Consider the following 49329-nt stretch of genomic DNA (forward strand, 5'->3'; position numbering starts at 1 on the left):
TCGCGGCGGCTGGCCGCCGGCACGATCCGCAGGGGCCCCGGCCCCGCCCGGCGTGGTCCCCGCAAGCCCCGAGAGCAGGCGGGCCACCACCAGGGTCGCGACGACGACGACAATCTGCACCACCGATAGCGCCGCGGCCTCGGGGAGCCGGAAATAGCCGACACCCTCGGTGTAGATCGCCGTCTCGACCGTGCGCACCCGACCGTTGCCGAGCACCATGATCACGCCGTAACTGGTGGTGCAGAACAGGAACACCAGGGCGGCGGCGGCCGCGATCGACGGCACCAGGCGCGGCAGCGTCACCGTCGCGAAGGCGCGCCACGGTGTGGCACCGCAGATCTGCGCGGCCTGCTCCAGACTCGGATCGAGCCCCGCCCACGCCGCTCCGACGACCCGCACGACGACGGCCGCGTTCAAGAACACGTGCGCGCACAGGATGGGGATCAGGCTGGGACCGGCATCGTCGAGGGCGCCGCCCATCCAAGGAGGTAGGAAACCGAGCGGGCCGGTGAACACCGCCCGGAACGCCATGCCCACGACGACGCTGGGCAGCACGAACGGCAGGGTGACGACGACCAGCAGCAACCGCGAACCGGAGAAGCGCACGCGCGCCACCAACCACGTGATCGGCGCTGCGACGATCAGCGTCAGCACCGTTGACGCCGCCGCCTGCGCCAGCGTGAACGCCAACAGCGGGCCGGCTCCGGCACGTTGCAGGAGTTCGAGGATCCCCGCCCCGTCCCCGGTGGCCACGGCACGTCCGAACAGGGCGAGCAGCGGCCATCCGAAGAAGACCACGAGGAATGCCAGCGGTATCACCGCCAGCAGTGCAACCCCCGCGCGACCGCGCAAGCGCTTAGCGTCGGACGGCATCGCGCCACTGCTGCAGCCACTTCTCCCGATTCGCGGCGATGTAATCCGGGGGCATGTTCACCGTCCATTCCGGAATGGGGGCGCGGGTGGCCCAACCGTCGGGCATGGCGATCCCGCGGGTGACCGGATACACGTACATCGCCGACGGCAGTGCCTTCTGCACAGTCGGGCTCAGCAGGAAGTCGATGGCCTTGCGCGCCCCTTCGGGGTTGGCCGCGCCCTTGAGGATGCCCGCATACTCGACCTGCCGGAAGCAGGTCTCCAACAGTGCCGCCGTCCCCGGCGTTGCGGCCGGCGACGACGCGTAGGAGATGACGATCGGCTTGGTGCCGTGACCGGCGCCCGCGCTGAACAGCTGGTTGTAGGCGATCTCCCACCCGGAGACGATCGTCGCGCCGTTGTCCACGAGGCGGCGCCAGTAGGCCTCCCAGCCACCGCGCTTCTGCCCGATCGTGGTGAGGAGGAACGAGATGCCCGGCGAGGACGTCCCGGGGTCCAGCAGCGCCGCCTGGTCGCGGTATTGCGGCTTCACCAGATCGTCGAGCGAGGTCGGCGGTGCGGCATCGCGCCGGTCGTACCAGGCCAGGTCGACGTTGAGACACACGTCGCCGCGGTTCACCGCGGTGAGCAGGTTCGACCCACCCGGCAGCGCATACTGGTCTGCTCCGTTGACTGCGGCCGGCGATATATAGCTTTCGAGCGCGCCTGCCTCGATCGGGCGCGACGCGAACGTGTTATCGATGCCGTACACCAGGTCACCCTTGGGTGATCCGGGGGTCAGCGAGATCTGCGAGGCGAGCTTCCCCGCATCGCCGGACTTCGCGATCTTCAGGGTCATCCCGGTGCTCTGGTGGAATGCGTCGATCACCGACGACGGCAGTTCGAACGAATCGTGGGTGAGCATCGTGACGGTGCGGTCGTTGTCCGGTCCGCCGCAGGCGGCCATCCCGACGGCGAGCGCTGCCGCGAGGACCACACCCGCGACTCGGCGCGGCGCAGACGTGGACACGGACTTCGACAGCGAGCGACGCAGCGGCATGGATCGATCTAACCACCCCGGTAGGCCGCGCGCGGCCGCCATGCACGGGAACACCAACGGGAACACCTTCGTAACAATTGAATCTCCAGTAACAGTGGTTACAGATTCTTGGGGTTATGGTGCGTGCTGCGGGTTCGATGCGCTCCCGCACCCCAAAGCGACCCGCATCGCGACATAGACTGACGCGCGATCGCTTTCGCCGACTGTAAGGATTCACCCCGTGCGACTGACGCTTCCGTTCGCCGCGGCCACCATTGCCCTGTCCGCCGCCCTCGCCGCGCCTGTCGCGGCGATCCCGGGCGCACACGCCGCCCCTGCTGCGCAGGACGGGCTGACCGCCGCACTGACGGTCGCACCGACGAAGGTCGACCAGCGCGTGCTGGACTCCCTGGGCGCATTCGCCCCCGCCATCGTGGGATCCATGGCCACTCCCGGCCCCGACGGCAAGGTCAATCCCGCCATCTTCGCCGACGCACAGACGCTCGGTTCGGATCCGTCGCTCCCCGTCGAGGTGAAGGCTGTGTGGCGCCAGATCACCGACTTCCTGACCGAGCCCGGCAAGCGCAACCTGGCCGCCTACCACCGGACCGGCCAGATTCCGGCCGCCAAGAAGAAGACCAAGCCCGGCGACCCGGAGATCCCCCGCGGCCCCGGCGCGCCGCGCATCCAGGAGTTCCTGTACCCGACCATCGGGATCGGCTGCATGCCCGAATCCGCCAAGGGCCCCCTCGGGTCGGCCGGTGGCGGCAACTCGCTCGGTCGTGCCCTGGTCACCGCGGGCCCCCAGAAGGCACCGGCCCCCGGACCCAAGCGCGGGCAGGCCGGCTACGTCTACACCAGCTTGGGCACCGGCCCGGCAATCACCAACCATGCGCGACCGCTCGTGGCCCAGTGGCTCAACCTCGATACGGGCCGCACCGGCAGTATCAACTTGAAGCGCAACCCGAAGATCAATGCGACCGACGGTCCAGGCACCTTCACCGCCATCGCCACCACCGGCCGCGGCCGCGTGCTGAGCGTCATCTCCGGCGCCGTGACCACCCGCACCAAGTCCAAGCGGATCGTCTCCTGCGGGATCGTGCCGGTCATCGGCATCGCCTACATCTGATCCCCGCGGGGCTCCGGCCCCTGTGTCCCCTTTCAAAGGCAAAGAACGGGACTTCGCCCTGAGCTGCCTTCGCGCCGGAGGCTTCGCCTCCGGTGTCTATGCGCGGTATCAGCAGCGTCACAGCTCGGACTCACCGATTGCACTCATAGTCACATGCGTGTTGTTCTGTCACTGAAACCTCATTAGTAACACTGGTAACACACGACTTGGAGTGACAATGTTCGGCAACCTCCCACGACCAGCCCTCACCGCGGCCGTCGGACTGCTCAGCGCGACCGTGCTGGCGATCGGCGCCCCCACCGTCCAAGCCGCGCCACAGGTGCCCGCCCTGCCCGCGGCACCGGAACTTCCGCGTGCCAACCCCGGCGGAACCAGCGTCTTGCCGATCCAGGTCCCCTTCGACAACGAACTGGCCGCGGCACTGCACTTCGTGAAGCAACTCGGCGGCGACAAGGTGCTCGTCGAGGTCCTGCAGGCCATCATCGGCGCCGCGGGTCAGATCTCGCCGCTCACCGCCGCCGATCAAGTACCGACACCGGGCATCAAGAAGGTGGACGCCGCTGCCGACCCGTTGAGCCTGCTGCGCCAGGCTGGCGTGCACCCGCTCTCCCCGTCGGTCGCGCCGCTGTGCACCGCCCCGACGCCGGACAACCCGCTCGGGCTGGCGACCGCGGGTGCAGCCGGGATCCCCGGTCCGTGGCCGCTGCGCACGGCCAATCCCGTGAGCACGCTGCCCTTTCCCCTGCCCGGGGTGAACGTGCCCGATCCCAACGTCGTCAAGGACAAGCACACGGCGTTCGCCTTCATCCCCGCTGACGCCGGTGTCGCCGGCAAAGGCGGCAACATGCAGGTCGCTTGGTTCAACACCGCGACGATGCAGGGCGGGACGGCCGATCTCGCTCCACTGGCGGACACGAATCCGGTGCTGAAGGCGCTTCCCGGGCTGTCCGGCGCACGTCTGGTCCCGGTCGACACCGGCAAGGGGACGATCCTCGCCGCGGTCTACGGCAACGCGCCGGTGGGCGGCAACCGCGAATGCTTCTTCCTGCCGGCGGTCGGAATCATCAATTCCTGACCTCACGGCGACCGCGGCAGCAGCCGCGTACTCAGACCGCGGTGGCCGATCCCCGGCACACCGCGGTCTGCGGGTTCACACCCGGAACCGCAAGGATCGCCGTCACGCTCTGATGAATCTCGAAGAACACCCGACCCCGACCGGGGTGCAGGACGGCCTGCCAGGTGTTTCGCGGGGCACGGGCGCGCAGTTTCACCGTTCCACGGCGACCGTTGTCGGCGTTGCGCCAGTTCACCGTGATCCACATCGAGTACTCGGTGATCGGCGTCATCGTGGTCTGTTCCCGGCGCGTGTCGGCGACCAGCGCGATGGCCGGCGGCGGCAGCCCGTCGGACGGGTAGGTAATCCGGTTCCAGACATCGACCCACGTGTGCAGGGGCGGCCCGGGCCACGGGTCGGCCACCGGACACTGCAACGTCTTGACGTAGTTGCGCCCCCCGGCGTACGGGTCGTCCCCGGGTGCCGCGTGCACCGGCGCCGCCACGGCAGCGCCCACGATCAACCCCGCCCCCAGCACGCGCAGCGCTGTCTTCACTCCGCTTGGCATGCGCCCACCCTAGCGGTCGATACACTCGGGCCATGGACGACTTGCCGATTTCCGCGCAGCTGACGATCGCCCAGGACCCCGACGCCGACGCGCTACTGTCCGCCGATCCGTTCGCCCTACTCATGGGGATGTTGCTGGATCAGCAGTTCCCCATGGAACGTGCGTTCGCCGGGCCGCTGAAGATCTCCCAACGCTTCGGCACCGTCGATCCGGGCGCCATCGCCGCCGCCGACCCCGATACATTCGCGGACCTCTGCGCCACCCCGCCGGCGGTTCACCGCTACGGCCGGTCGATGGCCGGTCGGATCCAGGCGCTGGCCAACGTCGTGGTCGACGAATACGGCGGGGATGCCGCTGCCATCTGGTCCGATGCTCCCACCGGCGCCGAACTCCTCGCGCGATTGCGCGCTCTCCCCGGGTTCGGGGAGCAGAAAGCGAAGATCTTCCTGGCACTGCTCGCCAAGCAACTCGGGGTGGCACCGAAGGGCTGGACGAAGGCCGCCGGCGACTACGCGAAGAAGGGGTACCGGTCGGTGGCCGACGTCGTCGACGCCGATTCCCTCCAGCAGGTCCGAGATTTCAAGAAGGCCGCAAAGGCGGCCGCGAAGGCACAGGGATGAGTGAACCGACCGGCGCAGGCGGTGCGACCGATGAGTTGATCGCCGAACTCGAGGCCGAGCTGACCGACTTCTGGCGACGCGGCCGGGTCCGTGCCCGCGCCCATTCCGCGGTGATCGACCCGAAGATGGACCCGTCGTGCTACCCGCTGCTCATGTCGGTTGCGCGTCGCGCACCGGTCCCGATGTCGGAACTCGTGCATGCGCTGGGCGTGGGCAAGTCGACGGTCACCCGCCAGGTCGACGCCGTGGAGAGGCTGGGCCTCGTCCACCGCTATCCCGACCCCGACGACGCACGGGCACGGCTCATCGACCTCACCGATCATGGACGCGACCGGATCCAGGAGACATTGGCGGCCGTGACACAGCGGTGGCGCAGCCGGCTTGCACAGTGGGATCCCGTCGATATCCGCACCCTGATCGACTTGCTGGGCCGCCTGGGTGCGAGCGTCGGCGACGATGCGGACCTGGAATAGACCGCTTTAGTTGCGTGTTGCAACTAAAGTCCGCTAGAATTTGCCGGTTGCCGCAGTCGCACTGACTCGTCCCGGCACCCCCTTTGGAGAAAGAGTTTCGTCCATGACTGACGCCTCCGCCGATTCGGATCTCACTCCGATGACGCACCGCCAGAAGATCGAGGCCCTCGTCGGCCTGCTGCTGGGTATGTTCGTAGCCTTCCTCTCGTCGACGGTCGTCTCGATCGCGCTGCCCGAGATCATCAAGGATCTGCACGGCACCACCGACCAGTACACCTGGATCGTGACGGCGACCCTGCTCGCGTCGACGGCGACCACACCCATCTGGGGCAAGTTCGCCGACCTGATGAGCAAGAAGCTCCTCGTCCAGATCTCCCTGGTGCTCTTCACCATCGGCTCGATCCTCGGTGGCATGTCCACCTCGGCGACCATGCTGATCGGCTTCCGCGTGATCCAGGGCATCGGCCTGGGCGGCCTGCAGGCCCTAGTCATCATCGTCATCGCGTCCATGTTCAGCCCCCGTGAGCGCGGGCGCTACCAGGGGCCGATCGCCGCCATCATGTCGATCGCCACGGTCGGTGGCCCCCTGCTCGGCGGCGTCATCACCGACACCAGCTGGCTGGGCTGGCGGTGGACCTTCTACGTCTGCGTGCCCTTGGCGATCATCGCGCTGATTGTGATCCAGCAGACCCTCAACGTGCCGACGATCCGCAAGCCCGGCGTCAGCATCGACTACCTGGGCGCGTCGCTGATCGCCGGCGGTGTCGTCATCCTGCTGACCTGGGTCACGCTGGCCGGCAAGTCCTTCGCCTGGGCCTCGGGCCACTCCTACGGCCTCGCCGCGCTGGGCGTGGTCCTCCTGGTCCTGGCCGTGTTGGCCGAGGGCAAGCTCCTCAACCGCTTCCTTCCGCAGTTCTTGAAGGTCGAAGACCCGATCATCCCGCTGCACCTGTTCCGCGACCGCACGACCGCACTGGCCACCCTCGCCAGCATCGCCGTCGGCGTCGCCCTGTTCGGCTCGGCGGTGTTCCTCGGGCAGTACTTCCAGCTCGGCCGCGGCTACTCGCCCACCATCGCCGGTCTGCTGACCCTGCCGATGGTGCTCGGATCGCTGGTGTTCGCGACGATCTCGGGCGGGCTGATCACCAAGTACGGCCGCTGGAAGATCTTCCTCATCGCCGGTGGTGTGCTCCTGACCACCGGTTTCGCCCTGCTCGCCACGATCAACGCGCACACGAGCATGTGGCTGATCGGGCTCTACCTGTTCATCCTCGGCACCGGCATGGGCATGACCATGCAGAACCTCGTCCTGCCGGTCCAGAACGCGGTGGCCGCGGAGAACCTCGGCGTCGCTACGTCGACCGTCACCTTCTTCCGCTCCCTCGGCGGTGCGGCGGGCGTCTCGGTGCTCGGTGCGGTGCTGTCGACGCACGTCAAAGACCTCACCCTGTCCGGACTCACCGCACTGGGCCACTCGCTGGTCCCGACGCTGGGCGCGCAAGGCGCCATGGAGAAGGTCACCGAGTGCGGCAAGCTGTTGAAGGCGGGTATCGCGGGCAACCTCACCGAGGAGTGTGCGGCCGTCCAGCAGAACGCCTTCGGCGACGGTGTGCCGACCATCTTCGCCATCGCCGCGGTCATGGGCGGCCTCGCATTGGTCGCGATCCTCTTCATCAAGGAGGTCAAGCTCAAGACCATGACTCCGCTGGAGGAACAGCAGCAGCGCGCCGCCGAGGCGATGGCCGGCCTGGCTCCCGACGAATCGGTCGACGTCGTCGAGGCGGAGCGTCGCGCCGACGGGACGGCACCGACCCGGTAACGGTCCGGCCGACCACGGCGCCCGCGAAGCCAATGTCGCAGGTGGATCCGACGCCGTGTCCTAAGCTGTGCGCATGGATACGCCCAACCTGACTGCCCAGACGGTGATCGGCCTGCCGATCCGCCTCGGCTTCGCCATCACCGGCGTCGCGCTCAGTGCCGTCGAGTCCGCCGTCGCGGTCGCCCGCGTCAGCGCCGAAGGCGTGCAGAACGAGATCAACCACGCCCTGGGGATCAACTCCGACCTGCTCGCCGACACGCGTTCGCCGCTGGAGATCCTCAGCCACGTCGCCGAACTCCTCGGACCCGACCGCCCGATCGGTCGCGCTCTCGAGGCCGGCGGCCCGGTCGACCGGCTGTTGCGCCACAACGGCGTCGTGGACCGGCTCACCGGCAGCGACGGCATCCTCGAGCGGCTCACCGCCAAAGGCGGGCTACTCGATGCGATGAGTGAAGAGGGCGGGATCCTGGAACGGCTCACCGCCGACGGCAGCGTCATCGACAAGCTCACCCAACCCGGCGGCGTGCTCGACAAAGTCGCCGAACCGGGCGGCATCATCGACCGCCTCGCCGACGACGACGGCCTGCTCGACCAACTCCTCGGCGACCAGGGCGCCGTCGAACGCGCCATCGCGCCGGGCGGCCCGTTGGACCGCGTCGCCGAACTCACCGAGAACATGAACGAGCTGACCCCCAGCCTCATGGCGATGCAAGAGGCGGTCAGCGACCTGCGCGCCACCGTGGAACTCCTCAACGCCTCGGTCGCACCGCTGGGCGGGCTGGCCGAGCGCCTGCCCAAGCGGCTCACCCGCGGTCGGCCGGTCCTCGAGCAATAGCTTCGGCCAGAACCGGCAGGTAGGCGGCGACGTCGACGACGTCGGGATCGGCAAGCACCGACACCGTCACCGCGTCCCCGATGCCGTGGACCCCGTGGGTCAGGGCATGCACGGCCGACAGAGCGGGGAAGCCGGCCGTGAGCCGGACCCGACCACCGGCAAGGAAGAGATCAGCCGCGCCACGGTTCACCGACGACACGACCGAGTGACCGGTCACCGCGTCCGCCACCGGTGACGCGAATCCAGTGGTGGCCCAGTGCATCAGCACTGCGGGTGTCGCGTCCTCGGCACGCCTGGCGGCCACCCGGTCCCGGGCTCCGTCACGGGCGCGGGCGGCGTCGATCTGCTCGACGATCACCCGACGACGAGCCTCGTCGGGCAGGTCCGTGCGGGTGGCGATACCGGCCATGAAGAAGTCGTTGGCCGGCCTGCCACCGTTCGCTGCCCCGCGACCGACGGTGAGTTCGACGACGGGATCGCCGTCGACGAGGCCCGCGGAGGCCAGCGCGTCCCCGATAGCCGCGATGGCACTCGGGGTCACCCGGCCGGGAAAGACACTGCGCTCGACGGTGAGTGTGCGCAGGACGCGCCGTGGTCCGGGCGTGCAGTTGATCGACGCCGGGGCCACCGGCCCAAGACCGTCCGGATCCTCGCCGCGGGACCGGGCGTAGGACCGCACCCCGCCGACGACGAGCCCGGCAATCTGTACCGGCAGCCGGACCAATCCGCCCAACGCCCGCAGCGGAGTTGGGATGAGCCGGGTCGACGGTCCCGCGGTCGTCGGATCGGCGGGTGACCCGCCGAACAGCTGGCGCGCCAGCTCGCTGGCACCCCGACCGTCAGCCAGTGCGTGCGACACCTGCAGCACCGCCGCCCGCACTCGCGCGGCGGCGCCTGGGATACCGGGAGGCGGTGCCACACCGTCGAACAGGTGCAGCCGCCAGGGATGCTCGCGCGGATCGACCTGGTCGGCCAGCAGGACGCCGATCTCCTCGAGCAGCCCGGTCCACGACCGATCGGCAAGGCGATGGATGACGACCTGGTCCCCGGCGACCGCCGAGTGTCCCCAGGCCGGGTAGTCGAGGTGGCCGGGCACCTCGCGAACCGCGACGTTGCACCGCGGGATATCCGCGGCTCGCGCCAGCACCTGCGCGCGCACGGCGTCGGCGGACGCCTCGGTTTCGTCGAAGGCATACAGCAGGAACTGGTCGCTGTGCGCGGCCGGTGCCGCCCACAGCATCCGGGCGTCGACCGGGGTAAGGCGGGTCACGCTTTGGCCAATACGCCCTCGAGTTCGGGGGCGTTCAAACCGAGCATCGGCGCGATGCGGCCCAGCGGGATCGAACCGATCAACTTTTCCAGGGTCGGGTCGAGTTCGGTGATGCCCATCGACTTCTCCAAGGCGCCGAGCACAATCGGCCGGGTCGCCTTGTCGGCGAGCAGCTCCGACAGCGTCGAGGCGAGCCCGGCGGTCTTCGTCGAGGGATCGGCGGCCACCGTGGCCGTCGTGGTGGCGACGATGTCGCGACTGCTGTGCCCGATGTCGATGCGGTACTCGCCGCCCTCGACCACCCAATCGCCGGACTGCCCGGCGGGTCCGGCGGCGTCTCGGTCCCAGTACGCCAGCTCGGCGCGCGGGACGTGTACCGCGACGCTCGTGCTCTCCCCGGCGGCGAGTCGGACCGCGGCCATTCCCTTCAGCTCGCGGGGTGGGCGCGCCACCACCGAGGTGTCCAGGCCGGTGTACACCTGCACCACGGCCCGGCCGTCGCGTCCGCCGGTGTTGGTGGCGGTGAGCGTCACGTCGATCCCGTCGTCGGTCACCACCGCCGACACGTCGGTGAACTCCGTGGTCGTGTAGGACAGGCCGTGGCCGAACGGGAAGCGGACTTCCAGACCGCGGGCGTCGTAGTAGCGGTGCCCGATGAACACGCCCTCGCCGTAGCGCACGTGCAGCAGCTCGCCCGGGAAGTCGAGGTAGGCGGGGGTGTCCTGCAGACGCAGCGGCACCGTCTCCGCCAGTCGGCCCGACGGGTCGTCGAGGCCGTAGAGGATGTCGGCGACTGCGGCGCCGCCGCCCTCCCCGAGTAGCTGGCCGTCGACGACGGCCGGTGCCGCGACGACCTCGGCGAGGTCGAGGACCGCGCCGTGCGACAACACGACGGCGGTGCGCGGGTTGACTTCGAGCACCGCGGCCAACAAGTCCAGTTGCGCCCGCGGCAATTCCCACCCGGTCCGGTCGAAGCCCTCGGACTCCGCCCCATCGGGGACCCCGAGGAACAGCACCGCCACATCGGCGTCGCGCGCCGCGGCAACGGCTGCCGCCGCCAGGCCAGCGTCATCGCCGTCGCCGTCGGTGGTGAACCCGGGCTCGAAGACGACGTCGGTTTCGGCGAGGACGCTGATCTGCTCGAGTGCGGCGTCGACCTGTGTCGGGTTCACCTTGGAGCTGCCACCGCCCTGGTAGCGCGGGGTGCGGGCGAACTCGCCGATGACGGCAACTTGCTGCGCGGGCGCCAGCGGCAGAACGGGTGCGTCACCGACCGGCTCGTTGCGGAGCAGGACGATACACCGCCGCGCAATCGCGACCGCGAGATCATGCTGAGCCTGCTTGTCGTAGTCGGTGTCGACGGCATTATCGGCTGCGGTCAGGGCGAGGGCGATGACGCGCTGGGCGACCTCGTCGAGCGCACCCTCATCGAGGGCACCGTGCCCGACGGCGGCGACGACGGCCGCCGGGCCCAGACCGGTGCCGCCGGGCATCTCCAGGTCGAGGCCGGCCGCCACGGAGGCCACCCGGTCGTCGACCGCGCCCCAGTCGGAGACGACGAGGCCCTCGAACCCCCACCGGCCCCGCAGCGTATCGGTGAGCAACCACCGGTCCTGCGTCGCGTAGACGCCGTTGATCTTGTTGTAGGCGGCCATCACCGACCACGGCTGCGCTGCGCGCACCACGTGCTCGAAGGCGCGCAGGTACGTCTCGTGCAGCGGCCGCGGATCGATATCGGCGCTGTAGCGGAACCGCTCGGTCTCCTGGTTGTTGGCTGCGAAGTGCTTGAGCGAGGTGCCCACGCCGTGCGCCTGCACGCCGTTGACGTAGGCCGCCGCCATGCGCCCGGCGAGGAACGGGTCCTCGGAGTAGTACTCGAAGTTGCGCCCGCCCAGCGGGGAGCGCTTCATGTTGATCCCCGGCCCGAGCAGCACGCCGATCTTCTCGGCGAGGCACGCCCGCCCGAGCGCGTCACCCACCTGTGCCGACAGGTCCGTGTCGAAGGTCGCCGCCATCGCGACCGCCGGCGGGAAGCACACCGCGACCACCGAGTCGTTGAGGCCCAGCGCGTCGCCATCGCCGGTCTGCTTGCGGATACCGTGCGGTCCGTCGGTGAGGGTGAACGCGGGGGCACCGTCGACCCCGACCGTCTCCCAGAAGCTGGCACCGGTGGTGACCGCCGCCTTCTGCTCCAGGGTCAACGACGCGACGATGTCACAGGCACGGGACAGGTGATCGGACGGCTTGGAAGGCATGCGCCCAAATCTATCCGGTCGCCGGTAGTGTCCACAGCGACCCGGTTCGAAATGATCCGACTCCGAAGGAGACTCCTCGTAGCGATGCTGATGGGTGGCAGCGACACCGACCGCCAAGGCGGACGAGGCGGCCGCGGCGTAGCCGCAGCAGGTGCGATTCCATGACGCCGACGGTCACGATCACCTACTGCACGCAGTGCAACTGGTTATTGCGCGCGTCCTGGATGGCTTCGGAGCTCCTGTCGACCTTCGGATCCGAACTGGGCCGCGTCACGCTGGTGCCCGGCACGGGCGGGGTGTTCACGGTCGACGTCGACGACGAGCGGGTCTGGGACCGCGCGAGCGACGGCGGCTTCCCCGACGCCGCAACGCTGAAGCGGCTGGTGCGCGACTCTGCGCTACCCGACTGGAACCTCGGGCACGGCGAACGCCCGTGAACGCTCGGCGCGCTACCCTGGGCCGATGATCGCACGCCTTGCCGCCGCAGGACTCTGCGCACTCGCCGTCGCCTCCGGTGCAACGCTGACCGCCCCCGCCGCCTCCGCGGCGCCGTGTGCCGACGTGGAGGTCCTCTGGGCCCGCGGTACCGCCGAACCCGGCGGACCCGTCGGCTTCACCGGTCTCGCGTTTGTCGAGGCGCTCCGCTTGCGAACCCAGGGCCGGTCACTGCGGGTGCGGGCCGTGCGCTACGCGGCCAGCGACAACTTCGGCAATCCGGCGAAGATCGTCGAGACGATCAACGACGGCGTGAAAACGTCCCAGGCCGATATCCAGCACATCGCCAGGGCGTGTCCGCGCAGCCGCATCGTCTTCGGCGGCTACTCCCAGGGCGCCGTCGTCTCCGGCTACGCCCTGGTCGACCATCTCCAGATCCCGCGCAAGTACCAGGAGTACGCGGCGCTGGCGCCCCGGCCGCTGCCGACGTTCGTCACTCCGCACCTCGCCGCGGTGGTGTTCTTCGGCGCACCGTCGGCGCGGTTCATCCGCGATACCGGGGCACCGCCGATCACCATCGGCGCGCGGTTCGTCCCCAAGGTCGCGAGCTATTGCGCGCCGGGCGACACCATCTGCAACGGCGCCCCGATCGGCCAGCCGAGCATCCAACACGCGCTTTACCCGTTCAACGGCATGACCTTCGCCGCGGCCGATTTCGCCGCGCGGCGACTATAGCTAGCCCCGCACGTCAGACCCGCGCGTCAGTCCCGCGCGACGCGCGCTACGACTTGCCCAGCGCCCGCAGCGCCCGGTCGGCGTGCACCGACATGTCGATCTCCGAGGCGATGACGTCGGCCACCGTGCCGTCGGGCGCGATGGCGAAGGTGGTGCGCTTGGTGGGCATCCCGACCTTGGCAAGAAGGCCGCGGCGAACGTCGTAGGCCTGCGCGACCGCACCGTCGACGTCGGCGAGCAGCGGATAGTCGAGATTGTGGGTGTCGGTCCACCGCTGCTGCTTCTCGACGGCGTCGCGGCTGATCCCGACGCGCTGCACGCCGGCCGCGGCGAATTCGGCGGCGAGATCGCGGAAGTGGCAGGCCTCCTTCGTGCAGCCCGGCGTGAACGCCGCCGGGTAGAAGAAGAGCGCGACCGGACCGTCGGCGAGGAATTCCGAGAGCCGCCGGGTCGTGCCGGTCTGATCGGGCAGGGCGAAGTCGGGTGCGGTGTCACCGGGTTTCATACCCCCAGTCTGCCAGCCACCCACTTGCCGCGCGGTTGCCCGGTCGCGCTCGAAGTCAGGGCGGCGGCGCGAGGTCGCGCTTCAAACCCACGTGGTTGGCCGTGTAGCCGAGGCGGGCGTAAAACTCGCGGGCCCGCTCACGGGTCTCGTCAGTGGTCACCTGGGCCAGCGTCGCGCCGTGCGACCGACCGTGTGCGTGTGCCCAGGTGAGCATCGCCGTGCCCAACCCCCGCGACCGGTCGGCCCGGGCCACCCGCAAGCCCTCGATCTGCAGCCGCGTCGTGCCCCGCCGCGACAGGCCCGGCAACACGGTGAGCTGCATGGTGCCGACCACCCGCCCGTCGTCGGCGCGCACCACCGCGAGGTAGTGCGACCGGTCGCGGGCAACGACGTCGTAGGCGGCCTCGTAGGGGGCGTACTCGGCGACCTCGCGAGTGGCGCCGATCCGATCGTCCAGCAGCAGTCCGACGATCGCGGGCACATCGGCACGGGTCGCGCGCTGCACGCGGAACGTCTCACCGTCGCGGTTGACCAGAACTCCGCCGACTGACGAGCGGGCGCCCGCCTGCAGGGTGGCGACCAACCGGTCGAGCCACCCACCGACGTTCGTCCGGGCTTCGGGGGTGTCCGGGTAGCGGCACCGCAGGTGCAGTCCCGAGCCATCGAGGATGAACCACAGCATGACGCCGTCAGTTCGGATCGTCGCGCCGACGTACTGGGCGCCGAGGCCGGCGGCGTCCACCCGCACCGGCAGGCGACGCAGGTCCAACCACGAGATCGCGAACATCCCGGGCGCCTCGGGCATACCGCCCCAGGGGGCGAGCACGTCGTCCAGCGGCCAGGACCCCAGCCGCACGGCCTCCCGGACCGCTGCCGATGCGGCCCGTGGCTCCGCGACGGTGGATTCGAGGACCGAGTTGGTGATGAACCACCCGACCGAGTCGTGCCAAGTGTCGTCATAACGGCTGTGGACCGGGAACACTGCCCGTAGCGGTGCATCGGCCATCTCTGCGGTGACCGCCGTCATCGCGGCGACGGCCAGCGCCAACGTCGACACCCCGTCATCGCGCGCCTGTGCCGAGAACGCGGCACTGTCGTCGACGTCGAACACGTCGCGGACCTCGACCCGCTCCTCGTGCGGATCGGCGGTGCCCAGCGGCAGGGGGAACAGCGGCATCACGCCGCCACTGTCGTCGATGATCTCGGCCCAGCGTCGCCGCACATCGTCGGGGGCAGCCGCCCTCTCGCGCAATGCGCGCGTGTGCGCGACGAAGGGCGGCACCTCGTCCAACCCGGACGCCTCACCGGCCTCGACGCGCCCGAGTGCCGCCAGGAAGTCACGCAGGATCAGCAGCATCGACCACATGTCGACGTGCGAGTGGTCGGCGGCGACGACGATCGTCGGCCCGGCCGCCGTCTCCAGGACGCACAACCGGTGCGAAGGGCGCGAGTACGGGGTGCACGTGCGGTCGAGCACGTCGCGCAGCGCGTCGTTGACCGCCTCACCGGGGGCGACCGGGTGTTCAATCCACTCCCCCGCGCTGATCTCGACGTCGGCGAGTTCGGGCTCGTCGTCGGATCCGGGCGTGAAGACCGTGCGCAGCGTGCCGTGGCGGGCGATGACCGCGAGCCACGCCGCCGCGAGCTCGTCGAGGCCGACGGAGTCGGTCAGTCGGAACGACAATGCCATCCACGAACCGCCGCGCTCACCGGCACCGACGTGACGCCGCTGATCGAAGGACACCGGCAGGACCGCACCGGGCTCGGAGACGGTGACGTCGTAGCCCATCAACCGGCCGAACGGGAGGCGCAGGTGGGCGACGTTGGTGAGCCGCATGGCCGTACCCTACTGGCTGCAGACGTGCTCCGCTCGCACCGGCCGCACGGCCTTCGTACGATGACAACGACATGAGAGGAACCCCATGACGGTCTTCGAGTTGCCCGGCGCGGCATTGTCTGTCGAGCTGAGCGACGAGGGCGGGCACCCGGTCGTCCAACTGCACGGCCTCACGTCCAGCCGGGCGCGCGACCGCGTGCTCGACCTAGACCTCGGCCGCGGCCTGTCGGGCACGCGGCTGCTGCGCTATGACGCACGCGGTCACGGCCGCTCAACGGGCAGCCGCAATGCCGACGACTACCTGTGGCCCAACCTGGCCGGTGACCTGTTGACCCTGCTGGACGGGTTCTTCCCCGGCGAGCGCGTGTACGGCGTCGGCACGTCGATGGGTTCGGGCACCCTCATGCACGCGGCCATCAAAGACCCAGATCGTTTCGCCGGACTGACACTACTGCTGCCACCGACCGCGTGGGAGACCCGTGTCGCGCAGGCGCAGCAGTACCTCGCCAATGCCGCACTCATCGAAGAGCAGGGTGAGAGCCCCTTCCTCGCGGCCGGTCGCGACGCCCCGCAGCCACCCGCGGCCGTCGGCCATCCCGAGACGCTGCCCGAGGTCGCCGAGGCCCTCCTGCCGTCGGTGTACCGCGGTGCCGCCGGCAGCGACCTCCCCGACCCCGCCGACCTGGCCCGCATCGACATTCCGGTCCGCATCCTCGCCTGGGTCGACGACCCGTCGCACCCGATGTCGACGGCCACGACCCTGGCCGACGTGTTCGGACAGTCCACGCTCACCGTGGCCGAGAGCCCCCGCGACGTCCGCCGCTGGCCTGGTCTACTCCTCTACGACGTCAGCCGGTTGAACTGACAACTGGACTGAAACGGGCATCGGCCCAGAGCGGGCCATACCCGATATGGCCGCGGGTCCGGAGGGTTTCGCTCAGCGAGATTGCGGCATAGGGAATTGCCCGCCGGATCGGCGATTATCGTGCAATGGCAGGCGAACCCCCGCTGTTGCGGGTCAAGAATGCGGTGATCGAGCCGCTACCCCACGCCGTTCGGGCGTGGCTGGTCCGATTGGCCGCACTCATCGCGTTTCTTCTGGTGTGGTGGCTGATCACGGCGCTGCACCTCGTCGACGAGAAGTTCCTCCCGACACCGGCGGCGGTGTGGCGCGCAGCCGTGCGCGCGAGCACCTGGCACCAGGTCGCGCCGGGTGTGCCCCGCGAGGTACTCGGCGAACAGAACTACTTCCTGTGGGAGCACCTCGTCGCCAGCCTGCAGCGGATCGGCGCCGGCGTCGGTGCCGCGATCATCCTCGGACCGATCGTCGGCTTCCTCATGGGCACGTCCAAGACGTTCGGCACGATCGTCGAGCCTTACATCAACTTCCTGCGCGCACTTCCGCCGCTGGGCTACATCGGCCTGCTGATCGTCTGGTTCGGTATCGGCGACACCTCGAAGATCTGGCTGCTGTTCCTCGCCGCGTTCCCCGCGATCGCGATCTCGACTGCCGACGGCGTGCTCTCGGTCAAGCAGGACCAGATCAACGCGGCCCGCGCACTCGGCGCCAGCCGGTCCCAGACCGTGACTCGCGTGGTGCTCCCGGCGACCGCTCCGGAGGTCATCAACGGCATCCGGATCGCCGTCGGATTCGCGTGGACGACCGTCGTGGCCGCCGAGTTGAACAACGGCATCCCCGGCATCGGCGGGTTAGCGTACCTGTCGGGCCAGCAGCTCAACACCGCGCTGACGATCGCCTGCATCGTGGTCATCGGCATCACCGCCCTGGCGCTCGACGCGCTGATCAAGTGGATCGGCGTGCTCCTCGTGCCGTGGAAGGGAAAGGCATGACCACCACCCCACACACCAACAGCCCGCGCACCAGCAGCCTGCGCACCGTCGCACGGCGCACCGCCGTCGTCTCCGCTGCGGCCCTGCTCGTCGTCGGCCTCGGTGGTTGCGTGAAATCGGGCCGCCCCGAGCAGTCGCGGGCCATCGGCGGCGCCGTCGCATGCCCCGTGGCCCCCGACCCGTCGGTCACCGGCACCATCCGCATCGCGTGGCAGGAGATCCCCAACGGCGACCTCATCGTCAAGGACGCCGGTCTCCTCGAGACGTGCCTGCCGAAGGCAAAGCTGGTGTGGAGCAAGTTCTCCTCCGGCGGTGACGTGATCCAGGCTTTCGGTGCGAACTCGCTGGACCTCGGGCTCCTGGGCAGCGCGCCGGCCTCAAAGGCACTGTCCCTGCCGCTGGACATCCCGATGCGGGTGGTGTGGGTGCAGGACCAGATCGGGGCGGCGGAATCCCTGATCGCCCGCGAACCGTCCATCAAGACGATTGCCGACCTCAAGGGCAAGCGCATCGGCGTGCCCTTCGCATCGACCGCGCACTTCAGCCTCCTCACCGCCCTGGAGAAGGCAGGGATCGCCGGTCAGGCACAGGTCCTCAACCTCACCCCCGATGCGATCCGCGGAGCCTGGTTGGGCAAGCAGATCGACGCCGCCTACATCTGGGAACCGACATTGGCAGAGCTGCACACCGAGGGCGCGCACGTGCTGACTGACAGTGCCCGGGTCGGCGAGCAGGGGTCGCCGACCTACGACTTGAGCGGCGCCCGTGCCGATTTCGTCGCGCAGAATCCGCGCTTCTTCGCGGTCTGGGCCGCGGCACAGGATTGGGCCGTCCGACTGCTCGCCAGCAAGCCCGACGAGGCCGCCCTGCACATCGCCGGACAGCTCGGCGTGCCGGTGGAGCAGGTGTTGACGCAGATCAAGGGTTACCAGTACTTCGACGCGGCGGCGCAGGCCGCTCCACGACTCCTCGGCGGACAGCTCGGTTCCGACCTGCGCAACACCGCACAGTTCCTGTTGTCGCAAGGGCAGGTCGATGCGGTTCGTCCCGTTGAGGCGTACATCGCCGCGTTGTATCCCGACGCGGCCCGATCGGTGGGTGCACGATGACTGAAATTGAAACGGTAGACACGGCACTGAGTACCGGCGGTGCTGAGAAGGTCGTGCTGACCGGTGCGTCCAAGACCTACGACACCGCATCGGGGCCGACGATCGCGCTGCAGGCCACCGATCTGACCATCGAGCCGGGCGAGTTCGTCTGCATCGTCGGACCGTCGGGCTGCGGTAAGACGACGCTGCTGCAGTTGCTCGCCGGATTCCTCGAGCCCACCGACGGCACCGTCGAGGTCGGCGGGAAGATCGTGCGCGGTCCGGCCGTCGACCGCGGCGTGGTGTTCCAGGCGCCGACGCTCTACCCGTGGCTATCGGTGCGCGGCAACGTGGAGTTCGGACCGTCGGTGCGCCGCGTCCCCAAGGCGCAGCGACGCAAACAGTCCACGGCGATGCTCGAGAAGGTCGGTCTGGGCGACTTCGGCGACAAGCGACCCTATGAGCTGTCCGGCGGCATGCAGCAGCGCGCCCAGATCGCCCGGGTCCTCATCAACGATCCGGCGATCATCCTGATGGACGAGCCCTACGGCGCGCTGGACCAATTGACGCGCGAACGCCTCCAGGTGGACCTGTTGAAGATCTGGCGACAGGCGCGCAAGACGATCGTGTTCATCACCCACTCGGTCGAGGAGGCCACGTTCCTCGCAACGCGTGTGCTGGTCATGAGTGCCCGCCCCGGTCGTGTCATCCTCGACCGCCGCGTCGAGCTACCCGGCGACACCCCCGACGGGGTGCGCGACCCGTCAGTCCTGGGCACGCCGGAGTTCGCCGCCCTCAAGGCTGAGCTGTCGAAGGCGATCTACGACGCGCACGGCTGATCGTCGAGCTCACTGGGCCGCGACGCGCAGGCGTCGGCCCGTCGCACGCCGATACGCGTACTCGAAGGCGAAGCTCGCGACGAGGACCAGCAGCAGAGTGGTCGCTGCGGCGGTCGACCCTTCGGTGACCGAGTAATAGAGCAGCAAGGCGAACAGTCCTGCGTTCAAGACGACCGAAGCGATCAGCAGCGGCGCTCGGGCACCGGTCTCGCGTCGAACCCGCAGGTGCCCGAAGCTGACGGCACCGTAGACGATGAGAAACGCCATACTGGCCATCTGCCCGACCGACGACAACGGGAACGCGACGACGAACAGACAGGTCAGCGCGGCGGCTGCCACCAGTCCCCAGGTGCCCGAACGCCATACTCCCCGCGCGAAGTCTGCGGGCATCTCGCCGGTCTTGGCCACGGTGTAGGCCAGGTTGGCGTTGCCGTAGAGGGTCGCGTTGACGCCCGAGGCCGTCGCAAGCAGTGCCGCGACCCCGATGATGATGAAGCCGGCCTGTCCCGCGGCAGCGCGGCCCGCCTCGGAGAGTACGTGTCCGGCATTCGCTTCGACGATCGCCAGCGGCAACACCATGAGGATCATGATCGCCACGACCACGTAGACGGTCACGACGATCCCCAGCGCGAGGTACATCGCGCGCGGCAGCTGCTTGCGCGGGTCCGCCATATTCCCCGCGGAGTTGGTGACCACTCCGAAGCCCTCGTAGGTCACATACAGCAGGCCTGCCGCGATCAACATGCCGAGCAGGCCGTCGCCACCGGTGTCCTCGCTGAAGTTCGACGGCGTCGCCCGCAGTGCCGCGGCCACCACGAACCCGACGATGATGACCAGCTCGATCCCGACGACCACGAGCTCGGCCCGGCCCACCGCTTTGGCCCCGATGAAGTTCGCCCCCATCAGGAAAAGGACGAGGCCGACGCCGATCGCTTTGCCGACCCAAGCGCTGCCTTCGTGTCGAACAAGGTGCAGGACGTAGCCGGAGAACCCCGTCGCGTACAGCGCCATCGCGATGATCCAACCGAGGAATTGGAAGATGTTGAGCCCGCCCGCGACGAGACTGTCGCCGAAGCATCGGATGAGGAATTCGGCGGCGCCGCCGCGGCTCGGGTAGCGGGCGCCGAGTTTGGCGTAGGAGTAGACGCTGAACACCGACACCACGCCGCCGACGAGGAATGACGCCCAGATCCACACGCCGGCGGTATGGGCTGCGAGACCGACCAGTGTGTAAAGCCCGGCGCCCATCATGCCGCCGACGCCGATCGCGGTCGCGGCCGCCACTCCGATGTCGCCCGTGCGTGCCAAAGAGGCCCTCCTGAGGTCATGGGGAACGTTACCCGCGGCTACCTGGCAGACTGCCGACTATGGCTACAACGCCGACGCTGCTGGTCAAGTACGCGCAAGCCGGCGACGGGTACCTCACGTGGCGATGGGTGGACAACGATGGGCCCCACGACTTCGCAGGTGTCGCGCGGATTGCCGCCGCCGATCTGGCGGTGGTCGCAGACGCGTTGGCCGACGCGGTCCCCGACCCGTTGTCGGGCGAGTCCATTGCCGACGGCGTCCAACGGGCGCTCTTGCGCGGCCCTCTGGCACACCCTGAATCCACTGCGCGCCTCACCCGCCAGCTGGGCGACATCCTGTTGCCTGACGAGCTGCTGGCGACACTGTGCGACGCCCCGACGCGCCCACTGGTCCGGATCCAGCCGAGCGCCTCGCTGACCCGGGTCCCGTGGGAGATGCTGCTTCTCGACGACCTTGCCGACATCGTCGGCTCGGCCCCGGCGACCGTGCGCGGGAGTCACCGTGACGACTCGGGCGCAATCGCGCCATCCGCCGGGCCACCCGAGGGCCCCGTCGTCGTCGTGGTGGACCCAGTGGTGCCCGGGCAGTCGGCGACATCGCCACTCGGCTCGGTGCTGGGCCGCCCGAGCAACGGCTCGCCATTGGCCGCACTCCTTTCCGGCTCGGCTGCGGTGCGTCCGGCCGTGGCCGAGTATCGCGATCTGGCCCGCCGCACCGACGTCGATCGCGACTGGCTGCGCCACCACCTCGACGGCGCCGCGCGACTCCTCTACGTCGGACATGTCACCGCGGCGTCGGTCGACGGGGAAAGCGTCGACGCGGCCCTGCACCTGTGCTGCACCGGCCCCTCCGGGGCAGCGCTGCCGCTACGGGCCGCCGACCTGCTGTCCGGCGGCTACCACTTCCCGCCGCGCACCGCGTTGATCGGCTGCAACTCCGGCGGCGACCTGCGCCACCCCGACGCGATGGGACTGTCCATGGCGGCGTTGACCATCGGCGCGAAACTCGTGACGGCGACGCGGTGGGCGGTACCCACCAATCGCGCACTGGCCGTCGCCGGCGAGCTGGGCAACCGCCAACCGCTGGAGGAGTTGATCCTCGCCGTCGACGAAGCACATCGCAGCACCGATCCGATCCCCACCTTGGGGCGCTGGCAACGCGAACGGCGCGCACGCTGGTACGCCGAGGGCCATGTGGCCGACAGCCCACTGCTCTGGGCGGCGCTCACCACCACCGTTGGCTGATGCGACTTGTGATCGGTAGACAGATGCCGCGCGTAGGTTCGCCTTCAGCAGCCCACAAGGGGCGGCTTCAGTCAGAACCACAGGAGCAAGTCATGCGAAAGACCATCACCACCACCGTTGTCGCCGGCATCAGCGCTCTCGGCCTCATCGGCGCTTTGGGAGCGTGCTCGTCGGACAACGGCTCGAAGACGGGCGGCGAGGCAACTGTCACCGTCGACGGCAAGCCGTTGGACCTGGGGTCGCGGACCGTCGCCTGCACCACCCATGACGGCAAGGTCCTCATCGCCGTCGGCGACAACGGCGGGAACGCCGGCGTCGGCGCCACCGTGACCGAGGGCGACAAGCCGGAGGCACAGGCTGTGGGTCTGGGCAACGCCAACGGCCAGGCACTCGGATGGACCAAGGGTGTGCCCGGCGGGGAAGCCACCGCCACCAAGGACGGCAAGTCGTACACCATCACCGGCAAGGTGAGCGGTGTCGACATGGCCAATCCGACGGCGGTCTCGACCAAGTCCTTCGAGATGAAGGTCACCTGCCCCTGACGCCTTGACCGTCGGTACCTACCAGGTAGTCACCGGCGGTCGGTCGTCGACAAGTCCGTACCGTTGCTCGGCGACGTCGAATGCGTCGCCGAGCACGACGGTATTCGCGTCCAGGAGCAGCCGCGGCGGCGCGGCCACCACCAACGTCGGGTACTCACCTGCATCGGGGCTGCGTCCGTCACCGGCCATGACCTCGACAAGACCGTCGGACCACGCGGTCTCGCTCAGCACGGAATCCACTGAGGCGGACACCGCGGGCCGAGAGAAGGCAGCTGATGAAACGGCTGGGGTTGCACTGCGCATTTCCACGAGTTGCGCGACGACACCGGTCTCACCCATTCGAGCGGCCAGGTCAAACGCCAAATTGAACGCCTCATCGCTGCGCTCGGCGCAGAAGTGCCGCCGCTGTACATGTTTGGAGGAGGCGAAGCCCACGTGAAGCAGGTACACCGCGGCGGCGAGCACCGTGTCGAGGGCTTCGCGCAGGACGCGCCCGTTATCCACCGTCACGCGGGGGTGGGACTGGACGACGTAGCGCACGCGCGTCAGGTCGCACACCGCCGCCATGGCGAACCGGTGTTGGGCGAGCGACACCTCCGCCGCCTCGTCGACCAGCGCCACGGCATGGGCGTGCAACGCTTCCGCCTCCGCACCGTCCAGGGCGGCCAACGCACAATCCTGGGTGGCCCCGGACGCCTGGATCAGTGCTGCCACGAGAGTCATCGGCGAGGCTGCTCCTCGCTCCTGTTCCACGACGGCGAGGAAATGCTCGCGCGCGGCGTCGGGATCGTGGGCGTGCAACCCGATACCGAGCGCCTTCGCCGATTCGCTGCGGTGGTGCGGTTCCAGGAAGTCGGCGTGTGCTCGCGCCGTGGCTGCGTACTCGCCGAACAATTCCGCCGCTCGCTCGGCATCTTTGCGGCCCATGGCGATGTAGCCGCGGAGATGGGCAAGTGCGGCCTGCGACGACACGTCCTCGACGACTCCTTCGGCGCGGTCGGCGACGCGCTCCGCCTCGTCGTAGTCGCCGATCCGCGCATGCGACTGTGCGAGGTTCAGCAACGCCACCCCCAGCGACTCCGGACTGTGCGCGGCGCACTCGTCGACGGCTTCCCCGGCGAAGCGCAGCGCACGACCCCACTGCTCGCGCTCGACGGCGATCGCCGCCACCGAACACAGCGTCATCGCGCGATTCCGCTGCGCATCGGTCGTGTTCGACGCCAACTCGAGCGCAAACACCACCTCGGCGTCGGCGCCGTCGATGTCGTCCATCGCCTGCAACACCTGACAGCGGTTGAGGCGCAGCCCCCACTCCTGCTCGTCGAGCCGACGGTGATCGGCCTCCCCGACGTCGATATCCCGGGCCTGCGCGACCAGTCCCAGACAGCGGTCCAGATGGGCCAGTGCCGCCCCGACGTCGCCGGAGTTGAGGCTGAGCACGTGATCGATGTTGGCCACGCGCATCTGGGCATCGATCCGCGACCTCGGATCGGCCACGACGTCGGCGATGGTGCGGGCACGCGCCAACGTCGCCGTCCACTGCGGATCCCCGGACTGCAGTTGGACGGCCAGCTCCTCGATGAGCCCGCGGACCTCGATCGCGTCGTCGTCAAGGTGGACCATGTCCCCACGGTAGATTCTCCGACACAGTCCCGCACACGCCACCGAAGGACGCCGATGCCCGTGACCGCGCTGCGCCCACGTCTCGCGGTGATCGATGAGGCGTGGCGAGCGGCGGCTATGGCGACACGCGAATCCACCGGCATCACCCCGTTGGCCGTGATGAGTGGCCGTGACGGCGGTCCGCTGGCGCGAACCGTCAAATGCCTCATCGATCCGCTGGTGCTCCGATTGCGGGCCGCTCCCGGCCTCGGCAAACCGCTCCTCGACGAGGAGGCCGCGGTACAGGTGATAGATCTCGTGGTTGCAGCGGCACCGACGATCGCCGACGCCGCCCGTTGGTTCGTGGAGTTGAAGGCCTCCCGTCGCTCGGCCGGAATCACCGGCGGCAACATCCAGGAGCAGTACCTGCCACGCGCGTTCGAGCTCGCCGTCGTCCACGGCCGCCCGGCCGGGAACGCTGCCGCAATCGCGGCGGAGATGATCGACGACATCCACCGGCCTCGGTCGGGTAAATCGGTCGACGATCTCGCCGCCCACATCGACCGCCACCGGTCCGAGTTGCAGACGGCGCTCGACGCGGTGTGGGCAGGCGCCGCCCCGACGCGACACATCGGCGCCGATCACAGCGCCGCAGAACTGCTGGACGTCGTGCTGGACGACGATTCCGGGGTCGGCGAGCGCAATCGAAGCTGGGCCGGCCTGTCGTCGTCAGAGGTGCCGGGGCGGTGCGGACTCGCCTTGTTCGACCGGGACTCGCTTGTCAGCGAGATTCTCGGCACGTACTTGGTCACCGCGCCAAATCAGGTGCCGGCGCTGTCGCAATCGGTCCCGCCGGGAAAGCCGTCGTTGCAGGGCAAGGACGGCGATGCACCCCTCGACCGATCCATCGCCACGCGGGTGGCGACCACGCTGCGTCGCACCGCCGACCGCGAAGACCTGCCCGAGGTCGCCGAACTCGTCGACGCCGAGATCGAGCGGTCCCGCGCGCCGTGGGCGCTCGACGGTCCGCTCTGGCACGCTGTGATGCTCGTCGGCGTGGTCGTCGCCGCACAACTACACCCGCTGACTCCTCAGCCGTGCCGACACGGATACGCGCAGGCCCTGTCCCGCCGCCTGGCCGCGCAGGCGCACATCCTGTACGCCCGACGCGTCCTCCTCGGCGACGACCCAGCACCCGAGCCCGCGGCCGAAGACACTGACCATCCCGGACTCGCAACCAATCTGCGCGAATTCTGGCGGCCCTACCTGGGCCGCCTGTGGGTGCGGCTGCACGGGCGGTCGGTCGTCGAACCGTTTACCGACGCTGCGGACTTCGATTCCGACGCACTTCGCGACCTCTTGGACGGAATCGCCCGCTCGGTGAGTTACGACCAGCGCTCACGGATCCGAGCCGCGATCGAAAGGGCGGAACGATGAGGATTTCGCCGACGGCCACCGCCACATCCGGTCCCCCGTGGGCGGAACTGACCCTGGAGGTGGCCGGCGGCACGCTGCGCTGGGGGCTGCTAGATGGCGCCGACGCGCAACCGCGCCTGCATGCGTGGGCGCCGGAATCGGCGACGTGGCTGTGGCGCATCGTCGGCGAGCAGGGGCACGTGAATGCACTCGAGACGCTGACCGATCACCGTGAACTCGACGTCGCCACAGCGGCGACCGAAGAGCTCGCACTCCTGCGGCGGCTGGCATGGGGACACTGGTTGCGACGGTGGTGGCCGACGAGCGTGGTCGACGGCATCGACGCCCTACCGGCGGTCGTGCTCGACGTCGAGGTCGCGCTGCTGACAGGAAACTGCGACGCCTACTTCGACGAGACCAGCTTCGACGGTGATCCGCACGCCGTGCTCGTCGGGCACGACGAGGAAGCGATAACCGCCCTGGCCATACATTCGCGAGCGGACGTTCGGGACCTGCACCGCCGGTGGCTCGACTATGAAACCGGTGAGACGGAGCCCGCCGTAGACGTACCCGCCGCAGCCGACGACTACGCGTTGGCCGCAGGTCCGGGTGCCACGGCCACGCCGCCCTCCGGGATCTTCCACGGCCGGGCGTCGGTTGCCTGGGAGTCGGTTCCCGCCCACACCTTCGACGCGGCCGAGGACACGATCAGTTGGACGGTCGATGCAGCGCCCGACGCCGTCATCATCGTCGAGGTCGCGCTGCTGCCGGACCGGGCGGCAACCTCCGTGCGAGTGGCTCTGTCGCTGGCCGACCCGCCGGTAGAGGTGTCGAGAGACCTGGATCCCAAGGGGCGGGTGCGCATCGAGTTGCCGATCACCGCCGCGCAGGCGTGGCAGGCCGACTGGTCGGGACTCGTCTGCACCGCGGGTGGCGTGGCCGGCGCCCGGGATCGCGACCTGCGCGACCGTGTACGCGCATTGGTTCGCCGGCGGATCGGAGGAGTCGCCGATCCGGTGCCGCTCTACGTCGCCGAGCAGATCGTCGCTGACGCGAACTACTGAATCCCGCCTCGTTTCGGCAAACCATCACCGACTGACGCCGGATTGCCGAAACGGTGTGGGGTACGGGGCTCGATTGGCGCCGGTCGGGCTACCCGATGGGACCGATGAACGGCAGGACGGTCGTGCATCGGGCCGGTACCGCGGTGGCCGGGTGCAACGCGTTGAGGATCTCGCGGACCGCGATGGGGTCGGCCGTCATCTCGGAGTGCTCGGTGTAGTCGGTGGCGCAGCGATCCTGCAGCACGACATTGCGGACGTTGCGGCCGCGGAGTAGTCCCGTTGTGTACGGCGTGGCGATCTCGTCGTAGCGCGTGACGATCATCGTGAAGTCGATGTCGGGAGCGATGGCCGGATCGGGGTTGAGCACCTTGAGAAACGGCGAACCCGGGTTCAACTGGCAGGGGCCCCCACACTGGCGGCTGACCTCCGGGCCGACGCCCGGAATCCCCAGGACTCCGGCAAGAGCCGTTTGCACACCACTCAGATCCGAGCCGTGCAGCGGCGCACCGAGCGCGATGTAGTCGTCGATCTTCCCGATGCCGCCCATGTGATTGAGGTAGTAGAACGGGATCGCACCGCCCATCGAATGCCCGACCAGGTCCACCTTCGACACACCGGTCGCGGCACGCACCCGCTCGATGAACGCGGCGATCTGGCGCGCGCTCTCCTGCACGGTGGCGACCGCACCGATCGGACCGAGCAACCCGCGACCGTAGGTGGTCGTGAACACGCAGTACCCCGCGTCGGCCAACACGGGCGACAACGTGTTCCACGTGATGGTGTCGTTGGACAGCCCGTGCAGGAGGACGACGGGGTTCGGGTGGGCGGCGTCAGGCCGGCAGCGCCAATCGTTGGCCCCCGGCGGCGGCCCCGGCGCGGTCAGCTGCGCAGCCAGCCCGCTGAGGTAGCTGTACGACGGCGCTGCGCTCGCCGCGCCGGTCCCATGCGTGGCGATGAGGGCGCCCGCGACGACGGCACCTGTCGCAGCCGCGATCCTCTTCAAGGCAGACATGCCATGCTCCTTCTCGTCGTGGTGAATGACCGACCGGTCGGTCACACCGTAGCATGGGAGGATCGACGCATCAGGATGCGGCCGCACACCAGGAGGAACCGCTGATGGCACGACCTGCCGAGCCCGGCCGCAACGCCTTGCTGTCAGCCGGATTCGAGGTGGCCGCTGCCCGCGGGCTCGCCGGGCTGTCGGTCAACGCGGTCGTGGACACCGCGGGGATGGCGAAGGGTAGCTTCTACAACCACTTCCCCACCCGGCGCGACTACCTCGTCGCACTCCATCGCGACTATCACGAAAGGCTCAACGCCGACGTCGCCGAGGCGATCGGCGACATGGCACCCGGCGCAGCGCGGCTGCGCACGGGCGTCGAGGCCTTCCTCGACGGATGCCGGCGCACACGCGGGACCAAAGCGTTGCTGGCGCAGTCACGCACCGACGCCGACCTGCTGCCCGAGGTTTCGGCGCGCAACGACGACGCCGCCGCCCTGATGACTCCCGACATGGCCGAACTCGGCTGGCCCGACCCGGGCGCAGTCGCCGTACTCACCGTCGCAATGATCGCCGAGACCGCACTGATCGAGCTCTATGACGACTCGGAACGCCGCGACCTGCGCGACACGATCATGGCGATGGTCACTCGACTTCCGTCCTGACCGATGGAACTAGGGCGATTCCGGCAGCGCTGGCGCGCCGGGCTCGCGCGGAATCTCCAACACGCGGCACAGCGCCGAGATCCCCAGGTAGAGCGATGCGACGGAGAGGAACTCGACGCGCTCCGCGTCGGTGAGGACCGCACGAATGGCAGCATCTTCGTCGTCGGTGAACGGCCGTTGATCGGCGATGGCGTCGGCAATGCCGATGATCGCCCACTGCCGCGGCGACCATGCGGGGTCGGGCGCCTCGTCGGTGACCGTCGCGGCTTGCTGACTCCGCGTGAGCCCCGAGGTTCTGCCGAAGTAGGCGACGTGCACGCCCCACTCGTGCTCGGCGCGGCGGCGGCCGGTGACCCGCAGGATCACCAGTTCGCGGTCAGCCGGATCGAGTTGACCGGTGTGCAGCAAACCGTGCAGCCCAAGGATCGGCCCCTGCGCGTAGGCCCGCAGGACGGCCGGATTGGCCCCCATGGCCAGATACAGCAGCGGCGCACGGTTCGGCGGCGGCACGACCGCGTCCAGAATCGCCTTCGACTCGTCGGGCAGTTCCGGCAGCACGAACTCCACCATTGTCAGCCCTTCGGACCCTTGGCGAGCGCGACCAGATCGGAGTAACGGAAGATATGCCCGCCGGCTCCCCAGGTCCCGTCGGCCTGCTCGTGGATCAACACCCACACCCGCAGCGCCTGATCAGCGCCCAGCCCGGCTGCGGCCAGCACCACCTCGGTGGCTTCCTTGACCAGCCCAGCGCGGCGCTCGTCGTTGAGGGCACCGGCCGGCACGGTGACATCGACGCGGAACCGCGGCTGCGCATCAGCCGCGGTGATCTGGCTGCCCGCGGGCAGTTGATGCAGGTAGGCCCAGGCGAGACTACGGAAGAACTCATTGTCGGGCGCGCCCTCCCACTTGAGCAGGACGGCGGCCAGGTCGTTCTGGACGGTGACGCCCCCGTCGACGGTGAGGGCACCCTCGGGCACGGTGAGCTGGATCTGCGGCATCGGATTCTCCTTCGGTGTTGTTGTCGGTCAGGACAGGTCGAGCGGGTCGCGGTGTAGGACGACCTTGGTGGTGTGCGACTGGTAGGCATCCGGAGCGTCGTCCCAGTCCGCGAGCAAGGAGGTAACCCGCTCGGCAGGGAATCCGGTGGTAGCCACGAAGTCGAGGAGTGCGGGCAGCACCGGGCGCACGTTCGACACCCCGACGTGCAGCGTGGCGCTGGTGGCGTACATGTCCATCACCGGGATCTTGGTGCCGGTGTTCACGTAATAGCCGGTGCCGGTGCAGATGCCGCCCGGGCGCAGGGCCCGTAGCGCATCGCGCAGCCCCTGTGCATTCGACGACGCCTCCACCACGACGTCGTAGCGGTCGGGCACGGACCCCAAGATCGACTTCCGGCGGTTCTTGCCGATGGTGTGGGCCGAAGCACCGAACCCCTCGGCGACGTCGAGTCGGGCCTCACGATCGTCGAGGTAGTCGACCACCGAGGCACCGTGTGCGACGGCGAGCCCAGCGGCGTAGAGGCCGATGCTCTGGCCGCCGCCGCCGATGACGAGGACCTTCCCGCCGGGTCGCGATTGCAGTGGCGGCACGACGGCACGCCATGCGTCGGCGAGGTTGTCACTCGCCGCCGCCACCCGTAGCGGGTCTACCCCGTCGGGCACTTTGACGAGGTTGAAGTCGGCGAACGGGATCCGCAGGGAATCGGTCACCATGCCGCCGAAGGATCCGCAGGACGGGCCGAACCCGAACGCGGCGAGCGTCTTGCCGGGGCTCTGCGCGGTCATCGTCGAGCATTTCGCCGTCAACCCCAGACCGCATTCGTAACAGGTGCCGCACGCCATCGCCCACGGCACCACGACGATGTCGCCGACACGCAGACCCGACACCTCGGAGCCGATCGCCGTGACCTGCCCGATCGCCTCGTGCCCGATGCCGAACGGCCCTTGGAATGGGACACCACCGACGATCGAGGCCACGACGGGGTCGATCATGCCCACCTTGATCCCCGCCTGCATCGGTCGTGACACATTGCTGTGCAGCGGAAGGGTGTCACCGTCGCAGCGGCTCGCGACGAACGGCCGCACCAGTGCGTCCGACGGGTCGACGAGCGTCGGCTCCGGACGGTCCCGCCATTCCAGCTGCCCGGTGCGGACGAAGGTAAGTTCCTGCATGAGAGTGGTCCTCGCTACTATTGTATGTAGCAGAGCATAGTACCTGGAGGTCGCCCATGGGTGCCAAAACGGATACGCGGGAGCGAATGGTCGTGTCCGCCGCACTGATGCTGCGTGAGCGCGGCGTGGCCGGGACGACGGTGTCCGGCGTGTTGGAGGCGAGCGGGGCGCCGCGCGGCTCGGTCGGCTTCCACTTCCCCGGCGGGCGCGCCGAACTGCTCTCCGACGCCTTGCGTTGGGTCGGCGGTCTCGTCAGCAGCCGACTGCGAGCGGGCGTCGACGACGGGGTGCCGGCCGCCGAGCTGTTCGGCGGAATCGGTGCCTACTACAAGCAGCAACTACTCGAAAGCGACTTCACCGCCGGATGCCCCGTCGGCGCCGCTGCCCAGGAGGGCTACGGCGACGCCGACCTCGGGCCGATCATCGCCGAGATCGTCGACGAGTGGACCGGCCTCCTCGCGGAGTCGTTGACGCGCGCCGGCCGCGAAGAAACCGACGCGCACGAGACCGCATTGGCCGCGATCAGCGCGCTGGAAGGGGCCATCATGATGGCCCGCGTGACGCGCTCGACCCGGCCCGTCGACCTCGCGCTGGACCTCGTCCTACCGACTCTGGCGGCGTAGCTATTGCACCCGTTCGCCCATCACGCCGGTTCACGCACGACGCCGAAGTGGCGCACACCCCCGGGGATTCCGGTGAACTCCCGCGGGCGGGTCCAGGTCCGCAGTCCGTCGCTGCTGTCGGAGTAGAGGTAACGGCCGGTCTGGTACTCGTCGAGGAACATCCGCCAATCCCCGTCGGGAAGCTGCACAAGGGCCGGACCCTCCACGAGCGACCCCCACGCCCCTGGCGTGACGAAGGTGTACGGCCCCCGCAACGACGGCGCTGTCGCATGCTCGATGACCTTGGTGGTCTCGTTCTTGGTGAACGCGTGATAGGTCCCACCCAGTTTCACGACGGTGGTGTCGATGTGGTCCGCACGAATCCCGAGGGGCTGCGGGAAAGTCCACGACTGCAGCGACGCATCGCGAGCGGTCATCACGTACGGGACGAAGCCGCCGCCCGTCGACATGGACAGGATGACGTTCACCTTGCCGTCGTCGACGAACCATTCCGGCGCCCAGGCCTTCGTGGTGAACGGCGAGAGCGACGGCCCGTCCTTGAAACCGGCCGATCCGGAGATGAACGGCAGCGACGGCCCCTTCCCGTCGCCGGTCCCAGGAAGGAAGGCGCAGCACAGCGGGACCGGCCAATCCCTCAGATGTGTCCAGCTGACGCGATCACGGCTGCGTGCGAAGCCGATGTTCGCCCCGTTCCCCGTCGTGTAGGTGACGTAGTACCAGCCATCGGTGTGCCGGAAGATGCTGGGATCGCGGACCAAGCCGACCGGCGGACGATAGGCGGCGAGCTTGAGGACGTCGAACTCCGCCGCATCCGATGACTCGAACACGTTCATGTCGCGCGCACTGGTGTTGTTGAACGCCACCAGCGTGTACCGCCAGTCCGGTTGCGGCTCCGCGCGACTCACACCCGACGACAAGGAAAGCGCCGCTACAGCCACGACAGACGCACCGACGGCGCGCAGCGCCAACCTGGTAACTCTCATCCCAGCAGTATCAATTGCCCCATCAGTAACAGCCATAGCCTGGCGATGACTGTGCGCCTTCTGTGATTCAGGCGTAGCCGATCCGAACCCGACTCAGCCCTTCTTCACGACGCTGGACTTGAGTTGCATGCGGCCCAGTCCGGGAACGGTGGCGTCGATGTCATGGTCGCCGACACCGTCGGAGATCAGGCGGATGCCCTTGACCTTCGTCCCGGCCTTGATCACACCACCGCCGCCACCCTTGACCTTGACGGTCTTCACGACGGTGACGGTGTCGCCGTCGGCGAGCACGTTGCCCACCGCGTCCTTGATGACGCCAGCCTCATCCGACGCCGCGGCATCGTCGGCCGACCACTCGTGCCCGCACATCGGGCACACCAACAACGTGCCCTGTTCATAAGTGAACGCCTCGCTGCACTCCGGGCACGGGGGCAGTTCTGGTGAGTCATCAGGCATGTGCGTCGTCTCCTTGTGGTTGGTCGTGGGTGGCTGGTCCGTCGCTCTTGGCGGGCTGACCCCCGCTTCCGCTCATCCGGCCAAGCGCGAGGGTCGCAACCAGAGTCGCGACCAGCGCCGCGATGACCACGAGGTCGCCCGCGTGCCCCGTCCGCAGGTGCTCCTGATAGATCGTCAGGCCCAGCGCCATCGCGATGATCGGCTTGAGGACGGTGACTGCCGGGAGGCTGGTCTGCACATCGCCGGCCTGATAACTCGACTGCTGCCACAGGGTGCCCAACGTCGCGGTCACGGCCATCGCCCAGAACTCCCAGCTGCTCAGGCCGTTGAGAATGCCCTGGCCGAACGCGTCGATACCGGTCTTGGTGAACGGCGCGGAGTACCCGAGCAGCATGCCCGCTCCGATGGCCAGCACGAGCGACTTGGCCGATCCGCTCTTCATCCTGGATCCGCCGATGATGCACACGGCGACTACGGGGACGAGGATCGCGATCGGGATGATCCACGCCTTGCCCGATGGCTGCGTGATACCGGCCTCGGGCTGGCCGAGGACCATGAAGACGGTCAACGCGGCACACAGGACCACGGCCCAGAACCATTCTCTGCGGGTCAACCGCCGCTTGTGGACATACGCGGCCAGCGGAAGCGCGAAGACCAAGGTGGTGACAAGCAGCGGCTGCACCAGCAGCAGGCTGCCCACCGCCAAAGCCGCCGCCTGGACGACAAAGCCAGCGATGTCCGTGGCGATCCCGGCGAGCCACACCTTGCGCTTGACGAGACGCGCGAAGAAGCCGACGCCGGTGGATTCCACATCGGAGTCGACGCCCTTGGTGCCCTGCTCCTGCAATACCGCGGCCAGCGCAAAGAGCAGTGCAGCGGTCAGAGCAAGGACGATCGCCAATACGTTTCCCACGAGAAATAAATATCAGGCCACTCGGGCAAATGCCCGATTGGCCCCGGTGTACCAGGATCGGCTTTGTCTGCCGACTCTCGCGAGAACCTCCACGACCGGGCGTCCGGGGCTAGCGTCAGCGATACCCGCTCAGTGAGGAGCAGACATGAACGTTCACGGAACATGTGATTCCCGATTCGACGATCTGCGCGAGATCTTCACAGACAACATCGCCAGCGGCGAAGAATGCGGTGCGGCGCTGGCGATCGACGTCGACGGCGATCTCGTCGTCGACCTCTGGGGCGGTCACCGCGACGCCGCCCGCACCCTCCCGTGGGAGCGGGACACGATCGTCAACGTGTGGTCGACGACCAAGGAAGTGACGGCCTTGGCAGTGCTGCTGTTGGCCGATCGCGGACTCCTCGACCTCGACGCACCCGTCGCCACGTACTGGCCCGAGTTCGCGGCGGCGGGCAAAGAAGCAGTGACCGTCACCCATCTCATGTCGCACACCTCGGGCGTCGCCGGGTGGGACCAGCCCATCGTGACCAGCGACCTCTACGACTGGGACTTGTCCACCTCGAGACTCGCCGGCCAGGCGCCGTGGTGGGAACCGGGCACCGCGTCCGGCTACCACCTGATCAACTACGGCCACCTACTCGGCGAGGTGGTCCGGCGCGTCACCGGCAAACACCTGAAGACTTTCGTGGCCGACGAGATCGCCGGCCCGCTCGGCACCGACCTGCAGATTGGCGCCGGCCCGGCGGACGACCACCGGATCGCCGAGCTCATTCCGCCTCCGCCGCTGACTGAAATACCCCCGATGTCGCCGGATGCACCGGCATTCAAGGCCTTCACCGGACCGGCCGTCGTGGCGGAGGACGCCAACACGGTGCCCTGGCGACGCGCAGACATCGGCGGCGCCAACGGCCATTCGACGGCCCGCGCGCTCGCCCGAACGTTGTCGGTGATTGCGCGCGGGAGCGTCGGCGATCCGGCGTCGGGAACGGGACTGACCCTGTCGCCGGCGACGATCGGGCGGATCTTCGAGGAGCAAAGCCATGGGGTCGACCTGGTGCTCGGCGTCCCCCTGCGTTTCGGGATCGGCTTTGCCCTCCCCGAAACCACGTCGGTGCCCTACATCCCGGACGGTCGGATCTGCTACTGGGGCGGCTACGGAGGATCGCAGACCGTCATGGTGCCGGAGGCCAAGACCACCATCTCGTATGTGATGAACAAGATGGGTGGCGAACTCCTCGGATCGGCCCGGACCAGCGCGTACTTGACTGCGGCTTTTGCCGCGCTAAACGCGTAAGAGCACTTCGCGACCCTGTACCCAGCCAGGCACCCATCGCTAGTGCTGGCGGCGCCGAACCCCGTCGTCGATGACTCCCAGAACCGCGGCGACGGTCGTCAGGTCGGCGTCGGAGGAGGCCGGCGAAACCGCTTCGACGGAAAGCGCGTCGCGCAGCCGGCCGGCCCAGAACTCGCGGAGTCGGGCGATGTTGTCCTCGGCGAGTGGCGTTGCGTGCAGGCGCACCGACCGGCCGTCGGCGGGGTCGGGCCGCTTCTCGACCATCCCCTTGGCGACCAACGACTTCAGCGCCGCACTCAGATTGCTCCGCAGCAGCCCGGTGGCCTCCGCTGTCGCCGCGGGCGTCGTGCCGGGGGCCCGGTGAATCCACCGCATTACCGCGGCTTCCGTTCCGGTCAGCTGCACCAGTCCGTCGATACCGTCGGGCCCGTTCGGCTCCAAATCGCGTCCGATCCGCAGGATCAGTTCGGCGATCTCAGCGAGGGCTGCGTCACTATTGCTTGCCGGATCCACAGTAGTTATCATATCATAACTATATGAGTGCGACGCTGAACCCACAGAACTCCGCCGACGCGGCCACCCCCCATCGCGAGATCACCACGCCGCTGTTGCTGGTGCTGGCGCTGTTGTCGGCTGTGGCTCCCTTCGCCACTGACCTGTACCTTCCCGCCTTCCCGGAGATGACCGGTGACCTCCACACCTCGGCGACCGCCGTCCAGCTCACCCTGACGGCATTCCTGCTGGGTGTGACACTGGGACAGCTGGTCTTCGGCCCACTGTCCGACCGCTTCGGCCGCGTGAAGCCGCTCCTCGCCGGCGCCGCGCTGTGCGTCGCCGCGGGTGTTGTCGCCGCACTCGCCCCCAACGTCGGCATCCTGGTGGCGGCACGATTCGCCCAAGGCCTTGGCGGCGCGGCGGGCATGGTGATCGGCCGCGCGATCATCTCCGACCTATCGACCGGCAAGCGGGCAGCCCAGGCATTCAGCCTGATGATGATTGTCGGCGGCGTCGCACCCGTTATCGCCCCCATGGTCGGCGGCTTCCTCGTCGGACCGATCGGCTGGCGCGGCATCCTCGTCGTCGTGCTGGCGATCTCGGTGGTCATGCTTATCGCCGTCGCCGGTGTCGTCCGGGAGACCCTGCCCCGCGAGAAACGCGACGCTCACGCCGCGGAGGACGACGCCCAATCTGCGTGGACAACGCTGCGCAACCCCGCGTTCCTGGGCTACTGCTGCGCCTTCGGATTCGCCTTCGCGACGATGATGGCCTACATCGCCGCTTCGCCGTTCGTGTACCAGGACATGATCGGACTGAGCAGTGGTGGGTACGGAATCGCATTCGGTATCAACGCCTTTGCGCTGATGGTCGTCAGCGCCGTATCCGCGAAACTCGTCGCGTCACACGCAGTCGAGAGCCTGGTGGCCGTCGGCCTGTCCATCATCGGCGTCGCAACCATCGCCTTCGCCGTCCTCGCCTTCACCGGGGCACCGGCCTGGTCACTGGCCGCGCCGCTGTTCGTGATCGTGGGCGCGCTCGGCCTGGTCTTCGGCAATGCAACCGCACTGGCCATGTCCGCGGTGAGTTCCCACGCCGGCGGCGCCTCGGCGATCATCGGCGCCCTGCAGTTCGGCCTCGCGGCAATCGTCTCGCCGCTGGTGAGCATCAAGGGCGAGGACACCGCCGGACCGCTGGCCGTCGTGATGCTGTGCACCGCGGCCATCGCCGTCGCCACGTTCCTCTTCGCGCGGCACAGCGACCGCAGCGACCGGTAGATGAACCGGTCCCGTCGTCTCAGAGGAGCGGCGGGATCCGTGCGTCGATGAGGTGTGGCCCGGGTGCGGCCACTGCGGCACTGAACTGTTCGGCGAGTTCCTCGCAGGTGGTGGCGACGCTGGACGGCACCCCGAATCCGTCGGCGACCTTGGCGAAGTCCATGTCCGGATTGGCCAGGTCGAGAAGCTGCTGGGCCTTGGGGCCGCCGGTTCCGGCACCGGTTCGCATCAGCTCCAGCCGCAGAATCGCGTACGCATGGTTGTTGATCAGCACCACGGTCACGTTCAGGTTCTCCCGGGCCATCGTCCACAGTGCCGAGATGGTGTAGGCGGCGCTACCGTCGGCCTGCAGGGCGATCACGGGGCGGTCCGGGGCGGCGATCGCCGCACCGACCGACACCGGCAGCCCCTGTCCGATCGCCCCACCCGTGAGGGTGAGGACATCGTGGCGCGGAGAGCCTGCAGTCGCCGCGGGCAGCATCACCCCGGAGGTGTTGCTCTCGTCTGAGACGATGGCATTCTCCGGCAGCAGCGCGGCGACCACCTGCACCCAGTTCTGCACGGTGAGGTCACCCGTCGGCAGTTCGACGGCGGTGGGCTGCGCCAGCCGCGGCTCAACGTCGGGGGCCACCAACTCAGCGAGTTGCTCGAGCGCGGCGACCACATCGGTGTCGGGGCCGGCGAGGGTGTGCACATGCGCGCCGTCGGGCACCAGGCTGCTGGCCTTGCCCGGGTAGGCGAAGAACGACACCGGCGCACCAGTCCCTGCGACGATCAAGTGTTCGACGCCCTCGAGTTGCGCCATCGCCGCCTCGGCCAGGTAGCCGAGACGGTCCAGCGCCGGAACACCGGCGCCACGAGTGTGCCGGGCCGGGAACGTCTCCACCAAAGCGGTGGCGCCGGTGGCAGCAGCGATCCGGTCGGCCGCGCGCTGCCCCGCCTCGCCGTTGGCCGCGCCACCGATCAGCAGGACGGCGCGCTCCCCGTTGCGGAACACCTCGGCGATTGCGGCAACCGCTGACGCGTCCGGACTGGCCGGCGGCGCCGGGTCGACCGGACCGGCCGGTTCCCCACCGTCGCTCCAGGAGATGTCGGCGGGCAGGATCAGCGTCGCCACCTGTGCAGGCGTGGCCTGTGCGGCGGCCACCGCATCAGCGGCGTCGGCGCCTATGCTCGCCCCCGATCCGATGCGCCGCACCCAGCCATGGGTCCACTGCGCGAGCGCCTCGATGTCGGATTCCAATGGTGCGTCGTACTGCTTGTGGTAGGTCGCATGGTCGCCGACCACATTGACCAGCGGCACGTGAGCACGACGCGCATTGTGCAGATTGGCCAGCCCATTTCCCATGCCCGGGCCAAGGTGCAGCAGGGTCGCCGCCGGGGTACCGGCGATGCGGGCATAGCCGTCCGCCGCGCCAGTCACGACGCCTTCGAAAAGGCACAGCACGCCGCGCATCTCGGGCACGTCGTCGAGCGCGGCGACGAAATGCATCTCCGACGTTCCTGGATTGGCGAAACACACTTCCACGCCCGCATCGAGCAGGGTGAATATCAGTGCCTGAGCGCCAGTGGTCATCTGTGGTTCCTCTACTCCGCCGCTGGCAACTCACACACGAGAAGATGGAAGGCGCCGGGTCCGTCCCCGACGCGCCTATCGTCAACCCGCTCAAAGCCCGCCTCACGGATCGCCGACACCAGTTCGCTGATGGGGCGCAACCGGAATCCGTGGCGCGTGAAGGGCATCTTCGACATCTGGTCCGGATCTCCGACGCCGAGAACCAACCGCCCGCATGGGCGAAGCACCCTCGCCAACTCCCTCAGAGCGGCGGCAAGGTCGGGCACGAAGTAGATCGTGTTCGTCGAGATGATGGCGTCCAACGCTGAGTCGTCGAGGGGCAGGCTCTCCAACCGACCGGCATGCAGGCACAACCGGCCGCCGGCAATGTCGTCGGAGAACCGGTGATTCGCTTCGATGAGCATCGTCTCGGACATCTCGACGCCGTGCACAACCGCAGCGCCGCTGTCGAGCAACAGGCCGAGCCCGACGCCGCCGCCAAATCCGATGTCAGCGACTTCGGCCGTGGGTCCGCAATCTGCGACGGCAACAGCCGCGACGACTAGCGGGCGATTCCCACGGTTGAGTACGCGTCCGACAACCCGACCCGCAAACCCCGTTGGTTCGCCGAGCTGACGCGCGATCCCAGCCAGTACACGATCAGCAATCGCCATTGCCTCATTCAACCAGCCGCCGCGCAACTCCACACGCCCTGATTTCTGTGGCCAGGTTCGATTCCAGCGTTCACTGGCCGTCCTTGGCGTCAACCAACAGCTATCTCGACTTGTAGCTCGCGGATGGTCGCGCCGAGGATGCCCCGCGACAGCAACCCCTCCGCGAGCGGACCCGAGCGGTCGGCGCCGAGCGGCGGCAACAGGCGCAGGATCGACCGTTCCTCGTCGGTCAATTCCGCCACCTGCCATCGCACTTCTGCGTCGACGACCTCCGGTGCGTCGGGATGGGCCAGCGACACCGCCTTCACCGCGTACGCCGCGGCACCCAACGCGTGGGCACCCATGTGAGCCACTCCCGACGCCTGCGCGACCGACCTCGCCGCAGCCGCACCCGCCGGAGTGACTGCGGCACTCGCGGCCTTCACTGCGACGAACCTCTGCCGAATCTCCTCCTTCGCGCTGCTCCGGCCTGCGCTGTAGGCACGCGTTCGTTCGACCGCATCGTCGAGTGCGGCCGAAGCTTCAGCAGGACCGTCGAACAGGGGTCGCACCCGCTGCGCGCACGCTATCGCCCACCGAGCGACGATTCGCCGATCCGCGTCGCTGAGCGTCTGGGGCGAGGTCACTACACCATCATCGTCGATCGATCATCGACCGTTCCAGGGGTCGACGAGTTCGAGGCCGGTGCACTCGAAGTCCTTGAGGTTGCGGGTCGCAAGCGCGGCGTGGTGCACCCGACAGATCGCCGCGATCTGTGCGTCGGCGGTGCTGATCGGCAACCCGGCCGCGTCACGAACGACGAGAACCTGCGCGTACTGACGAGCCGCAGCATCGTCGAAGGCGAGAATGGACCGCCCGTCGCGATACGGTTCCACCGCCTCTTCGATCACGGCCAACAGCGTGGTCTTGCGACGACCATCCGGGAGACGACCAACTCCCGCCAATAACTCGGCGAGGGTCACGGACGTGATGGCGACATCGCCAACGAGCGAGGCGAGCCACGCGACCACGGCGGCGTCGGGTTCGCGCCGAAGGGCTTCTGAAATGACGTTGGTATCGAGGATGATCAACCGAAGTCCGCGGCTCGGGCGACGTCGCTGCGTTCCGGAATGAGAAGATCGTCGACGCTGTCGACCTCGGAAGCGGCACGCATAAGCGCAATCCCGATGTGAGGTCGACGCACCGCCGAAGAAAGGATGTCCCTGACTTCAGCCTCCATCGACCGGCCGTTCTCTTTTGCTTGCTCTGCGAGCCGCCTCTTGACGGATTCGTCTAGCCCTCGCACGACGATGGAGGCCATCGGAGACTCCTTTCCGAGATTGCTATCAAGCATGATAGCGCCGGAGTCTTCTGTCCGACCAATCATCTGATTGTGTAGGCCATACCCCGGCCACTGCCGACAAGGCCACGCATGAAGGTGCGCGCTCGTTCCAAGTAGTCAAGCGCGTACGAAAGATCGTCGCCATGAGTGGGGCCGTAGAACTTGTGCGCGTGCAGCCGGTCCGCGACCTCCTGGTCGCTGATGTCGGCAAGGTCTTTGGCGACATCGACCACCTCGGCCGGCGTCAGCACTCGCACAAACGGCAGGTGCCCCATGCCAGTTTGGGTGACCTGCCCCTCGAACATCCGAAAGGCCGGACGAGCCGGTTCCCCCTCGTTCGGTTCGGTCGCACATTGGAGGAGACTCCACGCCTTGTCGAGGTACAGCATGTCGGCCTCGGGGACCGACTGCTCGAACGTCGCGTTGATCACCCCGTACGTGTGCGGTTCGAATCCCCAAGCGTCAGCGAGCGGATCATCACTGATGACGCTGGCCGGATTGGCAACAGCTTGTTCTACGTTCTCTGCCTCGTACGCATATGCGTAATACCTGATTCCCATGGATCGAGTTTGGGGCCGGACTCAACCCCGAATCGGCCTGTTTGAGACCGTTGTGGACAACCTCGACTGGCATCCGCAGTTGTCCACACTGCCTACTTCAATCGGCAATTCTGAGTATGTAGTCGCGTTCGATGTGTTTCGTCGCGCGACCCCATTCGCTGACAGAGACTCGACGTTGATGGGCTTCGAAAGCGGCGGTAGCGGTGAACCGTTCGTCAACCTGCCAAACGCGAGGATCGTCGGTCTGCACGACGGAGAACTCAAGGCATCCCGACTCCGCTCGGGTCAACTCGGTGTGGCGCGGTAAGTGCTCCACGACGATGGCGATCTGCTCGTCGTCAGCGCAAATGAGGCGCCCGGTCAGCGAGACCTCGCCAATGCTCATTCGTCGCCAGCGTCCCGCACGGAGTAATACCGCTCCCATGCCAGCCGACGGTCCCGGTGCGGGTCGTCGACCACTCGGAAGATCTCGTCGAGGATCATCGTCGGCCTGTGCGCCGCGTCGTAGCGCGGCCACGCCGAGTCGTCGGCGGGAGATCCATCGTGCGCGAATCGCGTCCACGCGGTCATCATGGCACCGGCGAACTCCGCATCACGAGCGGTCCCGGCGGGCTGACGGCCGGTTGCCGGTGCCCCCGACCACCCCATCATGTGCGGGATCTCCTGTCCGTGCGTCGGTCCCAGCGCGCCGAATCTGCGGTCGTCCGATGTGTACTCGAACAGGTAGACCCACGTCGACGCGACCGACGAATGCGCCCCCGCGGCCACCGTCGACGGATACCAGAACAGGCGGTCGCCGCCCACCCGTGCAGCAACCGGACCATCGGGATATCCCGGATAGGCGTCGAGCAACTCCTTGCGCGCGGCATCCCCGACAAGCACCCGTTCCACCGTCTCGGGCAGCACCGCGAGTGTTTCACTCCCACTCATCTGGGCACCGAACATGAACAGCAGGCCCTCATTGTCATTCGTGCCGATCAGCAGCGGCACTTTCGCCTGCTGCCCGTCGACGATCGTCGCCATCGGCGACCCGAACAACGAGACGTCGTCCACACAGGGCCCGAATGGCATCGCGCCGGCATCCTCCTGGGCCACCCGCTGGGAAAAGGCGACCATCGCGGCCAAGATCTCATCCGCCGACGCGGCCTTCAACACGGCCGCCTCGTCCCCGGGTGCTGCTCCGAGGGTCGCAGCGAAGTCCGACGCCCAGTGCGCCAGCTCGGAGGTCCTGTTGGCCTGGGCAGGTGCCGGGGACTGGGCGATGGCCTTGTGGAACAGTCCGGCGGCGTCCAGCATGCTCATCAGCGCCATCACCGACATCGCCCCCGCCGATTCCCCGAAGATCGTGACGTTGTCCGGATCACCGCCGAATGCCGCGATATTGTCGCGCACCCACGACAAGGCGAGGATCTGGTCGTAGAGGCCGACGTTGGTGTCGAACACCGCCTCATCGCTGCTCAAGCTGCTCAGGTCGAGGAATCCGAATGCGCCGACCCGGTAATTCATGCTCACGAACACGACGTCACCGTGCTCCACCAGCCGCCGAGCGTCGTAGTTGCGCGACGCGCCGATGGTGAATGCGCCGCCGTAGATCCACACCATTACCGGGAGCGGACCGATTGCTCCGGCCGGGCGGACGACGTTGATCGTCAGGCAGTCCTCAGACCAGTCCCCTGCGTCGCCGATGCCGCCGAACGGCTGCGGCATCGGCGGCTGGACAGGCGGTGCCCCCCACGACGTGGCGAGGAATGTCTCGTCGCGAGGAGCCGCTGCAGCCGGGCGGCGAAAACGAAGCTCCCCCATCGGCGGTTGCGCGTACGGAATGCCGTACCAGGCGAGCGTCGCACCCTGGTCGACTCCGCGAACAACACCCTCCGTCGTGGTGATATCGAGTTGCCCCGACTCCGAATCGCCGTCACGCGCCATGAGTCCAACTCCCTTCCGGTAAGTCGGCTCACGGTACCAACGGCCGCTATTGCGACGCGACGAGTCGCGCGGTGTAGGTCCCGAGGCGGAACCCTTGGTGTTTGGCAGCAGCCAGCACTGCTTCGTCGGGCAGTCCGGATCCGGCGGTGTGGGCGACACCGTAAGGTGCCTGGCCGCCGCCGGCGACATTGGGCTGCGTGTAGCCGGGCGCCACCACGATCGAGCCCCAGTGGAACATCGTCTGATAGAGCGAGAGGATCGTCGCTTCGGCGCCCCCGTGCAGCGTGCCCGTACTGGTGAACGCGGTCGCGGTGCGGCCCGGCAACTCACCGGCCATCCACAACGGGCCGGTGCTGTCGAGGAACTGCTTCATCTGCGCACTCACATTGCCGAATCGAGTCGGGGTTCCCAACGCCAGACCGTCGGCCCAGCGCAGGTCGTCGTTGGTCGCCACCGGGACATCGGAGGTGGCCTCGACATGAGCACGCCATTCGGGCCGGGAGTCGATGGCCACGTCGGGCGCCGTCTCGGCCACACGCAACAGCCGGACATTCGAACCGGCATCGGCCGCTCCTTCGGCCACAGCTTGGGCGAGTCGGTAGACGTTGCCGGTCGCGGAGTAGTAGATGACGGCGATATTGCTCATGGGGTAGATGTTCCTGCCTCGTAGTGTGGGGGGCGATTGCCCTTTCAAGAACCAGACCCGCCCACGACGAGAAACGTGACGTCACGTTCGGGGGGCGGCTCGGGTCTAGGAGACGTGGAGATGTACGACGACGTCGCGGCGGAGTTTGAAACGCACCGGCCGAAGATGAAAGCCGTCGCGCGACGGCTACTCGCCTCCGACGCGGACACCGATGACGCGGTCCAAGAGGCGTGGGTGCGGCTTCAGCGCACCGACCGCGCATCGATCGACAACCTTGAGGCGTGGTTGATGACGACGGTCGGGCGGATCGGACTCAACCAGCTGCGCTCGCGCGCGACCAGGCGAGAAATGCCGTTGGATCACGTTTCCGAGTCGAGCGATCCGCTGGCGCACCCGGATCCAGAGATCGACGTGCTGCTGGCGGAGACCGTCGGTTCGGCCCTGCAGGTCGTCGTCGACACGCTGACCCCGGCCGAACGGGTCGCGTTCGTGCTGCACGACGCATTCGGTTTCCCCTACGCCGAGATCGGCCGGGTGCTGAATCGTTCGTCGGAGGCGGCCCGCCAGCTGGCCAGCCGTGGGCGTGGCCGGATCCGCCACACCGATCCCAGCGACCTTGATTCTGCGATCCCGGCCGCCGAACAGATCGTCGTCGACGCGTTCCTCTCTGCGGCGAAGGGCGGTGACCTCAACGCCTTGGTAGATGTTCTCGACCCGCAGATCGTCGAACGCATCGCGGTCGCCGGGCAACCGGTCATCGAGGTGCGCGGCGCCGAGTCAGTCGCGAGCCGGGCCCGAGAATTCTCGTCGAACTACACCGACGCACGCCCCGCAATCATCAACGGCCGGCCGGGCTGGATCGCGTACCGCGATTCAGCGGTCTACAGCGTCGGCGCGCTCGCCATCACCGACGGCCGAATCGACCGGATGGACGTCATCCTCGACCCAGCACGGCTGAGGCAGTTCCACATCAGGACACCGGCAACCGGCTCATGAGGAAGTCGATCTGGTCGCGAGGGGTCCCGCACGGCCCTTCAAGCCGACGCCGATAGGCGGTTCGGGCAGATCAGGTTTCCGCACCGGATACTCTGGACACATGGCGAGGTTCAGCCCCCTCGAGTGGCCGGTCATCCGGCAGCTGCGGTCCGGTGACAAGCTCGGGCGCGGTCCTGCAGTCGAATCGCCACGCACCAAAGCCCTCGAGTCCCGGTTGGTCTCGGCCGATCGTGTCGCTCAGAGCGTCTGTCCCTTCTGCGCTGTCGGATGCGGCCAGAAGGTGTATGTCAAGGACGAGCGTGTCATCGCCATCGAGGGTGACGAGGATTCGCCGATTTCACGGGGCCGATTGTGTCCGAAGGGCTCATCGAGCGAGCAGTTGGTCAACAGTCCCTTGCGGCAGACCAAGGTTCGCTATCGCGCACCGTATGCCACCGACTGGCAGGATCTCGACCGCGACCGCGCGATCGACATGATCGCGGATCGATTCATCCAAGCGCGCCGCGAGCACTGGCGCGACACCGATGAGCACGGGAGGCCGCTGCGGCACACCCTTGGAATCGCCTCGCTGGGCGGCGCCACGCTGGATAACGAAGAGAACTATCTGATCAAAAAGCTCTTCACCGCGGCCGGGGCCATCCAGATCGAGAATCAGGCCCGCATTTGACACTCCGCCACGGTTCCCGGTCTGGGAGCCTCGTTTGGCCGCGGTGGCGCCACCCAGTCCCTGCAGGACATGGCCAATGCCGACTGCATTGTGCTCATGGGCGGCAACATGGCGGAGGCGCACCCCGTCGGATTCCAGTGGGTCGCTGAAGCGAAGGCCCGCGGTGCACGCGTGATTCACGTCGATCCGCGTTTCACACGGACCTCAGCGGTGGTCGACAAACACATCCCGATGCGGGTGGGTTCGGACATCGTGCTGCTCGGTGGGTTGATCAACTACGTGCTGACCCATGACAAGCACTTCCACGATTACGTCGTCGCGTACACCAACGCGGCAGCTCTGATCGACGCCGATTTCGTCGGCCCCGAAGACCTCGACGGACTGTTCTCCGGCTTCGACCCGGAGACCGGAACGTATGACACGGCCAGTTGGCAGTACTCGGGCGGCCGGGACGAGACGCTCACCGATCCGCAGTCGGTGTTCCAGCTCCTCAAGCGGCACTTCGCCCGCTACACGCCGGACATGGTCGAGCAGATGTGCGGCGTCTCGGCGGCCGATTTCGACTACTTGGCGCGGTCGCTGACCGACAATTCCGGCCCCGAGCGCACCGGTTGTTTCGGGTACGCGACCGGCTGGACCCAGCACACGATGGGTGCTCAGGTGATCCGCACCGCGGGCATCCTGCAACTTCTGCTAGGCAATGTCGGACGCCCGGGCAGCGGCATCATGGCGCTGCGGGGTCACGCCAGCATCCAGGGGTCGACCGACATCCCGACCCTGTTCAATCTGCTGCCGGGATATCTGCCGATGCCGTCAGTGGGTAAACACGACACCTTCGCCGATTACGTGCGGGCGGTCACCCCGGTCACCGGAAAGGGCTACTGGGCATACGCCGACGCCTACACCGTCAGCCTGCTCAAGGCGTGGTGGGGTGATGCGGCGACCGCGGAGAACGATTGGGCCTACGACTACCTGCCCCGCCTCAACGGCCCGGCGGGGACCTACCAGACGGTCGTGAACATGCTGGAGGGCCAGGTCGACGGCTACTTCATCATCGGCCAGAACCCGGCCGTCGGTTCGGCGAACGCCCGTCAGCAGCGCCTGGCGATGGCCAAACTCAAGTGGCTCGTGGTGCGCGACCTCAACATGATCGAGAGCGCGACCTGGTGGAAGGACGGACCGGAGATCGCGTCAGGCGAACTCAAGACCGAGGAGATCGGCACCGAGGTGTTCTTCCTGCCTGCCGCGACGCACGTGGAGAAGTCGGGCAGCTTCACACAGACCCAACGCATGGTCCAGTGGCGGCACCAGGCGGTGTCGCCCCCCGGAGACGCACAGAGCGAACTGGACTTCTACCACGATCTGGGCGTACGGATCCGGGCGCGACTGGCTGATTCGGACGATCCGCGTGATCGGCCGATCTTAGATATGACCTGGGATTATCCAGTGAACGACCACGGTGACATCGACCCCGAAGCGGTGCTCGTCGAGATCAACGGGCGGTATGCGACGGGGCCCGACGCGGGCGCCCCGCTGGACTCGTACACCCAGCTCAAAGCAGACGGCTCGACCTTGGCCGGGTGCTGGATCTATACCGGCGTCGCCGCGGGCGGCGTCAATAAGGCGGCCCGCCGGGAACCGCAGGGCGGCCCCAGCGTGACCCAATCGGAGTGGGGATGGGTATGGCCGGCCGATCGCCGGATCCTCTACAACCGTGCCTCCGCCGATCGGCAGGGCCGTCCGTGGAGTGAGCGCAAGAAGTACGTCTGGTGGGACGAAGCGGCCGGCCGCTGGATCGGCGACGACATTCCCGACTTCCCGGCGACGACCCCGCCAGGGCGGCAGCCGGAGCCCGGTGCGATAGGCGCCGATGCGATCGGTGGCGACGACCCGTTCATCATGCAGTCCGACGGCAAGGGCTGGCTCTTCGCACCGAGCGGGCTGGTCGACGGTCCGCTGCCCACGCACTACGAGGCGCAGGAGTCGCCGGTACGCAATGCGCTGTACCAGCAGCAGCAGGCGCCGGCTCGCGTGATGATGCCGCGCGCGGACAATCTGGATGCGCCCAGCGCCGGCGACCCGGGGGTGGAGGTGTACCCGTACGTCTTCACGACCTACCGGCTCACCGAGCACCACACGGCTGGCGGAATGAGTCGATGGTCGCCCTATCTCGCGGAACTGCAGCCGGAAATGTTCTGTGAGATCTCACCGGCACTGGCCGCGGAGGTCGGAGTGGTCAACGAGGGCTGGGCGACGATCATCTCGCCCCGCGCGGCGATCGAGGCGCGGGTGCTGGTCACCGACCGGCTGCGGCCGCTCGACATCAACGGGCGCGCGGTCCACCAGATCGGTCTGCCGTATCACTGGGGGCAGGGCGGTGACGCCGTCGTCACCGGTGACGCGGCGAACGACCTGATCGGCGTCACGATGGACCCCAACGTGTTCATCCAGGAGTCCAAGGTCGGGTCATGTGCAATGATCGCCGGCCGGCGTCCGCGGGGTGGCGCCGCACTCGATCTGGTTCGTGAGTACCAGCGACGCGCGGGTGTCACGATGGAGACGGACAATGAGAGAGTGACTGCGACCGACGATGCCGATGGACCCCGGGTGCAGGAAGGAGACCGGCAATGGGACAGTTGACCGGCCCCACCGACCCGAGCGCCGACGCCGCCTGGCCGATACTCGAGGAGCGGCGCGGCTTCTTCACCGACACGTCGATCTGTATCGGCTGCAAAGCCTGCGAGGTGGCGTGCAAGGAGTGGAATGGCAATCCGCGCGACGGCGACCTGGAGTTCACCGGGATGTCGTACGACAATTCGGTGGCGCTGGGCGCCAGTACCTGGCGTCACGTCGCCTTCATCGAGCAGGATGCCGAGCGGATCGAGACCGCACGTGAATCCGGCGCGCGGCTCGTCGGGCTGGGAATGCCGCAGTTGCGCACGAGGGTCGACGCCGAGCCTGCCGCCGCCGAACCCACCGGGGACTCGACACCTCCGGACACGCCCGAGTTTCGCTGGCTGATGTCGTCGGACGTGTGCAAACACTGCACGCACGCCGGCTGCCTCGACGTGTGCCCGACCGGCGCGATGATGCGCACCGAGTTCGGGACCGTGGTGGTGCAGTCGGACATCTGCAACGGCTGCGGAACCTGCGTGGCGGGCTGCCCGTTCGGCGTGGTCGAGCGGCGCAGCGATGGCACCGTCGCGCCGACCACTCGCGACGGCGAGCGCAAAGGTGAGCAGCCCGCTGTGCCGAAGCGGGGCGTCGCGCAGAAGTGCACTCTCTGCTACGACCGCCTGCGCGCGAACGAGACCCCGGCCTGCGCCAAGACCTGTCCGACGACGTCGATCTCGTTCGGTGATCGGGCGGAGATGGTCGCCAAGGCGCACGACCGGGTGGCGCAGCTGCACACGGCCGGCATGACCGAAGCGCGGCTGTACGGAGCCAACGAGAACGACGGCGTGGGCGGCACCGGTTCGGTGTTCCTCCTGCTCGATGAGCCGGAGGTGTACGGACTGCCGCCGGATCCGCGGGTGCCGACAGCAGATCTGCCGACCATGTACAAGCGGGCCGGGCTCGCGGTGGCGGGAATGGCCGCCGCAGCGGCCGTCTCGTTCCTGGGTTCATCGAGGGACCGGCGCCGATGACCAGCTCCGAGTACGACCAGTTCCGGCCGCCTCGGCCCGATCGTCGAGGCGGCCGGAAGGACAAGGGCCGCAAGGGATCCGGGTGGAGCCGGGGCGCCGATCTGATGGTGCCGACAGTGGAGGTGGCCAAACTCGACGAGCACGGCTACTACGGTCGCCCGGTGGTGAAGGCACCGCCGTGGGAGTGGCCCATCGGCCTCTACCTGTTCCTCGGCGGCGTGGCCGGCGGATCTGCGGTGCTGGGGGCCGGAGCTCAGCTCACCGGCCGGGAGACCCTGCGCCGAAACACCCGTCTTGCCGGGCTGGGTGCCGCGTCGCTGGGCGCCCTTGCGCTGGTGGCGGACCTCGGCCGTCCCGAACGCTTTCTGCACATGATGCGCACCTTCAAGGTCACCTCACCGATGAGTGTCGGCTCCTGGATTCTGACGGGGTACAGCGGACTCGTCGGCGTTGCCGCCGTCGGCGAGGTGGACCGGATGACCGGCGACCGACTGCCTCTCGGTCCGTTGCGGCCGGTGCTGCGGACCGCGGAACCGATGTCCGGGCTCGGCGCCGGCCTGATGGGCGCACCGCTGGCCGCGTACACGGCGGTGCTGCTCGGGGACACCGCGATGCCGACCTGGCACGCCGCGCACCGCGATCTGCCTTTCGTCTTCGTCAGTTCGGCGAGCCTGGCCGCGGGCGGGTTGGGCATGATCACCACCCCGGTCGAAGACGCCGGGCCGGCGCGGGCGCTGGCCGTGATCGGCTCGGCGTGCGAACTGGCGGCCACCGAGTTGATGGAGCACTCCATGGATCCGGTGGCGGCCGAACCGCTGCACCAGGGCACGCCCGGCAAGCTGCTGGAGTGGAGCAAGCGGCTGGTCGCGATCGGCGGCCTGGCGGCGTTGGTCGGCGGCCGCAACCGGACGGTCGCCGCACTGTCGGGTGTCACGTTGCTGACCGCCTCGGCGCTGACCCGGTTCGGTGTGCTGCACGCCGGCATTCACGCCGCCAACGACCCCCGCTACACGGTGGTGCCGCAGAAGAACCGGCTCGCCAAGCGCCGCGCCGAAGGAATCGTGGACGACTCGATCACCA

The 49329-nt window shown here is 68.3% G+C and carries 50 protein-coding genes; 24 read left to right on the forward strand and 26 right to left on the reverse strand.

The window, feature by feature from the left end; translation table 11 throughout:
• The coding region (locus tag B4L26_RS03230) for an ABC transporter permease (RefSeq protein WP_290715760.1) at nt 1-873 on the reverse strand (873 nt) is incomplete at its 3' end.
• Nucleotides 857-1912 (reverse strand): thiamine ABC transporter substrate-binding protein, encoded by a 1056-nt coding sequence (locus B4L26_RS03235; protein WP_290715763.1) that lies wholly within the window; start codon nt 1910-1912, stop codon nt 857-859. The genes B4L26_RS03235 and B4L26_RS03230, both read right to left, overlap by 17 nt.
• A 220-nt stretch (nt 1913-2132) precedes the next feature.
• Between B4L26_RS03235 and B4L26_RS03240 the strand changes: the two genes are divergently transcribed.
• On the forward strand, nt 2133-3020 hold the full coding sequence (locus tag B4L26_RS03240; protein ID WP_290715765.1) for a hypothetical protein: 888 nt from the start codon (nt 2133-2135) through the stop codon (nt 3018-3020).
• 217 nt (nt 3021-3237) lie between these two features.
• A complete protein-coding gene (locus tag B4L26_RS03245; protein WP_290715767.1) occupies nt 3238-4095 on the forward strand; it encodes a hypothetical protein in 858 nt (285 codons plus the stop codon).
• Between the two features lie 31 nt (nt 4096-4126).
• Here the strand turns inward: B4L26_RS03245 and B4L26_RS03250 are convergent, their stop codons facing one another.
• On the reverse strand, nt 4127-4642 hold the full coding sequence (locus B4L26_RS03250; protein ID WP_290715770.1) for a hypothetical protein: 516 nt from the start codon (nt 4640-4642) through the stop codon (nt 4127-4129).
• 32 nt (nt 4643-4674) lie between these two features.
• Between B4L26_RS03250 and B4L26_RS03255 the strand changes: the two genes are divergently transcribed.
• The 4 genes from B4L26_RS03255 (at nt 4675) to B4L26_RS03270 (ending at nt 8389) form a co-directional block, all read left to right on the forward strand.
• Nucleotides 4675-5262: an HhH-GPD-type base excision DNA repair protein gene (locus B4L26_RS03255; RefSeq protein ID WP_290715772.1), complete on the forward strand. Its 588-nt coding sequence runs from the start codon at nt 4675-4677 to the stop codon at nt 5260-5262.
• Nucleotides 5259-5735 (forward strand): MarR family winged helix-turn-helix transcriptional regulator, encoded by a 477-nt coding sequence (locus B4L26_RS03260; RefSeq protein WP_290715774.1) that lies wholly within the window; start codon nt 5259-5261, stop codon nt 5733-5735. The genes B4L26_RS03255 and B4L26_RS03260 overlap by 4 nt, the downstream gene beginning before the upstream one ends.
• Nucleotides 5736-5838: 103 nt before the next feature.
• Nucleotides 5839-7554 (forward strand): MDR family MFS transporter, encoded by a 1716-nt coding sequence (locus B4L26_RS03265; RefSeq protein WP_290715776.1) that lies wholly within the window; start codon nt 5839-5841, stop codon nt 7552-7554.
• A gap of 73 nt (nt 7555-7627) precedes the next feature.
• The gene (locus B4L26_RS03270; RefSeq protein WP_290715779.1) at nt 7628-8389 is read left to right on the forward strand and encodes a hypothetical protein; all 762 of its coding nucleotides are present in this window, start codon (nt 7628-7630) and stop codon (nt 8387-8389) included.
• On the opposite strand, the gene B4L26_RS03275 is transcribed toward B4L26_RS03270, so the two are convergent.
• Both B4L26_RS03275 and B4L26_RS03280 read right to left on the reverse strand, forming a co-directional pair.
• Nucleotides 8358-9659, reverse strand: a complete 1302-nt coding sequence (locus B4L26_RS03275) for a wax ester/triacylglycerol synthase domain-containing protein (protein WP_290715782.1) — start codon at nt 9657-9659, stop codon at nt 8358-8360. The genes B4L26_RS03270 and B4L26_RS03275 overlap by 32 nt on opposite strands.
• Nucleotides 9656-11914: a glycoside hydrolase family 3 C-terminal domain-containing protein gene (locus tag B4L26_RS03280; RefSeq protein WP_290715784.1), complete on the reverse strand. Its 2259-nt coding sequence runs from the start codon at nt 11912-11914 to the stop codon at nt 9656-9658. The genes B4L26_RS03275 and B4L26_RS03280 overlap by 4 nt, the downstream gene beginning before the upstream one ends.
• A gap of 161 nt (nt 11915-12075) precedes the next feature.
• On the opposite strand from B4L26_RS03280, the gene B4L26_RS03285 reads away from it, so the two are divergent.
• A complete protein-coding gene (locus B4L26_RS03285; protein ID WP_290715786.1) occupies nt 12076-12351 on the forward strand; it encodes a SelT/SelW/SelH family protein in 276 nt (91 codons plus the stop codon).
• A gap of 25 nt (nt 12352-12376) precedes the next feature.
• Nucleotides 12377-13084, forward strand: coding sequence for a cutinase family protein (locus B4L26_RS03290; protein WP_290715788.1), 708 nt, complete (start codon nt 12377-12379; stop codon nt 13082-13084).
• A 46-nt stretch (nt 13085-13130) separates the two neighbouring features.
• On the opposite strand, the gene B4L26_RS03295 is transcribed toward B4L26_RS03290, so the two are convergent.
• Nucleotides 13131-13589 (reverse strand): peroxiredoxin, encoded by a 459-nt coding sequence (locus tag B4L26_RS03295; RefSeq protein WP_290715791.1) that lies wholly within the window; start codon nt 13587-13589, stop codon nt 13131-13133.
• Between the two features lie 55 nt (nt 13590-13644).
• Entirely contained in the window at nt 13645-15426 is a 1782-nt protein-coding gene (locus B4L26_RS03300; protein WP_290715794.1) for a GNAT family N-acetyltransferase, read from the reverse strand.
• A gap of 85 nt (nt 15427-15511) precedes the next feature.
• Here B4L26_RS03300 and B4L26_RS03305 point away from each other — a divergent pair, with 85 nt between their 5' ends.
• From B4L26_RS03305 to B4L26_RS03320, 4 genes are all read left to right on the forward strand, one after another.
• A complete protein-coding gene (locus tag B4L26_RS03305) occupies nt 15512-16291 on the forward strand; it encodes an alpha/beta fold hydrolase (RefSeq protein WP_290715796.1) in 780 nt (259 codons plus the stop codon).
• Nucleotides 16292-16416: 125 nt separating this feature from the next.
• Nucleotides 16417-17277, forward strand: a complete 861-nt coding sequence (locus B4L26_RS03310; protein WP_290715798.1) for an ABC transporter permease — start codon at nt 16417-16419, stop codon at nt 17275-17277.
• A complete protein-coding gene (locus B4L26_RS03315; RefSeq protein WP_290715800.1) occupies nt 17274-18386 on the forward strand; it encodes an ABC transporter substrate-binding protein in 1113 nt (370 codons plus the stop codon). Before B4L26_RS03310 ends, B4L26_RS03315 begins: the two co-directional genes overlap by 4 nt.
• The gene (locus B4L26_RS03320) at nt 18383-19204 is read left to right on the forward strand and encodes an ABC transporter ATP-binding protein (RefSeq protein ID WP_290715803.1); all 822 of its coding nucleotides are present in this window, start codon (nt 18383-18385) and stop codon (nt 19202-19204) included. Before B4L26_RS03315 ends, B4L26_RS03320 begins: the two co-directional genes overlap by 4 nt.
• Before the next feature lie 9 nt (nt 19205-19213).
• Here B4L26_RS03320 and B4L26_RS03325 read toward each other — a convergent pair whose 3' ends face one another.
• The gene (locus B4L26_RS03325; RefSeq protein ID WP_290715805.1) at nt 19214-20512 is read right to left on the reverse strand and encodes an APC family permease; all 1299 of its coding nucleotides are present in this window, start codon (nt 20510-20512) and stop codon (nt 19214-19216) included.
• A gap of 59 nt (nt 20513-20571) precedes the next feature.
• Here B4L26_RS03325 and B4L26_RS03330 point away from each other — a divergent pair, with 59 nt between their 5' ends.
• Nucleotides 20572-21756, forward strand: a complete 1185-nt coding sequence (locus B4L26_RS03330; protein WP_290715807.1) for a CHAT domain-containing protein — start codon at nt 20572-20574, stop codon at nt 21754-21756.
• A gap of 92 nt (nt 21757-21848) precedes the next feature.
• A complete protein-coding gene (locus tag B4L26_RS03335) occupies nt 21849-22298 on the forward strand; it encodes a lipoprotein LpqH (protein ID WP_290715809.1) in 450 nt (149 codons plus the stop codon).
• A gap of 18 nt (nt 22299-22316) precedes the next feature.
• Here B4L26_RS03335 and B4L26_RS03340 read toward each other — a convergent pair whose 3' ends face one another.
• Complete coding sequence (locus tag B4L26_RS03340) at nt 22317-23921, reverse strand: tetratricopeptide repeat protein (protein ID WP_290715811.1); 1605 nt, start codon at nt 23919-23921, stop codon at nt 22317-22319.
• A 54-nt stretch (nt 23922-23975) separates the two neighbouring features.
• Here B4L26_RS03340 and B4L26_RS03345 point away from each other — a divergent pair, with 54 nt between their 5' ends.
• Both B4L26_RS03345 and B4L26_RS03350 read left to right on the forward strand, forming a co-directional pair.
• Complete coding sequence (locus B4L26_RS03345; RefSeq protein WP_290715814.1) at nt 23976-25337, forward strand: hypothetical protein; 1362 nt, start codon at nt 23976-23978, stop codon at nt 25335-25337.
• A complete protein-coding gene (locus B4L26_RS03350) occupies nt 25334-26380 on the forward strand; it encodes a hypothetical protein (protein WP_290715816.1) in 1047 nt (348 codons plus the stop codon). The genes B4L26_RS03345 and B4L26_RS03350 overlap by 4 nt, the downstream gene beginning before the upstream one ends.
• 88 nt (nt 26381-26468) lie before the next feature.
• Here the strand turns inward: B4L26_RS03350 and B4L26_RS03355 are convergent, their stop codons facing one another.
• Nucleotides 26469-27392 (reverse strand): alpha/beta fold hydrolase, encoded by a 924-nt coding sequence (locus B4L26_RS03355; RefSeq protein ID WP_290715819.1) that lies wholly within the window; start codon nt 27390-27392, stop codon nt 26469-26471.
• A 104-nt stretch (nt 27393-27496) separates the two neighbouring features.
• Between B4L26_RS03355 and B4L26_RS03360 the strand changes: the two genes are divergently transcribed.
• The gene (locus B4L26_RS03360) at nt 27497-28045 is read left to right on the forward strand and encodes a TetR/AcrR family transcriptional regulator (protein ID WP_290715822.1); all 549 of its coding nucleotides are present in this window, start codon (nt 27497-27499) and stop codon (nt 28043-28045) included.
• Between the two features lie 9 nt (nt 28046-28054).
• Here B4L26_RS03360 and B4L26_RS03365 read toward each other — a convergent pair whose 3' ends face one another.
• Genes B4L26_RS03365 through B4L26_RS03375 form a run of 3 tightly spaced genes read right to left on the reverse strand, consistent with a single transcriptional unit; the run spans nt 28055 to nt 30216 of the window.
• Nucleotides 28055-28615 carry a carboxymuconolactone decarboxylase family protein gene (locus B4L26_RS03365; protein ID WP_290715824.1) on the reverse strand — a complete coding sequence of 187 codons (561 nt, stop codon included), beginning with the start codon at nt 28613-28615 and terminating at the stop codon, nt 28055-28057.
• 2 nt (nt 28616-28617) lie between these two features.
• Nucleotides 28618-29043 (reverse strand): tautomerase family protein, encoded by a 426-nt coding sequence (locus B4L26_RS03370; protein WP_290715827.1) that lies wholly within the window; start codon nt 29041-29043, stop codon nt 28618-28620.
• 27 nt (nt 29044-29070) lie between these two features.
• Nucleotides 29071-30216: a zinc-dependent alcohol dehydrogenase gene (locus B4L26_RS03375; protein ID WP_290715829.1), complete on the reverse strand. Its 1146-nt coding sequence runs from the start codon at nt 30214-30216 to the stop codon at nt 29071-29073.
• 56 nt (nt 30217-30272) lie between these two features.
• Here B4L26_RS03375 and B4L26_RS03380 point away from each other — a divergent pair, with 56 nt between their 5' ends.
• Complete coding sequence (locus B4L26_RS03380) at nt 30273-30839, forward strand: TetR/AcrR family transcriptional regulator (protein ID WP_290715830.1); 567 nt, start codon at nt 30273-30275, stop codon at nt 30837-30839.
• Between the two features lie 20 nt (nt 30840-30859).
• Here B4L26_RS03380 and B4L26_RS03385 read toward each other — a convergent pair whose 3' ends face one another.
• The 3 genes from B4L26_RS03385 to B4L26_RS03395 all read right to left on the reverse strand — a co-directional run bounded on the left by B4L26_RS03385 (nt 30860) and on the right by B4L26_RS03395 (nt 33191).
• On the reverse strand, nt 30860-31822 hold the full coding sequence (locus tag B4L26_RS03385; RefSeq protein WP_290715832.1) for an arabinofuranosidase: 963 nt from the start codon (nt 31820-31822) through the stop codon (nt 30860-30862).
• A 93-nt stretch (nt 31823-31915) separates the two neighbouring features.
• Nucleotides 31916-32278: a zinc ribbon domain-containing protein YjdM gene (locus B4L26_RS03390; RefSeq protein ID WP_290715834.1), complete on the reverse strand. Its 363-nt coding sequence runs from the start codon at nt 32276-32278 to the stop codon at nt 31916-31918.
• Nucleotides 32271-33191 carry a DMT family transporter gene (locus B4L26_RS03395; RefSeq protein ID WP_290715837.1) on the reverse strand — a complete coding sequence of 307 codons (921 nt, stop codon included), beginning with the start codon at nt 33189-33191 and terminating at the stop codon, nt 32271-32273. Before B4L26_RS03395 ends, B4L26_RS03390 begins: the two co-directional genes overlap by 8 nt.
• A 145-nt stretch (nt 33192-33336) precedes the next feature.
• Between B4L26_RS03395 and B4L26_RS03400 the strand changes: the two genes are divergently transcribed.
• Nucleotides 33337-34485, forward strand: a complete 1149-nt coding sequence (locus B4L26_RS03400) for a serine hydrolase domain-containing protein (protein WP_290715840.1) — start codon at nt 33337-33339, stop codon at nt 34483-34485.
• Nucleotides 34486-34524: 39 nt separating this feature from the next.
• Here the strand turns inward: B4L26_RS03400 and B4L26_RS03405 are convergent, their stop codons facing one another.
• Nucleotides 34525-35010 (reverse strand): MarR family winged helix-turn-helix transcriptional regulator, encoded by a 486-nt coding sequence (locus tag B4L26_RS03405; RefSeq protein ID WP_290715842.1) that lies wholly within the window; start codon nt 35008-35010, stop codon nt 34525-34527.
• Between the two features lie 11 nt (nt 35011-35021).
• Between B4L26_RS03405 and B4L26_RS03410 the strand changes: the two genes are divergently transcribed.
• Nucleotides 35022-36257: a multidrug effflux MFS transporter gene (locus B4L26_RS03410; protein ID WP_290715844.1), complete on the forward strand. Its 1236-nt coding sequence runs from the start codon at nt 35022-35024 to the stop codon at nt 36255-36257.
• 19 nt (nt 36258-36276) lie between these two features.
• On the opposite strand, the gene B4L26_RS03415 is transcribed toward B4L26_RS03410, so the two are convergent.
• The 9 genes from B4L26_RS03415 to wrbA all read right to left on the reverse strand — a co-directional run bounded on the left by B4L26_RS03415 (nt 36277) and on the right by wrbA (nt 42939).
• Complete coding sequence (locus B4L26_RS03415; RefSeq protein WP_290715846.1) at nt 36277-37833, reverse strand: acetolactate synthase large subunit; 1557 nt, start codon at nt 37831-37833, stop codon at nt 36277-36279.
• Between the two features lie 11 nt (nt 37834-37844).
• Nucleotides 37845-38486 carry a class I SAM-dependent methyltransferase gene (locus B4L26_RS03420; protein WP_290715848.1) on the reverse strand — a complete coding sequence of 214 codons (642 nt, stop codon included), beginning with the start codon at nt 38484-38486 and terminating at the stop codon, nt 37845-37847.
• A gap of 89 nt (nt 38487-38575) precedes the next feature.
• Nucleotides 38576-39112: a putative immunity protein gene (locus B4L26_RS19060; protein ID WP_299490394.1), complete on the reverse strand. Its 537-nt coding sequence runs from the start codon at nt 39110-39112 to the stop codon at nt 38576-38578.
• A gap of 21 nt (nt 39113-39133) precedes the next feature.
• Nucleotides 39134-39556, reverse strand: coding sequence for a type II toxin-antitoxin system VapC family toxin (locus B4L26_RS03430; protein WP_290715853.1), 423 nt, complete (start codon nt 39554-39556; stop codon nt 39134-39136).
• On the reverse strand, nt 39553-39786 hold the full coding sequence (locus B4L26_RS03435; RefSeq protein ID WP_290715855.1) for a FitA-like ribbon-helix-helix domain-containing protein: 234 nt from the start codon (nt 39784-39786) through the stop codon (nt 39553-39555). The genes B4L26_RS03430 and B4L26_RS03435 overlap by 4 nt, the downstream gene beginning before the upstream one ends.
• A 62-nt stretch (nt 39787-39848) precedes the next feature.
• Nucleotides 39849-40367, reverse strand: a complete 519-nt coding sequence (locus tag B4L26_RS03440; RefSeq protein WP_290715857.1) for a DUF1877 family protein — start codon at nt 40365-40367, stop codon at nt 39849-39851.
• 97 nt (nt 40368-40464) lie between these two features.
• Entirely contained in the window at nt 40465-40752 is a 288-nt protein-coding gene (locus tag B4L26_RS03445; RefSeq protein WP_290715859.1) for a putative quinol monooxygenase, read from the reverse strand.
• Complete coding sequence (locus B4L26_RS03450; RefSeq protein WP_290715861.1) at nt 40749-42293, reverse strand: carboxylesterase/lipase family protein; 1545 nt, start codon at nt 42291-42293, stop codon at nt 40749-40751. The genes B4L26_RS03445 and B4L26_RS03450 overlap by 4 nt, the downstream gene beginning before the upstream one ends.
• Nucleotides 42294-42339: 46 nt before the next feature.
• Nucleotides 42340-42939: an NAD(P)H:quinone oxidoreductase gene (gene wrbA / locus B4L26_RS03455; RefSeq protein WP_290715863.1), complete on the reverse strand. Its 600-nt coding sequence runs from the start codon at nt 42937-42939 to the stop codon at nt 42340-42342.
• Between the two features lie 120 nt (nt 42940-43059).
• On the opposite strand from wrbA, the gene B4L26_RS03460 reads away from it, so the two are divergent.
• The 4 genes from B4L26_RS03460 to nrfD form a co-directional block, all read left to right on the forward strand.
• Nucleotides 43060-43935, forward strand: coding sequence for a sigma-70 family RNA polymerase sigma factor (locus B4L26_RS03460; protein WP_290715864.1), 876 nt, complete (start codon nt 43060-43062; stop codon nt 43933-43935).
• Between the two features lie 100 nt (nt 43936-44035).
• Nucleotides 44036-47242, forward strand: coding sequence for a formate dehydrogenase-N subunit alpha (gene fdnG / locus B4L26_RS03465; RefSeq protein WP_290715867.1), 3207 nt, complete (start codon nt 44036-44038; stop codon nt 47240-47242).
• A complete protein-coding gene (locus B4L26_RS03470) occupies nt 47230-48249 on the forward strand; it encodes a 4Fe-4S dicluster domain-containing protein (protein WP_290715869.1) in 1020 nt (339 codons plus the stop codon). The genes fdnG and B4L26_RS03470 overlap by 13 nt, the downstream gene beginning before the upstream one ends.
• Nucleotides 48246-49329 (forward strand): NrfD/PsrC family molybdoenzyme membrane anchor subunit (gene nrfD / locus B4L26_RS03475; protein ID WP_290715872.1); only part of this gene is annotated, 1084 nt, incomplete at its 3' end. The genes B4L26_RS03470 and nrfD, both read left to right, overlap by 4 nt.

This window comes from Gordonia sp. UBA7599 (assembly GCA_002477755.1).
In the GTDB taxonomy this organism is placed as follows: Bacteria; Actinomycetota; Actinomycetes; order Mycobacteriales; family Mycobacteriaceae; genus Gordonia.

Bases quoted from the DNA above. Each gene is read 5' to 3' on its own strand.
- B4L26_RS03400 (WP_290715840.1), top strand. From the start codon at position 33,337: ATGAACGTTCACGGAACATGTGATTCCCGATTCGACGATCTGCGCGAG.
- B4L26_RS03410 (WP_290715844.1), top strand. From the start codon at position 35,022: ATGAGTGCGACGCTGAACCCACAGAACTCCGCCGACGCGGCCACCCCC.
- B4L26_RS03265 (WP_290715776.1), top strand. From the start codon at position 5,839: ATGACTGACGCCTCCGCCGATTCGGATCTCACTCCGATGACGCACCGC.
- B4L26_RS03360 (WP_290715822.1), top strand. From the start codon at position 27,497: ATGGCACGACCTGCCGAGCCCGGCCGCAACGCCTTGCTGTCAGCCGGA.
- B4L26_RS03390 (WP_290715834.1), bottom strand. From the start codon at position 32,278: ATGCCTGATGACTCACCAGAACTGCCCCCGTGCCCGGAGTGCAGCGAG.
- B4L26_RS03295 (WP_290715791.1), bottom strand. From the start codon at position 13,589: ATGAAACCCGGTGACACCGCACCCGACTTCGCCCTGCCCGATCAGACC.
- B4L26_RS03440 (WP_290715857.1), bottom strand. From the start codon at position 40,367: ATGGGAATCAGGTATTACGCATATGCGTACGAGGCAGAGAACGTAGAA.
- B4L26_RS03235 (WP_290715763.1), bottom strand. From the start codon at position 1,912: ATGCCGCTGCGTCGCTCGCTGTCGAAGTCCGTGTCCACGTCTGCGCCG.
- B4L26_RS03380 (WP_290715830.1), top strand. From the start codon at position 30,273: ATGGGTGCCAAAACGGATACGCGGGAGCGAATGGTCGTGTCCGCCGCA.
- B4L26_RS03460 (WP_290715864.1), top strand. From the start codon at position 43,060: ATGTACGACGACGTCGCGGCGGAGTTTGAAACGCACCGGCCGAAGATG.
- B4L26_RS03270 (WP_290715779.1), top strand. From the start codon at position 7,628: ATGGATACGCCCAACCTGACTGCCCAGACGGTGATCGGCCTGCCGATC.
- B4L26_RS03420 (WP_290715848.1), bottom strand. From the start codon at position 38,486: ATGGCGATTGCTGATCGTGTACTGGCTGGGATCGCGCGTCAGCTCGGC.
- B4L26_RS03450 (WP_290715861.1), bottom strand. From the start codon at position 42,293: ATGGCGCGTGACGGCGATTCGGAGTCGGGGCAACTCGATATCACCACG.
- B4L26_RS03250 (WP_290715770.1), bottom strand. From the start codon at position 4,642: ATGCCAAGCGGAGTGAAGACAGCGCTGCGCGTGCTGGGGGCGGGGTTG.
- B4L26_RS03280 (WP_290715784.1), bottom strand. From the start codon at position 11,914: ATGCCTTCCAAGCCGTCCGATCACCTGTCCCGTGCCTGTGACATCGTC.
- B4L26_RS03315 (WP_290715800.1), top strand. From the start codon at position 17,274: ATGACCACCACCCCACACACCAACAGCCCGCGCACCAGCAGCCTGCGC.
- B4L26_RS03310 (WP_290715798.1), top strand. From the start codon at position 16,417: ATGGCAGGCGAACCCCCGCTGTTGCGGGTCAAGAATGCGGTGATCGAG.
- B4L26_RS03255 (WP_290715772.1), top strand. From the start codon at position 4,675: ATGGACGACTTGCCGATTTCCGCGCAGCTGACGATCGCCCAGGACCCC.
- B4L26_RS03290 (WP_290715788.1), top strand. From the start codon at position 12,377: ATGATCGCACGCCTTGCCGCCGCAGGACTCTGCGCACTCGCCGTCGCC.
- B4L26_RS03365 (WP_290715824.1), bottom strand. From the start codon at position 28,615: ATGGTGGAGTTCGTGCTGCCGGAACTGCCCGACGAGTCGAAGGCGATT.
- B4L26_RS03415 (WP_290715846.1), bottom strand. From the start codon at position 37,833: ATGACCACTGGCGCTCAGGCACTGATATTCACCCTGCTCGATGCGGGC.
- B4L26_RS03350 (WP_290715816.1), top strand. From the start codon at position 25,334: ATGAGGATTTCGCCGACGGCCACCGCCACATCCGGTCCCCCGTGGGCG.
- B4L26_RS03335 (WP_290715809.1), top strand. From the start codon at position 21,849: ATGCGAAAGACCATCACCACCACCGTTGTCGCCGGCATCAGCGCTCTC.
- B4L26_RS03470 (WP_290715869.1), top strand. From the start codon at position 47,230: ATGGGACAGTTGACCGGCCCCACCGACCCGAGCGCCGACGCCGCCTGG.
- B4L26_RS03445 (WP_290715859.1), bottom strand. From the start codon at position 40,752: ATGAGCATTGGCGAGGTCTCGCTGACCGGGCGCCTCATTTGCGCTGAC.
- B4L26_RS03345 (WP_290715814.1), top strand. From the start codon at position 23,976: ATGCCCGTGACCGCGCTGCGCCCACGTCTCGCGGTGATCGATGAGGCG.
- B4L26_RS03405 (WP_290715842.1), bottom strand. From the start codon at position 35,010: ATGATAACTACTGTGGATCCGGCAAGCAATAGTGACGCAGCCCTCGCT.
- B4L26_RS03330 (WP_290715807.1), top strand. From the start codon at position 20,572: ATGGCTACAACGCCGACGCTGCTGGTCAAGTACGCGCAAGCCGGCGAC.
- B4L26_RS03300 (WP_290715794.1), bottom strand. From the start codon at position 15,426: ATGCGGCTCACCAACGTCGCCCACCTGCGCCTCCCGTTCGGCCGGTTG.
- B4L26_RS03375 (WP_290715829.1), bottom strand. From the start codon at position 30,216: ATGCAGGAACTTACCTTCGTCCGCACCGGGCAGCTGGAATGGCGGGAC.
- B4L26_RS03245 (WP_290715767.1), top strand. From the start codon at position 3,238: ATGTTCGGCAACCTCCCACGACCAGCCCTCACCGCGGCCGTCGGACTG.
- B4L26_RS03385 (WP_290715832.1), bottom strand. From the start codon at position 31,822: ATGAGAGTTACCAGGTTGGCGCTGCGCGCCGTCGGTGCGTCTGTCGTG.
- B4L26_RS03340 (WP_290715811.1), bottom strand. From the start codon at position 23,921: ATGGTCCACCTTGACGACGACGCGATCGAGGTCCGCGGGCTCATCGAG.
- B4L26_RS03370 (WP_290715827.1), bottom strand. From the start codon at position 29,043: ATGCCGCAGATCCAGCTCACCGTGCCCGAGGGTGCCCTCACCGTCGAC.
- B4L26_RS03320 (WP_290715803.1), top strand. From the start codon at position 18,383: ATGACTGAAATTGAAACGGTAGACACGGCACTGAGTACCGGCGGTGCT.
- B4L26_RS03435 (WP_290715855.1), bottom strand. From the start codon at position 39,786: ATGGCCTCCATCGTCGTGCGAGGGCTAGACGAATCCGTCAAGAGGCGG.
- B4L26_RS03260 (WP_290715774.1), top strand. From the start codon at position 5,259: ATGAGTGAACCGACCGGCGCAGGCGGTGCGACCGATGAGTTGATCGCC.
- B4L26_RS03305 (WP_290715796.1), top strand. From the start codon at position 15,512: ATGACGGTCTTCGAGTTGCCCGGCGCGGCATTGTCTGTCGAGCTGAGC.
- wrbA (WP_290715863.1), bottom strand. From the start codon at position 42,939: ATGAGCAATATCGCCGTCATCTACTACTCCGCGACCGGCAACGTCTAC.
- B4L26_RS03355 (WP_290715819.1), bottom strand. From the start codon at position 27,392: ATGTCTGCCTTGAAGAGGATCGCGGCTGCGACAGGTGCCGTCGTCGCG.
- B4L26_RS03285 (WP_290715786.1), top strand. From the start codon at position 12,076: ATGACGCCGACGGTCACGATCACCTACTGCACGCAGTGCAACTGGTTA.